Origin of the sequence: Marinobacter sp. LV10R510-11A (assembly GCF_900215155.1) — a bacterium.
Taxonomy (GTDB): domain Bacteria; phylum Pseudomonadota; class Gammaproteobacteria; order Pseudomonadales; family Oleiphilaceae; genus Marinobacter.
This window is the reverse complement of the sequence record NZ_LT907980.1, coordinates 918,723-976,393: the sequence shown is the minus strand read 5'-3', so window position 1 is coordinate 976,393 and position 57,671 is coordinate 918,723. Positions and strand designations below refer to the sequence as shown.

Annotated in this window: 44 protein-coding genes and 7 pseudogenes (2 of these 51 cut by a window edge); 23 read left to right on the top strand and 28 right to left on the bottom strand. The window is 48.1% G+C overall.

The window, feature by feature from the left end; translation table 11 throughout:
- On the top strand, nt 1-683 hold the 3' portion of the coding sequence (locus CPH80_RS04640) for a site-specific integrase (protein WP_134035122.1). It extends 553 nt beyond the left edge of the window; only the last 683 of its 1,236 coding nucleotides appear in the window; the start codon falls outside the window, past its left edge; the stop codon is at nt 681-683.
- Nucleotides 684-1,033: 350 nt separating this feature from the next.
- Here CPH80_RS04640 and CPH80_RS04635 read toward each other — a convergent pair whose 3' ends face one another.
- Nucleotides 1,034-3,721, bottom strand: a complete 2,688-nt coding sequence (locus tag CPH80_RS04635) for a hypothetical protein (protein ID WP_134035125.1) — start codon at nt 3,719-3,721, stop codon at nt 1,034-1,036.
- Nucleotides 3,722-4,216: 495 nt separating this feature from the next.
- On the opposite strand from CPH80_RS04635, the gene CPH80_RS04630 reads away from it, so the two are divergent.
- The 6 genes and pseudogenes from CPH80_RS04630 to CPH80_RS04610 all read left to right on the top strand — a co-directional run.
- On the top strand, nt 4,217-4,633 hold the full coding sequence (locus CPH80_RS04630; RefSeq protein ID WP_134035129.1) for a hypothetical protein: 417 nt from the start codon (nt 4,217-4,219) through the stop codon (nt 4,631-4,633).
- Between the two features lie 657 nt (nt 4,634-5,290).
- Nucleotides 5,291-5,569, top strand: a complete 279-nt coding sequence (locus CPH80_RS04625) for a hypothetical protein (RefSeq protein ID WP_096275826.1) — start codon at nt 5,291-5,293, stop codon at nt 5,567-5,569.
- A gap of 834 nt (nt 5,570-6,403) precedes the next feature.
- A complete protein-coding gene (locus CPH80_RS04615) occupies nt 6,404-7,174 on the top strand; it encodes a hypothetical protein (RefSeq protein ID WP_134035132.1) in 771 nt (256 codons plus the stop codon).
- A 73-nt stretch (nt 7,175-7,247) separates the two neighbouring features.
- Nucleotides 7,248-7,370, top strand: a complete 123-nt coding sequence (locus CPH80_RS22895; protein WP_264754817.1) for a hypothetical protein — start codon at nt 7,248-7,250, stop codon at nt 7,368-7,370.
- Nucleotides 7,371-7,592: 222 nt separating this feature from the next.
- Complete coding sequence (locus tag CPH80_RS21525; RefSeq protein WP_157746850.1) at nt 7,593-7,736, top strand: hypothetical protein; 144 nt, start codon at nt 7,593-7,595, stop codon at nt 7,734-7,736.
- 155 nt (nt 7,737-7,891) lie between these two features.
- A pseudogene (locus CPH80_RS04610) lies at nt 7,892-8,521 on the top strand (IS21 family transposase); the annotation flags it as partial.
- Between the two features lie 18 nt (nt 8,522-8,539).
- Here CPH80_RS04610 and istA read toward each other — a convergent pair.
- Nucleotides 8,540-9,178 (bottom strand): annotated as a pseudogene (gene istA / locus CPH80_RS04605) (IS21 family transposase); the annotation flags it as partial.
- 14 nt (nt 9,179-9,192) lie between these two features.
- Here istA and CPH80_RS21825 point away from each other — a divergent pair.
- Both CPH80_RS21825 and CPH80_RS04595 read left to right on the top strand, forming a co-directional pair.
- The gene (locus CPH80_RS21825; RefSeq protein ID WP_172898583.1) at nt 9,193-9,441 is read left to right on the top strand and encodes a hypothetical protein; all 249 of its coding nucleotides are present in this window, start codon (nt 9,193-9,195) and stop codon (nt 9,439-9,441) included.
- A 450-nt stretch (nt 9,442-9,891) separates the two neighbouring features.
- Nucleotides 9,892-10,152, top strand: a complete 261-nt coding sequence (locus CPH80_RS04595) for a hypothetical protein (protein WP_096275823.1) — start codon at nt 9,892-9,894, stop codon at nt 10,150-10,152.
- A gap of 163 nt (nt 10,153-10,315) precedes the next feature.
- Here the strand turns inward: CPH80_RS04595 and CPH80_RS21520 are convergent, their stop codons facing one another.
- Nucleotides 10,316-10,684: a hypothetical protein gene (locus CPH80_RS21520; RefSeq protein WP_134035135.1), complete on the bottom strand. Its 369-nt coding sequence runs from the start codon at nt 10,682-10,684 to the stop codon at nt 10,316-10,318.
- 645 nt (nt 10,685-11,329) lie between these two features.
- A complete protein-coding gene (locus tag CPH80_RS04590; RefSeq protein ID WP_134035138.1) occupies nt 11,330-11,947 on the bottom strand; it encodes a hypothetical protein in 618 nt (205 codons plus the stop codon).
- A 919-nt stretch (nt 11,948-12,866) separates the two neighbouring features.
- Here CPH80_RS04590 and umuD point away from each other — a divergent pair.
- From umuD to CPH80_RS04550, 8 genes are all read left to right on the top strand, one after another.
- On the top strand, nt 12,867-13,310 hold the full coding sequence (gene umuD, locus CPH80_RS04585) for a translesion error-prone DNA polymerase V autoproteolytic subunit (RefSeq protein ID WP_096275821.1): 444 nt from the start codon (nt 12,867-12,869) through the stop codon (nt 13,308-13,310).
- Between the two features lie 22 nt (nt 13,311-13,332).
- Nucleotides 13,333-14,610, top strand: coding sequence for a translesion error-prone DNA polymerase V subunit UmuC (gene umuC, locus CPH80_RS04580; RefSeq protein WP_096275820.1), 1,278 nt, complete (start codon nt 13,333-13,335; stop codon nt 14,608-14,610).
- A 547-nt stretch (nt 14,611-15,157) separates the two neighbouring features.
- Nucleotides 15,158-16,456, top strand: coding sequence for a nucleotide-binding domain-containing protein (locus tag CPH80_RS04575; protein ID WP_096275819.1), 1,299 nt, complete (start codon nt 15,158-15,160; stop codon nt 16,454-16,456).
- 7 nt (nt 16,457-16,463) lie between these two features.
- Nucleotides 16,464-17,060, top strand: coding sequence for an SLATT domain-containing protein (locus CPH80_RS04570; RefSeq protein WP_096281401.1), 597 nt, complete (start codon nt 16,464-16,466; stop codon nt 17,058-17,060).
- A gap of 436 nt (nt 17,061-17,496) precedes the next feature.
- On the top strand, nt 17,497-19,221 hold the full coding sequence (locus tag CPH80_RS04565) for a type I restriction-modification system subunit M (RefSeq protein WP_096275818.1): 1,725 nt from the start codon (nt 17,497-17,499) through the stop codon (nt 19,219-19,221).
- Complete coding sequence (locus CPH80_RS04560; protein WP_096275817.1) at nt 19,214-20,512, top strand: restriction endonuclease subunit S; 1,299 nt, start codon at nt 19,214-19,216, stop codon at nt 20,510-20,512. The genes CPH80_RS04565 and CPH80_RS04560 overlap by 8 nt, the downstream gene beginning before the upstream one ends.
- A gap of 19 nt (nt 20,513-20,531) precedes the next feature.
- Nucleotides 20,532-23,684, top strand: coding sequence for a type I restriction endonuclease subunit R (locus CPH80_RS04555; RefSeq protein ID WP_096275816.1), 3,153 nt, complete (start codon nt 20,532-20,534; stop codon nt 23,682-23,684).
- Nucleotides 23,681-24,409 carry a M48 family metallopeptidase gene (locus CPH80_RS04550; RefSeq protein WP_227520351.1) on the top strand — a complete coding sequence of 243 codons (729 nt, stop codon included), beginning with the start codon at nt 23,681-23,683 and terminating at the stop codon, nt 24,407-24,409. The genes CPH80_RS04555 and CPH80_RS04550 overlap by 4 nt, the downstream gene beginning before the upstream one ends.
- A gap of 226 nt (nt 24,410-24,635) precedes the next feature.
- Here CPH80_RS04550 and CPH80_RS04545 read toward each other — a convergent pair whose 3' ends face one another.
- Nucleotides 24,636-25,817 carry a reverse transcriptase domain-containing protein gene (locus tag CPH80_RS04545; protein WP_096275815.1) on the bottom strand — a complete coding sequence of 394 codons (1,182 nt, stop codon included), beginning with the start codon at nt 25,815-25,817 and terminating at the stop codon, nt 24,636-24,638.
- A 225-nt stretch (nt 25,818-26,042) separates the two neighbouring features.
- Between CPH80_RS04545 and CPH80_RS04540 the strand changes: the two genes are divergently transcribed.
- Nucleotides 26,043-26,228, top strand: coding sequence for a hypothetical protein (locus CPH80_RS04540; protein ID WP_096275814.1), 186 nt, complete (start codon nt 26,043-26,045; stop codon nt 26,226-26,228).
- Nucleotides 26,229-27,864: 1,636 nt separating this feature from the next.
- Here CPH80_RS04540 and CPH80_RS04535 read toward each other — a convergent pair.
- From CPH80_RS04535 to CPH80_RS04490, 10 genes are all read right to left on the bottom strand, one after another.
- Nucleotides 27,865-28,503 carry a metallophosphatase domain-containing protein gene (locus CPH80_RS04535; protein ID WP_096275813.1) on the bottom strand — a complete coding sequence of 213 codons (639 nt, stop codon included), beginning with the start codon at nt 28,501-28,503 and terminating at the stop codon, nt 27,865-27,867.
- The gene (locus tag CPH80_RS04530) at nt 28,503-28,955 is read right to left on the bottom strand and encodes an NIF family HAD-type phosphatase (protein ID WP_096275812.1); all 453 of its coding nucleotides are present in this window, start codon (nt 28,953-28,955) and stop codon (nt 28,503-28,505) included. The genes CPH80_RS04535 and CPH80_RS04530 overlap by 1 nt, the downstream gene beginning before the upstream one ends.
- On the bottom strand, nt 28,952-29,365 hold the full coding sequence (locus CPH80_RS04525) for a hypothetical protein (protein ID WP_096275811.1): 414 nt from the start codon (nt 29,363-29,365) through the stop codon (nt 28,952-28,954). Before CPH80_RS04525 ends, CPH80_RS04530 begins: the two co-directional genes overlap by 4 nt.
- Nucleotides 29,366-29,565: 200 nt before the next feature.
- Nucleotides 29,566-29,808: a hypothetical protein gene (locus CPH80_RS04520; RefSeq protein ID WP_096281397.1), complete on the bottom strand. Its 243-nt coding sequence runs from the start codon at nt 29,806-29,808 to the stop codon at nt 29,566-29,568.
- A gap of 633 nt (nt 29,809-30,441) precedes the next feature.
- The gene (locus CPH80_RS04515; protein ID WP_096275810.1) at nt 30,442-31,425 is read right to left on the bottom strand and encodes an AcrVA2 family anti-CRISPR protein; all 984 of its coding nucleotides are present in this window, start codon (nt 31,423-31,425) and stop codon (nt 30,442-30,444) included.
- 419 nt (nt 31,426-31,844) lie between these two features.
- Entirely contained in the window at nt 31,845-33,233 is a 1,389-nt protein-coding gene (locus tag CPH80_RS04510) for a hypothetical protein (protein ID WP_134035141.1), read from the bottom strand.
- Nucleotides 33,234-33,764: 531 nt separating this feature from the next.
- The gene (locus CPH80_RS04505) at nt 33,765-34,928 is read right to left on the bottom strand and encodes a hypothetical protein (protein WP_096275808.1); all 1,164 of its coding nucleotides are present in this window, start codon (nt 34,926-34,928) and stop codon (nt 33,765-33,767) included.
- Entirely contained in the window at nt 34,921-38,568 is a 3,648-nt protein-coding gene (locus CPH80_RS04500) for an ATP-binding protein (protein ID WP_096275807.1), read from the bottom strand. The genes CPH80_RS04505 and CPH80_RS04500 overlap by 8 nt, the downstream gene beginning before the upstream one ends.
- Nucleotides 38,565-39,260, bottom strand: a complete 696-nt coding sequence (locus CPH80_RS04495) for a DUF4194 domain-containing protein (protein WP_157746849.1) — start codon at nt 39,258-39,260, stop codon at nt 38,565-38,567. Before CPH80_RS04495 ends, CPH80_RS04500 begins: the two co-directional genes overlap by 4 nt.
- A complete protein-coding gene (locus CPH80_RS04490) occupies nt 39,253-40,770 on the bottom strand; it encodes a Wadjet anti-phage system protein JetA family protein (RefSeq protein ID WP_096275805.1) in 1,518 nt (505 codons plus the stop codon). The genes CPH80_RS04495 and CPH80_RS04490 overlap by 8 nt, the downstream gene beginning before the upstream one ends.
- Nucleotides 40,771-41,125: 355 nt before the next feature.
- Between CPH80_RS04490 and CPH80_RS04485 the strand changes: the two are divergent.
- Nucleotides 41,126-41,343, top strand: a pseudogene (locus tag CPH80_RS04485) (transposase domain-containing protein); the annotation flags it as partial.
- 129 nt (nt 41,344-41,472) lie between these two features.
- Here CPH80_RS04485 and CPH80_RS04480 read toward each other — a convergent pair.
- From CPH80_RS04480 to vapB, 5 genes and pseudogenes are all read right to left on the bottom strand, one after another.
- Nucleotides 41,473-42,618: a hypothetical protein gene (locus CPH80_RS04480; RefSeq protein ID WP_197703606.1), complete on the bottom strand. Its 1,146-nt coding sequence runs from the start codon at nt 42,616-42,618 to the stop codon at nt 41,473-41,475.
- Nucleotides 42,619-42,684: 66 nt separating this feature from the next.
- Nucleotides 42,685-43,275: a hypothetical protein gene (locus CPH80_RS04475; RefSeq protein ID WP_096275804.1), complete on the bottom strand. Its 591-nt coding sequence runs from the start codon at nt 43,273-43,275 to the stop codon at nt 42,685-42,687.
- A 424-nt stretch (nt 43,276-43,699) separates the two neighbouring features.
- Nucleotides 43,700-43,996 (bottom strand): annotated as a pseudogene (locus CPH80_RS04465) (GFA family protein); the annotation flags it as partial.
- 384 nt (nt 43,997-44,380) lie between these two features.
- Nucleotides 44,381-44,794 (bottom strand): annotated as a pseudogene (locus CPH80_RS23265) (type II toxin-antitoxin system VapC family toxin).
- The gene (gene vapB, locus CPH80_RS04455; RefSeq protein WP_096275801.1) at nt 44,791-45,021 is read right to left on the bottom strand and encodes a type II toxin-antitoxin system VapB family antitoxin; all 231 of its coding nucleotides are present in this window, start codon (nt 45,019-45,021) and stop codon (nt 44,791-44,793) included. Before vapB ends, CPH80_RS23265 begins: the two are co-directional and overlap by 4 nt.
- Nucleotides 45,022-45,765: 744 nt before the next feature.
- On the opposite strand from vapB, the gene CPH80_RS04450 reads away from it, so the two are divergent.
- A complete protein-coding gene (locus tag CPH80_RS04450; protein WP_096275800.1) occupies nt 45,766-46,110 on the top strand; it encodes a hypothetical protein in 345 nt (114 codons plus the stop codon).
- Nucleotides 46,111-46,229: 119 nt separating this feature from the next.
- Nucleotides 46,230-46,346: a DUF2384 domain-containing protein gene (locus CPH80_RS21515; protein WP_134035144.1), complete on the top strand. Its 117-nt coding sequence runs from the start codon at nt 46,230-46,232 to the stop codon at nt 46,344-46,346.
- A 322-nt stretch (nt 46,347-46,668) separates the two neighbouring features.
- Here CPH80_RS21515 and CPH80_RS04445 read toward each other — a convergent pair whose 3' ends face one another.
- The 6 genes from CPH80_RS04445 to CPH80_RS04405 form a co-directional block, all read right to left on the bottom strand.
- On the bottom strand, nt 46,669-47,325 hold the full coding sequence (locus CPH80_RS04445) for a hypothetical protein (protein ID WP_096275799.1): 657 nt from the start codon (nt 47,323-47,325) through the stop codon (nt 46,669-46,671).
- A gap of 1,056 nt (nt 47,326-48,381) precedes the next feature.
- On the bottom strand, nt 48,382-48,615 hold the full coding sequence (locus CPH80_RS04430; protein ID WP_096275796.1) for a DUF2188 domain-containing protein: 234 nt from the start codon (nt 48,613-48,615) through the stop codon (nt 48,382-48,384).
- 1,602 nt (nt 48,616-50,217) lie between these two features.
- A complete protein-coding gene (locus CPH80_RS04425) occupies nt 50,218-51,282 on the bottom strand; it encodes a lysozyme inhibitor LprI family protein (protein ID WP_157746848.1) in 1,065 nt (354 codons plus the stop codon).
- Between the two features lie 24 nt (nt 51,283-51,306).
- Complete coding sequence (locus tag CPH80_RS04420) at nt 51,307-52,311, bottom strand: lysozyme inhibitor LprI family protein (protein ID WP_096275794.1); 1,005 nt, start codon at nt 52,309-52,311, stop codon at nt 51,307-51,309.
- A gap of 275 nt (nt 52,312-52,586) precedes the next feature.
- The gene (locus tag CPH80_RS21510; RefSeq protein ID WP_134035147.1) at nt 52,587-53,084 is read right to left on the bottom strand and encodes a hypothetical protein; all 498 of its coding nucleotides are present in this window, start codon (nt 53,082-53,084) and stop codon (nt 52,587-52,589) included.
- A 586-nt stretch (nt 53,085-53,670) separates the two neighbouring features.
- Nucleotides 53,671-54,063, bottom strand: a complete 393-nt coding sequence (locus CPH80_RS04405) for a hypothetical protein (RefSeq protein ID WP_096275792.1) — start codon at nt 54,061-54,063, stop codon at nt 53,671-53,673.
- A gap of 670 nt (nt 54,064-54,733) precedes the next feature.
- Here CPH80_RS04405 and CPH80_RS04400 point away from each other — a divergent pair.
- Nucleotides 54,734-55,069 carry a hypothetical protein gene (locus CPH80_RS04400; RefSeq protein ID WP_096275791.1) on the top strand — a complete coding sequence of 112 codons (336 nt, stop codon included), beginning with the start codon at nt 54,734-54,736 and terminating at the stop codon, nt 55,067-55,069.
- A gap of 722 nt (nt 55,070-55,791) precedes the next feature.
- Nucleotides 55,792-56,753: pseudogene (locus tag CPH80_RS04390) on the top strand (IS1595 family transposase).
- Between the two features lie 280 nt (nt 56,754-57,033).
- Here CPH80_RS04390 and CPH80_RS23140 read toward each other — a convergent pair.
- Together CPH80_RS23140 and CPH80_RS04380 are read right to left on the bottom strand one after the other, a co-directional pair.
- Nucleotides 57,034-57,301 (bottom strand): annotated as a pseudogene (locus tag CPH80_RS23140) (transposase); the annotation flags it as partial.
- Nucleotides 57,302-57,428: 127 nt separating this feature from the next.
- A protein-coding gene (locus tag CPH80_RS04380) for a hypothetical protein (RefSeq protein ID WP_096275790.1) crosses the window boundary here: on the bottom strand, nt 57,429-57,671 show its 3' portion. The gene runs 357 nt beyond the window's last position; the window shows 243 of its 600 coding nt (coding positions 358-600); the start codon falls outside the window, past its right edge; its stop codon occupies nt 57,429-57,431.

Genomic DNA, 57,671 nt, shown 5'->3' with positions numbered 1-57,671 from the left:
TTTGCCTGCTCTCAGGAATGCGGGATGGAACCGTCAAAACCCTTGAATGGCACCAGATCAACATCGAAGACGGAACAATCTCGTGGGTCAGCGAGAGTGATGTAGCAAAAAAGAAAATCGACCAACAGGTTTTCGACCTACCCGTTTGCAACCATCTCTGGGAAATGCTGAGGGAAATGCGAGAGATTGAGATTAAGCAGACCGGGGAAGAGCCGCAAGGCTACTTGTTCAAATCGTTAGGCAATGGCGGCTTCCCTCATGTTGCAACGGGCATGCCCCACCAGTGGAACCTAATCAGGAATCATGTGGGACCAGCCATTGCAAAAATGCGGGTTTATGATTTCCGAGCCACCTTCATCACGATAGCTGATGAGTTAGGCATCGGGACGCAGCTAACGAAGTCTCTTATTGACCACAAAGACAACAAAAGTATCGTACTGGAAGGCTACAAGGACCGGGGCACACCGCTGAAGCGCAGAACCGTCAACCAGATAGCAGGCCATATCCTCGGAGGCTGTGGAGAACAGGAAAAGAAAGAGCAGTCGGAGTCGGTGCCGGTGTCTTTCGCAATGTTCGAGCGAGTTCAGCAGGAAGCTGAAAAATCAGGCAAAACCGTTGACGAGGTTCTGGAACGATGGGCCCAGGTTGCGTCCATGTTTGATAAAGTGAATGCGATGAAGTGATCATGCCGCCGATGTTGTTCATACTCGGTTGATGATTTAATGAATTACTTTGCAGCGGTAAATTGTTAATATAATCATATAATAATTGACGTCATGGCATTTTTTGGCTACAATGTATTCATAAGATCAAGCAACACAATCTTATCGGTCGGACTAGTCACCTGGTCAGGAAATTCTCTCTGTGAATGCCTTAGTTTGGAGCCTCACCTTCGGGTGGGGCTTTTTTGTGGTCAAACTTTTGTGGTCAAATATTTGGGATCAAACAATTGCGGGCGGTTTGGGCTGATGCAGGAAAACCCGGACGGTGCCGGGGTTCGTTCATTGCTTGCCCATCCGTTGGATGGTTTGATTTAGGCGCAGCATCTCGATTTTCTGTATTTCATCACTGAAGGCTTGGTCTCTTCGCATGTAAGCACTCGGCACTCAATCTCTCCGATCATGAAAATCTCGTCGCGATCTGCTTTTTTATTTAATGCCTCCATCAGATCCGAGAATGCCATGCCAGGAGCCCAGGAGCTGTCAGTCGCGCTTGATCTGGATGCCCTTGTCTGCTCGAACCACTTCATGATGTCATGTCCTGTTGTTGGATCATAATATCCGGAAGCCTTATCGCGGGCAGCCTCATCTTCCTTGGTGAACTTTTCCATCAGTCTTGATACTCCGTTCATGTGCATGTCGAAATAGGCGCGGCGTGTATTGCTTACAGACACTATCCAGGAGTCCTTTTTGTGCTCTTTAACGCTCATGCCTAGCTCTTCACGCAACACTGAAATGACCGACCGGGTGGCCTGCCTGACACTTATGCGGCGACCATCGAACGCTTGGTTATATGCTTGGCTGGCCGTTGTTGACTTACCACCAACAGTCACCTTGTTGCGCTTTATTACGGTCCATTCCGCGAAGCTCTTGGCGTGCTCCTTGGTGATTATTGCCGATCCGCCGCGCATGATTGCAGGCAGATCAGCGTCGAGCACGGCCATAAGCTTTCGTATCACTTTTCTTTTATTTGCATCGAATGCGGACAGATTTCTTACTGCCGACTCAACGCCCATACGGAGGCCTGCGATTTGCTTGCGCTGCCTTCCGCTCTTGTCTGCTTTTATCAGATCAACGTCCAGCGTGTTTGTTTTGTAAAATTCGCGGAGTTCGTAATTCTCGATCTGATACTCCTGGCCACGACTCATCTGATCGGATTTGCGGCGCTCATCGGCTTGCTCCCTGCTTATGTCCTCAGCGGTCAGTATGCGATCGATCCGGGCGTTCTCTGCTTCCTCGTTGCCTTCCTTCATTGCTGCCTTGGCCCTGATCTCGTCAGCCTCGTTGGCGCTCATTCTTTTAATTGTGAAGCCTAGAGCCTCGGCCATCATCAGCGTCCGATTGTTGTAATTTGTGCGCATGCCGTTCTCGTAAGCAACACGCTCGACAACGTCTTGGACGCCAGAGGTGGCCCATAGCTTGTCCAGGTTTTCCTGATTGTAATCGTCGTTATCGCTAAGATCCTTGGATGCCATAAGCGCAAACACAAGGCCGACGCTGTTGGTTCGCTTGCGTTTATGAGTAGTAAAAACCAGGTGGGTCTCTTTAAGCTTTCGGACTCGGCGCGTGGATTGAATAACCTCAGTTGGCAGCACTGTCCCGGCAGCAATGACGAAAACAGCATCAAAATGGTCGCTCTCAATACTTACTCCAGATGACAGCACTGTCGAAGCAACAACAAGCTGATAACTTTTCAGATTTAGATCTAAATTGCTCACAAAATAAGATTTTTCAGCATTCCCGAAAAAATCACCGTCGAGGGTAATTGACTCGCCCGTTGCGCTTTTGTTCAGAGTGTTGAATGTGCCTTCCAGATCATCTTTTCTCGGGTTGTGCGACTCGTCAGAGATGACCAGGATATTTTTTCCGATCTCCAGCATGGCCTGAGCGGTTGCGATCAGTGCCGCCTTGGTTGGGTGCAAATTGATATTGTGAGCAAAATTGCAGTGGGTTTTGGTTGCGACCGTGACCGTCATCCCGAGTGCTTTGGATAGCTTGGTGACCGTGTAATCGCTGAGCAGTGCGTCGGCTAGGACTGCGGTTCCATCTTGTGCCGCCTTTTTAATAGCTTCAATGGTTCCGGCAGTAATAGCGGCGCGCTCGGTCAGCTTGCCTCGCCCGATTGCGTTGGATGCGTTGTGAGTTAGCATCTGCTCGAATTCGTCGACGATAACCATTTTTGTGTTTTCTCTGTGCCACTCAAAAGCGGGCAGACCGATCACTGAGTTTGAAACTCCAACGACGCCGGGAGCGCTGAACCCTTCAGGGCCTGCGTTAGTGTAATGTCGCGGATCGCCTTTCATGGGTGCGATTTGAGAGCGACGTGGCGAAACAAACAAAGGAGATACCTTTCTTGTGCAAGCCTCCTCGAATGCGGGCAGTAAATTCTCTTTGGTCTTGCCTGCGCCGAGGCCGGAATTGATTAGCACCAAACCGCCCAGCTTGATGATCTCGTTGATTTCTTCGTTCGAACCTGTGAAAAAATTGGCGTGAGGGTTTTGCTGGTTCACCATCGCCATGTCCTCTGCTCTCTGTCGCTCTATTTGGAGCATATCTCTGAAAACAGCAACAACACCAGCCAGAGGGCTTGATCCATTGTCCAGCACTCTATCTCGGACTCTGTTGGCCATGTCAGCCTCAGCATCTTTATCCGTCATTTCTGAGGGAACCTTGAGCATATAGCAGCGCGCCACGATCTTCGAGGCTGCGTCGAATTCAATCACGTTGCGGGCGCTGTTTAGCTTAAAGAGGGCAAATTCCTGAGCTTTATGACCCGGATGCAGGCAGTCAGTTCCAACAGAAATACTCGTGCAAAATTCGAGCGCAATTTCGATGTCGTCAAATGCGTTGGCCGGATCGGATTGGATGGTGATGATAGATTTTTGATCTTCGCTTTCCAATGCGACCTGAGTGCGAATATCTAGGGTTTCGATGATTTTGGTGTCGCTTTCTTTTTTATCTGTGTGCGCGAAAGCTGGGCGCTTTATAGTTATGTTCATCATTATACCTTAGTTTAAGTTTCGACCGGGTCAGCGGCCATGTCTTTATTAAATCAAATATTAACGACAAGATCAATATATTTAACGCATATATAAGAAATTAAATAGATGATTAATATTGACTTTTTTGAATTTGCTGGAATAAAAAGGGTCTGATCAGGGTGCAAGTTTTGCAACATTTTTTGCACCTAATTTTTTACTGCTCGATCCTCTGAGAGTATTGCGGCGCAAGGCTTAGGGCTAGGCAGGACATTAAAAAGATAGCCCCATGGTTCCGTTATAGAAAAACAAGACCCTATCATTGCAAGATAATTGGTCTATTTTGCGCGACAGCGCAGCGCTTTAAAAAATCAGTGATAACAACGTTTGATGTGCATCGCTACGCTCAAAGCTTCCAATCTTGTCGCATGCTCTCTCTTGTTGCTATTTAATAGGTGTAAATGTAATACATCCATGCACGCAGGAATCGACCCAAGGCCCAACGGAGGCATAGCTATCTTGTCAAAAACCAGCAAACTGATAGCAGTGCACGACATGCCAAAAATGAAGCACGACGGCAAAACAATCTCGGACCCCGTCGGAATTCTCGAAATTCTCAAAGGCGTCAAATCGATCACGCTTGAAGAGGTCGGAAGCCGCCCCCCCCCGCCAGTCCGGCGTGTTCACGTTTGGAATGTCCCAGGGCATCGTCGTCGCCTGCGCCCGCATTCTGGACATCCCCATTCAAATGGTGCGCCCCAGGACTGGCAAGGATTCTTCAGGATCAAGGCCGGCGAGAAAGACATTAAAAAGAAGAAAGCGCAGATCGCCGCCAAGGCCCTGACACTTGCCCGACCGCGAATCTATACGGCCCCAAGGGCGGCCTGCGTGATGGTCGCTCTGACGCCCTCCTCATCGCCCGTTGGGGATATCTAAAGCAACCGTCTGGCGAGCTATAAAAGCAAACCCGCAACAATCTCCCTCGAAGTATGAACAACATAAAGCCCCACTCCCCTTCCTTTCCCAGGGGCTGAATTTTTTATAAACATAGCTGATCTATAAAATTATTTAAATGTTTTTGTAACTAAGTTATAGCTGAAAAGTCTACTGAGATGTTTATCAAAAAAAGAACGTCTACTCGACAAAAATATAAACGATGATCCAAGCAGCTGTGAGCGGATGACAGACCGCAACATGCCGCTAATTAAAGCCTGGGCAAACATCCACTGGCTCGCCTCAATCCATAGTATTTATACCACTTTAAATGGTTATTAGCGCGTAGACACGCAGTTCCAGCGCTCCGCCTACCTCTCGGGAAGTGCCCTTATTATTCATTACAACAGCACCTGATCAGAAGCTGTGTGAAAGAAAATCGAAGCCACCGCACACCGCAAGTTAAGCAGAATTTTGGGGTCAAGAAATATACAACCTGAACGAGTTGTTTTTTTCATTTTGGTCGGAAAAGGATAAATAATATATTAAATGAAAATTTATTTACAATGATATACCCAGAGCGTAATATTAAGACATAGAGTTGAGAAACAGCACCAAGGCAATCAAGCCAAACCATAAAAATAAGAAAGGGCCAACACAATGAAAACCGAATCAGTTGAAACCATGCACAACCGCTATATCCGCAACGCAAGGAAGGCAGCTCATGGCGAGACCGGCTACGAGCGAGCAAAAGCAATTTATCACTATTTTGAACAATTCACAGAACACCCGCATGCCAGATACACGTTTGAGCAGAACGCGGCGAACCGCTTTTCTAACGGGATGAATGACAAACAATTTGCGGTTTGGCTAATGCATGACATGGCTAGCTTGTGTGCCATTAATGACATGTTAAGAAATGATTTTTTAAACAGCTAATGACGCGGTTCCGCTTCACCCAGACAAGAACAAGAAGGCTTTCGCGCCAGCACCTGCTCCACATCTTCCCTGAGAACTACTGGGAGGGTCTTTGGATGCAGATTAAAGATCCCCCGCACACTACCCCTGGCAAGTAGTTAGACATGCTCTTCGAGGTCACCGCAACGGCTACTGGTTTATAGAGCATATCAAAAACGCGCCCATACTCGGGTAAGAGCAAGTTCTCAATTAGAGGGCTGGAGCACAAAACCGCTCAAATCATAAAGCACGTGAGACACCCCCCAGGTGTCTCTGATTGTTTTTTGATTACAACCAAACACCCCCACCAGTGTGCTTTTTCACTTCAACATTTGTACCTGCAAAGCACAGTCGATTTACTGGGCTGGCTGTATGCTGGTGTAAATTGATAGCAAAAATAATTGATCTCAAACCCCATCAAGACAACAACAAGTGGACAAAGCTGCACGAACGGATCGGCGACTGCATTATTGCGATGATGTCGCAGCCTTGTGTTTGTAATCAAATCCTCAATAGCATCACAGAAAGCGGGTGCGTGAGCGAGGATAGCGTTGCAGAGTTTGAGCAAGTAGTTCGAATGAACATGGTGGAACATTACAGCTTTTAATGTTTTAACCCCTGCCTCACCGACCTTTCGCTTCTTGGAGGGCACCTCCTTAAGCATATCTTCTTTTATTTACATTACATTACCATTTAATTATAGAAGCCTTCACTTAATTGAGCTAATATGTGGTGTATGGGCTTGAGAAACAACCCCGGCAATCCAGCCAATAATAGGAAATGGTGAGCACAATTAGCAACGAAATAACCAACAGCATGATCAACGGACTGAGCAACGACCAACTCGAGAGCCTCCACAATCGAGCCGCTGCCCTTTGTCATGCGCGTAAGACATTCAAGGCTGAGGCTGAGTTGATTGCAAATCGCGAGGAATATGAGGCGATGCAGCGCCGTGATTTCTGCATTTTTGCCGGCGAGGTGAAATCAACAAAGCGAATCACAATCCGGGGCGCAAAGCCTAAATCAGACAATCCGCTCAGGATCAGCGTTCATGGTTTCCAGGTTCCGATGTTGACCGCTGGACTGCATGAGCAGGAAAGAATTGCAAAAGAAAAGGCGCAGGAGGAGGAGCGTTTCCGCCTGGAGCTTGAAGCAGAAAGAGCCAAAATAGCAGAGCGTCAAAAGAAAAAGGCCCAGGCTGCTGAACTTGAGCGCATGAAACGAATTAACAAGTGGGAGGAGCTTGAGGAGAGTCGTGCTGACTCGGATCAATTCAAGATTACGCTGTTAGCTTCAAGCTTTAAGGGAACCGAGGCCTGCCATCTTGCCAGGCTTGAAAAGAATGACGACGGCCAAGTTATCGATAAAATCCAAATCGCCCCGGATTTTAGCAACAAACAAAAGCACACCGCGCGGACCTGGACCGAAACAAACACCTACTCCATTGGGCTGGCTGATGGCGACTGGATTGAAATTCTGGAAGCTGGAAGCGCAAGAAACGACAGTCACGACGTTGTCCAGTATGTCGGCGGGAAGTTTGTCAGCAAGGACGGCAGAGAAGTCGAGACAGACTTTAAAAACCTTTAAATTTACCCCCTCTTTGCAGGACTATTATATACCCATATAATAAATTTATGAGAGTCGAAACATGAGAAAATCAATGGCATTAAGTACCGCACTAAACCGAGAATATCATCGATTCATCTATTATCTGGATATCGACGACGACCCGGCGCAGATGCTCAGGAACGTCAGCCTGGTTTATAGCGGGCGGCAGGGATGACCCTGCCCTAGCTGACTCGGACACGGTGAGCTAAGTCAGCTTGATTTTAGCAGCAAGGGCTGAGGTTGCTTCGTGAGCAAATTGCAGGCATGGCTAGGGAGATGTCGCTAACGCTGGACAAGCTGACAGAGACTATGGAGCGGTTTCCGTCGCTAGATGATGATGGCCAATGAATAACATTCCCCTGCCTGAGCAATTAACTAAGGCGATATGGAAAAGACAATGGCAACTAATACCATCAGCAGGGTTGCGGATGAATATCATGGAACCCTTTACCGCAACGCGGTGGGCCCTTTGATGCATATTCCGGCCCATCGTGAACACCCATTCCGGACGAACGTGAACACCTATTCTGGTTCAACGTGAACAGTCATTCCGGCTGAAGATGAACACTTTTGGTGATTTACCGGAATCGGTGTTCACCATGCCGGAATGACTGTTCACGTTAAACCAGAATCTTTCTTAACGCATTGTTTATTCAACCGTTTGCTACTCTGATTCCTTTTTTGGGGATCAGGGCTATGCCAGCTAAGAGAATGCCAATGCGTAAAATCAGAGAAGTACTTCGTCTGCGGCTGGAAGCCGGGCTCTCGATCCGGCAGATCAGCGCCAGCACCAAGACCAGTGTCGGAGCCATCCAGAAGCTCTTGTCTCGGGCCAATGCCTTAGAGATTACCTGGTCATTGCCAGAGGATGTGGACGATGGCCGCCTGGCGGCCATGTTCTATCCCACCTCATCTTCACGCTATCAGGTGCCTGACTGGACGACGGTTTACCAGGAACTCAAGCGCAAAGACGTCACCAAGCAGTTGCTGTGGGAGGAGTACACCGCTCGTTACCCCAACCGGTGTTACAGCTACTCTCAATACTGTGACCGCTTCCGGCACTGGCAAAAGCAGCAAAAGCGCTCCATGCGCCAGATCCACAAGGCCGGTGAAAAGTGCTTCGTGGATTATTGCGGCACCACCGTACCCATCATCAACCCGCAAACCGGCGAAATCCGCACGGCTCAGGTCTTTGTCGCCGTGCTGGGGGTCTCTAATTATACCTACGCGGAAGCCACCTGGAGCCAGGGATTGCAGGACTGGCTGCTGAGTCACGTGCGCACCTTTGAATTCTTCTGTGGCATTCCGGAGATGGTAATCCCCGATTATGTGCCCGGGCACATAATCGGGGATTACTAATCCTGGAACGCCATTCAGATACTGAAAGGCTCGGATGTGAGAGCCGATCCAGTCCGGCAGCTTCTGGCTCCAGGTGGCTTCGGCGTAGGTATAATTGGAAGCACCCATAACGGCCACAAAGACCTGCGCCTCGTGGATCTCTCCGGTGGTGCGGTCAATGACGGGGACGGTCTGGCCGGCATAGTCCACGAACAGCTTTTCTCCGGCCCGGTGGTCCTGGCGCATCACCATGTCCAGCTTGCCCTGCCAGGCCCGGTAGTGTTCACAGTACCAGCTGTACTGATACCCCTCCGGGTTGGCTTCCCGGTACTCCTGCCAGAGCAGGAACAGGGTGACGTGCTTGCCCCTGAGTTCCTCGTGGATCTTTTGCCAGTCCGGTATGCCCCGGATCTGAGCCGGCAGGTCCGGTGGCGGCGGGAACAGCAACTGCTCCAAATGGGCCTCGTCCAGATCCGCTGGCAACGGCCAGCTCAGACCGGCCTCAACGGTACGGCGCAGGTATTCGCTCACGGTGGGGCGGCTAACGCCGCAGGCCGCCGCAATCTGGCGATTGCTCAGCTTTCGCTCCCACTTGAGGCGAAGAACTTCTTTGATCTTACGCATGGATAACCTCTTCGCTGGCATCTGGCCCTCTCCGGATGAAAAGAGTCAGAGTACCGTTAAGTTATCCCGCGCCGGACGATTTTGATGGGGTGAGTCAGGCAACCTGCCGGGGTGGCAGCTTTGCCATGGAATCAGTGGCAGCTATCGCGTGGAATGGGTGGCAGGCTTCGTCTGGAATCAGTGGCAACCTTGGTCTGGAATACGCAGCGAACTATCAAAAGGCTAACAAGTCGCCAACGAGGTATGAACAACACAAGCCAACCGAAGCAAATCCCCTTCTCTGATTTTTGCAAGAACTGTCAGCGCACGTGCGTATTTATATGTTGATGTATTTGGCGAATAGAAGATCATATCGATTGCCAACGCAATGACGAACCGATACAACTCCCCTTCGACTTTAACAACAAGACGCATGACGCTATTAGAATCAGGCACGGACCTTCGCTAGCACCGCAGCCGCCATATATACTGCAACGATAGGGGCAACAAGCGTTTCGACGCATATTTGCACCCAGGAAAACTGAAGCTACCGTATACCGCAGTATGATCCGCAGTTTGCGGCTAATAAATTGACAACCTCGTTGGGCAGTTTTTTCAACTTCAAAAAATCGATACAAATTTATTATATAAAAATGTATTGTAAGCAGAGAACACAAGCGCTAATATAGAAACATAGGGTTTGATAAACAGCCCCCGCAATCAAGCCACAAACAAGAGCCTAAAGGTCAAGCGATATGAAAACCGAAACGTACGAAACTGTTTATAACCGCTATATCCGCAACGCGCGAAAGGCGACTAGGGGACTGGCGGGCTTCGAACGAGCAAAAGCAATCCAGCACTATTTTTGCTATCAAACCAACCGGGACCGGATGGGTTGGAGTTTCCCTTTCGACCAGATGGCCATGAATCGCTCTTCAGACTACCAGTTCGCTATTGATGTGATGACCCATATGGCGCACCAGTGGACAAGTAACGACGTCAATACATACCCATAAGCCAACTAAAGCAGCTTCGCGGGAATTACGCCCATGGGCGTTTCGTGATTTCTCTGTACTTTTAGCGCAACTTCTTGAAGTTTAGAGTTGAGGGTTTTTTGTTGCCGCCCTATTCCCCGCGTTATCATTTAAAACGATTAGTGCTCGGCAATATACATCGAAACTATCTCTTCATCTGTGAACGCCTTGTCCAGTGGCTTGCCGCGCTCTCTCGCTGTTTTTCTGACGAGCATAACAAACTCACCGACGGTTGCGAGCGAACTAGGTGGATACCGATAGCGCCGATGGAGGGTGTAACGCTGCCGGTGATTGAGCAGAAGTCAGCAGGCGGAATGGTAGCCAAACACCCGCCGTAATTGTTGTGACTTGCCAAAGAGTGAATGACGCGGAAGTTTCTGGTGACATTTAAGCGCGCCAGCGATGCCCTTCCATCAAACATTGGTGAGCCATGATGCCCCTGTTTTGTGTCGATTTTGATGGCACGATCATTAGCAATGCGGTCAGTCAAATCCCAAGGCCCAGCTTTTTTCATTTCTTGCGTTTCTGAAACAACATGGGGACTTGGTCCTTTTTACGAGTGCCAGTCCCAAGAGCACTCGTGATATTCAAAATATTTTGATCAGCGAAGAGGTAGCCCCGAAATTGTTTGCCAATCTGGACTCGTTGCATCCAGAGGGAACCTAAAAGTACCAAGCGATGGCTGAGCGCTACTAACCTGACGCTTCAGAGTATTATCTGATCGACGATCGAATTGCTTGCGTTGGTGAAACAGAGCTGGATTGGTGGGTGGTTGTCTCGGAGTTCCTGCTATCCTATCGGAGCGACGAATTTTAAGCTGACTAGGGTCGAAGGCATCTTCTGTGGCGCATGGGTATCGTTATCACTTGTCGCTGATAAGGCCTTTGTAGGCTATTTCGGTGACGTCAAACAGCTCTTCGGGGACTCGTTTGCGCGGTATATGGTATGGATCTCGTCTGGCATTCTTCCTTCACCGTCAATACATCGGATAACCATCGACGATAGAATTATGTCGGGAATGTCGTATAGGTCATTGACCTGCCTTTTGATTACTTGGTATTTCTGCTTGTTACCCTCGTTGGTCTCCGAATGTTTTGAGCAAGAATAACAAAGCTTCTGGAGTTAGGTCAGCTTGTTTGGTTCTGGCAATTCGTGAAGTTCAGGGCAACAACTCTTTTCCCTTGCGCTTTCTTGGTTGTTTCTTTTTATATTTCCCCAATTCCTCCTTTATTTTGCTGAGTTCATCCTTGATCGGCTGCTCTAGGAAAGATTGCGAATACCCGAGCTGCTGAGTTATCAAATAAAAGAGTTTCCTTTCGGTGATGTAGACTGCCCTCGCCTCCTCGTCGGAAAACGCTTGGTCCAATGGCTTTCCGCGCTCATCTGCTGTTCTAACGAGTAACTCAACCACCTCATCGTTCAAGTCCTCGAGTCGACCCTCACGCCATGCTTTCGCAAGCGATTTGTCCTCAACCACCTCGACTTTCGGAAGCCTTACCTTTATTCGCATTTTGGGCTCGTATTTATGCGATCCTCGGATCGCACCAATAAATTCTCCAATCTTGGCATCTGGCATAAAGCCCGGATAAGACCTGTATGTTTCGTCATCCTTTCGGCTTCGCTTGATTACCGCAGTGCCGCCCATGAGCCCCATAGCCTGATTTTTACGGAAAGCCGCATCAATAGCCTGCATCTGCCGTTCAATCCATTTCTCAGCATTCTGGATGCCATGTATGCTGAATATGGCCTCGTCATCCTCGTTTAGCAGATCCGACATGTGAGCATCGGCTGACTCATATATCGGAAATTCTACGACTTTTCTCATTTCAGTTTGAAATAATTTACGGGAGCGTCCATTGGACATGGTAATCGTGTCAAAATAAATTGCGCGAGTTTTATAAACTCGAACAACTGTGCCTTCCTTACCTAATCTTAATAACATCATTGATCCTTTTTTATTGTTTTAATAATAAAATTAATTATATTTAGTTTAACGCTACATAAAAATATTTATAACTGATTAGTTTTTATTTTACTTAATGTAAAAGTATATATTTTGCTTAATCAAAAGTATTATGGAAATTATTTTCCAATGTTTATATAAATACTTAGATTAATATTTGGAATTTAGAATATTCACGCCATTATTATATCCGTGAAAACATTATGGTGAGTTCGTTTTTCAGAGCATAGTGGCGTCCGATCTCTAAGTATCTACAACAAGCTTTCTGCTTGATGGGCTATGATCTAACAGTGTGACGATGGAGATAAACAGGCTTTGGATAAGAAAAATGATGGAACGCTAGTCGACTGAGCTGCTGCGGAAGCAAAAAACGCCTTTGATGCGTTACAGCACGTTGCTGACTGGGCCGAGAATCGCTGGTTAAAGCTGGATAGCAACCTAAACTATATCGTGAGGAAATACACAATGTTCAGAACACTACTCTACTCCCTCATTATGACCTTTGCTTTGGGGTACATGGAAAAATGCCTTGCCAGCAACGATTTTTAGCAAGCTTTGCAGCGGTAGCTATCTCAACTTAAATCGCCACGCCAAAAGCTGAATGGCGTGTGTTTTCATCAGTGCCGGCTCTCGCTTCGCGGCTGGATACAGCTTTACTTCCTCTTCATCAGGTTGACCCTTCGAGCGTTTAGCGGCAGAATACTGTATAAATAAACAGTTTTCGGTGTAAGCCATGTCCTGCATCTTGCTAGGTGACTCCCATTCATGCCTGCGCCTGAACATCCCGCTCTTCCTGGAGCGAGTTTCCGCTGGTTTTCCCTCGCCCGCAGAGGACTACATAGAGAAAACTCTTGATCTGAATGAACTGTGCATCCAGCATCCGGCAGCTACTTTTTTTGTGCGAGTGGAAGGTGAGTCTATGATTGATGCCGGCATCTTCCCCGGTGATGTATTGGTGGTCGACCGGTCTCTGCGCGCGCAGCACGGTGACATCATTATCGCCAGTCTGGAGTCAGAGATGACAGTGAAGGAGTTACACCTCATACCTCCTCCGGTTTACCTGCTTCCACGAAATCTTGCTTATCAGCCCATTCTCATCGAGGAAGGGATGGTGCTAGAAGTGTTTGGTGTTGTCACCAATGTCGTCCGGTCGCTCAAGCGGGGTGGAAAGTCATAATGACCTCCACCGTGACAGCTAGATGAAAACGGTATTCGCACTCGTCGATTGCAACAACTTCTACGCCAGTTGTGAAAAGCTGTTTCGACCGGATCTGCGTGATACCCCTGTGATTGTGTTGTCAAACAATGACGGTTGTGTGGTGGCCCGCTCCCGAGAGGCCAAAGCCCTTGGCATCAAAATGGGCGTTCCGGTCCATCACATCAGAACAGAAATCCGTCAATACGGCATCCACCTGTTTTCCTCCAACTACACCCTTTATGGTGACCTAAGCCGGCGCGTAATGGTGACCCTAGAAGCTCTGGCACCCCGGGTGGATGTTTACTCCATCGATGAGGCTTTTTTGGATCTGACTGGCATAGAGCGAGTGGTCTCCCTGGAAAGCTTTGGACACCAGGTGAAAGACACCGTTGTTCAGGATACTGGCTTGCCAGTTTGCGTGGGTATCGCGCCGACTCGGACGTTGGCCAAACTTGCTAACTACGCGGCAAAAAAATATCAGGCAACCAAGGGGGTTGTTGACCTGACAGATACAGGCCGACAGCGCCGGTTGATGGCTTTGGTGGCCGTGGCTGAAGTTTGGGGCGTCGGTCGAAAACTATCAGCCAAGCTGCAAGCTATGGATATTACAACCGCACTCGAACTTGCTGACTCTGACCCTTCGACTTTGCGCAATCAGTTTTCTGTGGTGTTGAAGCGCACCATTCGTGAATTGAACGGGGTTGCCTGCCTGCCGTGGGAGGATGTTCCACAGCCGAAAAAGCAGATCATGTGCTCCCGCTCTTTCGGGGCTCCTGTAAGGGCTTTATTCGATCTTGCAGAAGCCGTTGCTCAGTTTGCGGTGCAAGCGACAGAAAAACTTCGGAAAGGGGAGCAATACGCCGGCGCACTGATGGTATTTGTCCGAACCAACTCGTTTCGTACTGAGCTGCAACAGTACTCCAACAGTGCGTCCGTGAAGCTGATTACACCAACACAGGATTCAAGAGTCATCGTCCAGCAGGTTTTAAGTTTGCTTAGACAGATGTACCGAACCGGTTACGACTATGCAAAAGCCGGTGTGATGCTTAGCGACCTGGTTAATGAGACAGCCATCCAGGAGGATCTGTTTGCCAGCCCCGAGCCTCGCCGAATTGACCGGTCTGCCAGGCTGATGTCCGTGATGGACGAGATCAACCGAAAATCACGAACAAAAATTTGTAGTGCCAGGCAAGCTGGCCCTGCGGCTTATTCGATGCGGAGAGAACATTTGTCGCCTAGCTACACGACTAACTGGAGTCAGTTACCTAAGGTAACTTGATATACAGGGGGAACTTTGCCCATGGGTAGGGAGCGTGTTAACTAGAACAATGGTAGTCGTATATACCAGAAATATTAGTACGCTAACTTTTTCGCATAATGTTTATTATGCGCAGCAGGAAAAGAGTAAGACCTGCTGCAACCGCCAAGAGGTGGACGACCACAAAAAGTGCTAAAAGGATAGCCACAGGAAGTACTAAATTTTCACAGAAAGAACTAAATCCGTCGTTCACTCGCTTATCACGATGATTTTTAGCGCTTTTCCGGTATCCAGTAAATATTGCCTTTATGACGATCACGATCTGGCGCGGCCAAAATTTAATTTTCGTGAAATCCCAGTCGCGCAGTCCCTACACGTGAAAAAGGAATCTAGTGTTGTATTCCCGGTAGGCTCCTTTGTTGGCCCTTTCGAAAGAAAGTGCTACCGTCGGAGACATGGTGTCTTTTGAACTAACACTCTGAAATAACGATTTAAGTTTTGGTGGTCGTGGCGATGCATCTCGCGCTGCGCTGCGCTCATCACGCAATTTCAAGGAACGGAAGCCTTCATGTCGATTTCTCAGCTATTTACTGGTTTGCTCGATAATCTAAGGGTCGATAATTCGGAAAATATCAGCCTGAAGTACAACCAGATCACAAAAAGTCTGAACAAAAAATTTCGAGACACGGAGTCCGAAACCCAAAACTCCCTCCAAGTTGGCTCTTACGGGCGCTATACAGGTATCAAAGATATCTCTGATCTGGATATGCTCTACGTAATGCCTCAAGGAAAGTGGGAGGACTATAAAGATAACCAATATAGAATATTGTCTGACACCAAGGACGCGATTAAAGCTAGGTATCCCGAAACGGACGTCCGGGTCGATCGGCTTGTCGTCACAGTGAGCTACACAAATTTTCTTCTTGAGGTTCAGCCAGTTTTCGAGCGCAAAGACAACGATGACATTCCTTACTATTTATTTCCTGATACTAAAGGTGATGGGCGATGGAGGGAAACCAAGCCCAGGCATGAGATGATTGCCATGAAGGAGTTTGACCAACAAAAGAATCGTAACTTGCGGCGTCTTTGCAAGATGACGCGCGCCTGGAAAGATAAACATGGAGTTGGAATGGGAGGTCTTCTTGTAGACACCCTCGCCCACAATTTCCTTAAGCAAAATACAGCCTACGACAATCAAAGTTATGGGTCTTACCACTTGCTCAACCGAGATTTCTTTGAGTTTCTCGCTGGCCAGCCGGACAAAAATCATTATAAGGCGTTGGGTAGCGGACAAAACGTAGAGGTTAAAACCAAATTTCAGAAGAAAGCGAGCGAAGCTTACGACCTGTGTATAGCGGCAATAGCGGCGGCCGAAACGAAATCTGAGAACGAAAAATGGAGGAAGGTGTTCGGTCGACGGTTCCCTGCTTACGAGGGAATCCGGGACGATCGCATGTCTAAAGCGGTCAAAACATGGCGAGATTCTGAACAATTCATTGAAAACTTTCATCCGGTAAATGTTCAATACAATATTGAGCTTGATTGTGATGTTTCTCAAAACGGATATCGAGAGAGTAATCTTTGGGTAATGCTGAAACGTGGTCTACGCCTCCAACCACAAAAAACGCTTTGGTTTACCGTTAAATCATGCAATGTGCCTCAGCCATATTCCGTGAAGTGGAAGGTGTTGAATCGAGGTGCGGAGGCAGAACAAAGAGATGAAGTCCGGGGCCAAATTTTCGATGATGAAGGTCGAAATCGCCGCAAAGAAACAACTAAGTTTGCCGGAGAGCACCTAGTTGAGGTCTACGCTATTAAAGACAACATAGTCGTAGCGAAGGCACGAATCTATGTCCCAATTCGGTAGTAAGACTATGAAAAAAGATGACCTGCTCAGGCATATCGCTGAAACAGCCTACAATGTTGGTTTTGGGGCAAAAAAGCATTTTGCAACTTACGACATCATTTTAAAGGCTCCCGGCCTGATTAGCTTTGCGTCCTTAGCTTTTGGGATTTATTCATTGACCACCCAAAGTTTGAAAGTCGAAACGTTGTCGGCAACTTTTATTATTCTTGGTATCATCGGGCTTTATATTTCATTTCATGACACAAAGAAGGAGTTATACGCGAATAAAGGCAAAGATCTTACTGTACTTTTTAATGCCCTAAAGCGACTTTACTGGAACGTAAATGCTAGCGAAACGCCCTCTAGAGAGGACTTGGTTGAACTGGAAAGGATTGAGGCAGAGTACATACAAATAAGTGAAAGTCATCAGATTCTTTTTAGTAACTGGTACGCGCATTACAAGTTCTTTTGGGAACAGCAGATTGGATGGATCGATAAAGAATTAGATTTCGGGCTCTTTCGAGATAAAATACCCTTATCTCTTTCTTTACCGCTCTTTGTCATGGCGATTTTAGGTGTCGTATTCTTTACTGATGCAGTGAATTATGTGTGCGCATTTCTGTAGCGCACACTAGCACAAACCTTTTGAGGATTGCGGGAGACACGAACTAGCAAAAAACCAGACCTTGTCGAGAATGCGTAACATAGAATTTGAGAACGTTGCCTTGTACCTGTGTCAGCACTACACTCTTACCACCCTCCTCAACCTGACTAATTAAACGGTCGATGTTGGCACTCACCGCCTGACTCATGATCGAAAGAACACACTCCCTCCACCTAAAATTCCTCCAGGTGACTGGACTTGAGCAGCGGAAAGCTAAGAGATTTCTATCTATCCCGAAATAGTTACTGATGAACTGTGCGCTCATTTATGTAGTTTACAGCGAAGTTTTGGTGGTAACTCCCTAGTCCGGCTACACTGGCGGTCAGTTTTAAACGGAGTTAGGCACCCTCCTCGATCAACTCAGTTAAAAAAATTCCTAGGAACGGACCCCCATCGAATGAGCCACAACATCACGCTACAGCAACTCGAATCCTTCCTCTGGGAAACCGCTGACATCCTACGCGGCAACATGGACGCTTCCGAATTTAAGGACTACATCTTCGGCATGATGTTCCTCAAGCGCCTGTCAGACGCCTTCGAGGAAGCTCAGGAAGCGGTTATTCAGTATTACCGGGACAAAGGCAAAACCGAAGCCGAGGCTCGTGAGCTTGCGAATGATGAAGACGAATACGACAAAACCTTCTACATCCCGCCCATTGCCCGCTGGGATGCCATCAAGGACCTGAAGCACGACATCGGCGCGGAGCTGAACAAAGCCACCGAAGCCATCGAAGAGTTCAACGCTTCACTGGAAGGCGTGTTGGTGTCTATCGATTTCAATATCAAGAACAAGCTGTCTGACAAAAAGCTGCGGGATCTACTCAGCCATTTCAGCCGCTACCGCCTGCGCAATGCCGATTTTGAACGCCCGGACTTGCTGGGCACCGCCTATGAATATCTGATCAAGATGTTTGCCGACAGCGCCGGTAAGAAAGGCGGCGAGTTCTACACCCCGTCCGAGGTGGTGCAACTGCTAGTTGCCTTGCTGAAACCCCATGCGGGCATGCGTATCTATGACCCTACTGCCGGCTCTGGCGGCATGCTGGTGCAAACCCGTAACTACCTTGCAGAACAGGGTGAAAACCCTTTTAACCTGTCCCTGGCCGGTCAGGAGATGAACCTGAATACGTGGGCCATCTGCAAGATGAACATGTTCTTGCACGGGGTCTACAGCGCGGACATTCGCAAGGGCGATACGCTGGGCAACCCGCAGCACACCCAAGGTGGCGAGCTGATGACCTTTGATCGGGTAATCGCCAACCCACCCTTCAGCCTGAAGAAGTGGGGCAAGGAAGAAGCGGACAACGATGCCTACGGGCGATTCCCCTATGGCACCCCGCCCAAAGACTCCGGTGATCTGGCGTTCGTCCAACACATGATTGCCAGCTTGAATGCAGAAGGAATGATGGGCGTCGTAATGCCCCACGGCGTTCTATTCCGGGGTTCCAGCGAAAAGGCAATACGCCAGGGCATTCTGAATGATGACCTGCTGGAAGCCGTGGTGGGCTTGCCTGCCGCGCTGTTCTACGGCACGGGCATCCCTGCCTGCCTTTTGATCATCAATAAGAACAAGCCCGCTGAACGCAGGGGCAAGGTACTGTTCATCAACGGCGAGCTGGAATACGAAGAAGGCAAAAACCAGAACAAATTACGCCCCCAGGACATCGACAAGATCGTCACCGCCTTTGACGACTATGCGGACATCAAACGCTATGCCAAAGTCGTCACCCTGGCAGAGATTGCGGACAACGATTACAACCTCAACATCCGCCGCTACGCTGACACCTCACTACCTCCGGAAATCTTCGACGTGCGTGCCATCCTGCACGGTGGCATTCCGGTGCGGGAAGTAGAAAGCGAATACATCCGCGAAGAAATACTGGACGGCTTTGACATGTCCACAGTGTTCGTAAGGCGGGTTGATGACTATTACGACTTCAAGCCCGAAATCGACAGCAAGGAAGCCATTCGGGAAGTGGCCGGTGATGTCGCCGCGCCTGTGATCAGTCAGCTGGAACGCTGGTGGGACAAATACCGGGTGTCACTGAACGAGCTGGATGCGAAGGTGGCGGAAGCAGAAAGTGTGATGAAGGGTTATTTGCAGGAGCTTGGTTATGAGTGATAGGGCTCCGGAAGGGTGGACAGAATGCTCGCTAAATGATGTGTCCACCGTAGTTACAAAAGGAACGACTCCCACCACTAGTGGAGCGAGCTACGCTCGGAGTGGCATAAAATTTATCCGCGTCGAAAATATTTCTAAAGCTGGCGCTATCGATGAACGAGATTTGAAATTCATTGATACGCAAACTCATGATTCGTTGAAGCGTTCCCAGCTCCATGCTGGAGACCTCTTGGTATCAATAGCGGGAGCGATTGGACGATCGGCAATAGTAAGGAAATACAACCTACCGGCTAACACCAATCAAGCTGTTGGGATAGTCAGGTTTCGTAATAATGAAGTCATTCCCGATTTTATAAGGTATTCAATTGAAAGCCCATATACAGCTAAACAAATAAGTGATTCGCAGGCTGGTAATGCTCAGATAAATTTAAACTTGGCACAGCTCGGTGGATTGCGAATATATCGCCCACCACTCCCCGAACAACAAAAAATCGCCACCATCCTGTCATCCGTCGATAACGTCATCGAAACAACACGCGCACAGACCGACAAGCTGAAAGACCTGAAAACCGGCATGATGCAGGAGTTGTTGACGAAAGGGATTGGGGTGGACGGCGTTCCGCATACGGAATTCAAGGATTCGCCGGTGGGGCGGATTCCGGCTCGGTGGAAGATTCTTCCACTTGAAGAATTGTGCAGTAAGATCAGCGTTGGAATTGCAAGTTCAACGACGCACGCCTATTCCAGCGAAGGTATTCCTCTATTAAGGAATCAGAATATTTTGCCTGACGCTATCAGGCGCACGGATATGCTACTAATTTCTGAAAAATTTTCAGAAAAGAATGCTTCTAAAAAGATCAGGTCAGGTGATGTCGTTACGGTACGGACCGGCTACCCTGGTATATCTGCGGTAGTTCCAGATGAATATGATGGCTGCCATAGTTTTACAACACTCATCTCCCGACCGAAGAAAACAAAACTTAATCCGTATTTCCTTTCAATGTTAATCAATTCAGATTACGGGAAAAGCTTCGTAATTGGAGGTCAAGCAGGGGGCGCACAGCAGAACCTAAATGTGGCTGTATTGAAAAACTTTCCAGTTATATTGCCACCGCTGGATGAGCAAACGGAAATGTTCAAACTTATGAATGGAATCGCACTGAAAATTAATTTGATCAACAAAAAACTTGCCGTGTTAGTAGACGCTAAAAAGGCCCTGATGCAAGACCTCCTGACCGGCAAGGTCCGCGTCAACACCAAACAAAATGAAAAGGAGTCAGTGGTGGCCTGATTAAGGCATCCATCCCCTTATGTTATTTCAGGACGAAATTGAAAAGGTCGAACAACCTGCCATTGAACAGCTGCAAAAGCTGGGCTGGACCTACATATCCGGCGCTGCACTGGCTCCCGTCTTACCCGTGGACGGCTCACCCTTGGGCGAACGCGGCTATTACCGGGATGTCGTTTTAACTAATCGTCTTGAAGCCGCCATTCAGCGCCTGAACCCCTGGATCAGTGACGAAAACTTGCGCAAGGTACTTCGGGAGTTTACCCACCCCTTCCATGCCGGATTGATGGAATACAACCACGCCATCTATCAGTTGCTGGTTAATTACCTGTCGGTGGAGCAGGACCTGGGCAAGGGACGTAAAGGCCAGACCGTCAAGATCATTGATTTCGATACCCCGGACAACAACGAATTCCTCTGTACAAACCAGTTTAAGGTGGAGGGCGCTAACCAGAACATCATTCCCGATGTCGTCTGCTTTGTGAACGGCTTGCCGCTGGCGGTGATTGAATGCAAGTCCCCTTACCTTTCCAGCCCTATGGCAGAGGGCATCGATCAGTTGCGCCGTTACGCCAACCTGCGCCGCCCGGAAGACGATGAAGGCGCTCAGCGGCTGTTCTGGTACAACCAGCTGATGGTATCGACCTGTCGGGATCAAGCCAAGGTGGGCACCATCAGTTCCACCGCGCAGCATTATGGGGACTGGAAAGACGCGTACCCGTTCACCGATGCGGACATTCGGGAACAGTTGGCAAAGTCGCTGCCGGTGACTGGTGCAGATGACCACAAGATCAGTGATGTGCCCTCCCCGGAATATCTGGTGAAAGCCAAACAGGTTGCCTTTGGAGAGCCCGAAGTCAACGCACCCCTGACAGCACAAGAACGCCTGTTGGCAGGCATATTCAACCCCGCTAGCTTCCTGGATCTGATCCAGAACTTCACCCTTTACGAGCCGGTGGACGGTCGCCTGATCAAGAAGGTGGCGAGGTATCAGCAGTATCGAGCCGTAAACAAGGTGATAGAGCGCCTAAAAACCGGCACCACGCGCAAAGAGAAGTCCGGGATAGTCTGGCATACCCAAGGGTCGGGAAAGTCCCTGACCATGGTCATGTTGGCGGTGAAGATGCGCCGTGATCCGGAGCTTCAGCAATACAAGCTGGTGTTCGTCACCGACCGCACCCAGTTGGACAGCCAGTTATCGACGACCTTCCGTGATGCCCAGAATGAAACCGTCTACAACGCCGACTCGGTCGCTGCACTGAAAGACCTGCTGAAGAAGGATTCGTCCGACATCGTAACGGCCATGGTGCAGAAGTTTCAGGATGCCGAAAAGGAAGGCGACTTCACCGACCTGAACCCCAGCGACAAGATCATTGTGTTGGCGGATGAAGCCCACCGCACCCAGTTTGGCGGCTTGGCCATGACCATCAACGCCGCCCTGCCCAATGCGCCCAAGATCGGCTTTACCGGCACCCCGTTACTGAAAACCCAAAAGATGGACCAAGCCTTCGGTGGCTACATCGACCAATACAAGATCAACGAAGCCGTGGAAGACGGTGCCACCGTGCGCATTATCTACGAAGGTCGTCAGGTACAGAGCGATGTTGTGGGTGACTCACTGGATGCGTTGTTTGAAGAGTACTTCAAAGACAAAAGCGACGACGAAAAGCGGGAGATCAAAAAGAAGTACGGAGTGGAACGCGCCATACGGGAAGCCCCGGCGCGGATTCGCTGGGTATGTATCGACCTGCTGAAACATTACCGGGAAAAGATTCAGCCCAATGGGTTCAAAGCCATGATTGTCGTGGGGAGTCGTCATGCGGCCACCGTTTTCAAAAAGTCGCTGGACGAACTGGGCGCGCCCCCTTCTGAAGTCATCATCTCCGGCACTCACAATGACCCGGCGTACCTGACTCAATACACGGACAAAGCCCGACAGAAGAAGGTGATCAAGAGCTACACCAAGCCACTGGGTACGGATAAAGAGAAGGAAGACCCCACCGCCTTCCTGATCGTCAAAGATATGCTGCTGACTGGCTTTGACGCCCCTATTGCCCAAGTGATGTACATTGATCGCAGCCTGAAGGACCACACCCTGATGCAGGCAATTGCGCGGGTGAACCGTACCTATAAAGGTAAAGCTTGCGGCTATGTGGTGGATTACTACGGCTTGTCCGACTACCTGACCGAAGCCCTGAACCAATTCAGCAGTGACGATGTGGAAGGCACCTACCACACGCTGAAGGATGAAATCCCCAAGCTAAAAGCCTCTCACACCCGCGTGGCTTCGATATTTTCCGGCGTTAAAAACAGCCTTGAGCCAGGCGAGGTAAAAATAGATGTGGATGACTATGTTCTGTGCTTGAAGGATGAAGATGTTCGGCAACAATTTGAACTCTCATTTAAACGCTTCGCCAAGCAAATGGATGTCATCCTGCCGGATACCGCCGCCAAGCCATTCATCCCAGACCTTAAGTTATGGGGCAAGGTCCAGAATGCTGCCCGCACTCGTTACCGCGACCCAGGACTGAACATTTCAGACGCCGGGGAAAAGGTGCGCAAGCTGGTGGATGAACACATTATCAGCACGGGTGTAGACCCCAAGATTCCACCGGTCGACCTCATGGCGGAAAATTTCAAGGAGATGGTGGACCAGATCAAATCCCCCGAATCCCGTGCCTCGGAAATCGAAAGCGCCATCAAACACCACCTCATCGTGAACCTGGATGAAGACCCGGAGTATTACAAATCACTGAGTCTGCGCCTGCGCGACATCATTGAAAAGACAGCGGGCAAGTGGGATCAGCAACTAGAACTGCTGTTGCAGATGGTCAGCAGCATCGAAACCGAACACAAGAAGGAAGCGGACGACCTGGGCCTGAGTGAAACGGAGTTCGCCTTTTACAACATCCTGATGGCAGAGGTGGCGGCGCACATCGGGGAAGACACCTTCAGCGAAGCCGTCCACGATGAAATCAAAACAACCAGCCAAGACCTGGTGGGCATGTTTGATGAAGCCACCCAAATTGTGGACTTCTTCAGCAAACCGGATGAAGTGAAGCGGATGAAGAAGGAAATCAAGCGGGCGATTCTGGACTGTTCCTTTGGTGAAAAAGCCGTTGTCACCGAGGTGCAGGATCGCTTCCTCGAACTGGCAAAGACGAAATTTTCATGATGAGAACTACTCATAAACCGACCAAACCAGAATATCGTGATGGTGATGGGTTTATTGCCGAGATCATCCGCACCAGTCGGCGTAAAACAGCTGACGTGCGCGTTGAGGAAGGCTCTGTAACAGTGGTTGTTCCTCAACACACTAAGCCTGAGAAAATCGATCAGATATTGGCTGAAAAGCGCCAGTGGGTTCGGGAAAAAATTGCATTGCATCTTGAGGCTGCGCCAATCAGCGCTAAAGAATATGTTTCCGGCGAGGCCTTCAGCTACCTGGGGCGCAATTATCGACTCAAGGTCGAAGAGGGTCCCTTTGCGCCAGTAAAGCTAATAAATGGTCGTTTAGTTGTGACGACTCCGCATGGCTCCAAACAGCCACATATGATCCGAAACGCCCTCACCCGATGGTTCAAGCATCAAGCCAACAACAAGTTGCGAGTTAAAGTGGACCGTTACGCGGCTGTCGTTGGGGCGCATCCCAACGGTGTCGGCATCAGATCCTTTAAGTCGCGCTGGGGAAGCTGCACTATCAACGGTCGCGTGGAGTTCAACTGGAAAATCATCATGGCCCCAATTAGGATTGTTGATTACATTGTTGTCCACGAACTTTGCCATCTAAAACAGCATGACCACTCCCCTGCCTATTGGCGGGAAGTTGAACGGATCATGCCGGATTATCAGGAATGCAGGGAGTGGTTGAAGGAAAATGCCCCTTCTTTAGAAATTTGAGTGTAGGGAATTGCAACTTTTCAACATAAAGCTTGGCTCGACTTGCTACTCTTGAGTTCTTATGGAACGGGTCTTCCGAAGCTTGAAGAAAATGGATCCCTTCACTCGGATCGATCGATTCCTGACGCAAGGAAGGATACTGGCAACTAGCTGATGGATTACTACAACAAGCCACCCGTGATCGCAGAAGAAAAACTTATAATATTGCCCGGTATTAGTTGACTACTCAAGCTACGCCGAGAAATTTTTTCTGGTTCTCATCAAGACTATTCATCTTTACTCCAATTCCGTTTTCTACAACAAATCGTATTGTTTTATTCTTTTCAGCGTACAATTTATCCTTGATACTTTGATAATTTTGACAAACGTCATAAGCTTGTAGATACCCCAAAATCATAGAATCCAATCTTTTCTCTAATCCAAAAAGACGGACGTTGTTTTTAAGGCAATAATTAATGTTCTGAAAACTGGATAGATTTGATATCAATCTTCGAATTTTATTATTTGATAGCTCTAAGCAATAATTATTGGATTCAGTTAATGAACAATCGATTCCCAAAAATTCAACTTTATCTTCCGGGCAAAATATAGCAGTTTTCTTATCACTGACTAATAATCCTAATCCACTTAGGCAAGAAATCACCTCCAACTTCGCTTTTTCTGCTTCAGAATGACTTGAGCACAAAACAACAAAATCGTCGGCGTATCGCACTAAAGAATATCCTTTTTTCTCTACGAAGAGATCAAGCTGGTCTAAATACAAATTAGCGAGGAAAGGACTAAGTGGCATTCCTTGGCGTATTCCCGTGCCTTTTTTCAATCCTTTTGCTTCTGCTTTCTTCAGGTCAGCTTGAGAGCGGAACTCGGAATCACACTCTATTATATCGAAAATAAGCTGGCGTATTGATGGATAACGAATTTTACTTTTAACACGCTTTATCAATTCAATTCTTGGAATAGTGTCGAAGAATGCCTCAACATCCACTTTAACAACGTAAGGGAAATTTGTTCTCAATGCCAAAAATTTCTCAAGGGCTTTTTTAACAGTCTTGCCTTTCAGGAACCCATAGTTTGATTGAGATTTGAAGATTGATTTATCTGAAAGGAAATCTAATAAGGCCGACTGAACGATGCGGTCTTGGATAATTGGAATATTAATAATCCGGTAATCGCCATTTTCTTTTGGGATCGTAAACGCTGAGAGATTAGAAAAACGGTAACGACGCTTCCGAAGTTCCTGTTGAATTAGCTCAAGCTGCTTATTGCTAATAGAGTTGAAATCTTCAACAGAAACTCTATCAACTCCACTTACTAAGCGTTTTGAGCCAGTTGCGCGCGAATTTATTTTTTTCCAAGATTTTAAAAGCCGAGAGTTATTCGAAACGTTATAAAGTGCAGTTTGCCCCATCGTTAAGGCCTTTATATAGGTAGGACACGCTAGGAGGAGATAACTCTTGCCGGTTTGACCCTTAAAATCCCCACAAACCGATCGAGAAGTCCACTGCCCTGAGTCACAGCCTCACATAAATCGTGATTGAGCGACCAAGCGCCTGCGCATCGGTGATCATCATCACTTGCGCCAGTGTGCCAAAGCGTTCTTTCCAACTCAAGCAGCAATTGCCCGGGGGTGCGAATGCTTATCATTGCGATCCCGGAGTCTCTGGTGTTTGGCCTGGTTATCGATTCCGGCCCAACAACCATCGCGATGAGCAATAACAGTGCTGATACAGCTGATAACACCGTTGCCCAACCCTCTAACGCTCTAGACTTGGATTCACGAACTTTCACCGAACTGCCTCCACGCTCCAGCCCTCGCTGAAAAAGAACCTCATCGGCTTCCCGGGTCGTTCTGGGGATTAGAAGCCAATGTATTGACGCACTGCCCTGAGTCACTGCCTCACATAAATCGTGATTGAGCGACCAAGCGCCTGCGCATCGGTGATCATCATCACTTGCGCCAGTCCGCCAAAGCGTTCTTTCCAACTCAAGCAGCAAAGAATAAACAGCTGCGATGAGCACTATTACAATATATAGTATTCGCGGACGCCATTCAACACACGATGAAGTGGTTTCGACTGTATTCTCGAATACAAAATTACTTAATACTGCATTGTGCTCCCTTGCCGTTGAGCCAGTTTTCGGCCTCCGCAATGTAGGATTGGTAGAACTCAAGCCCTAAACGCGCAAGGGAGACTGGATGAGTATCCTCAATTCTAATTCTCAGATGCCCCCATGGAGGGTTAAACCACTTACCTCGGTTTTTAAATCGTACAACTTTCGGGTCAGTTTGTACGATCCTTGTGTCGAGATCGAGTATAAAATCTGGGGAGTCTATATCTATTGTTAGTGTTCCATCCTCAATGTAGGAGGAGATTCTGTTCAACAAGAACCCTCAACCGCTTCGGTCAGACATTTGCAGTTTTAAAGGTTTCGTGACTGTACCTGAAATGCTGTGCATCTCTGAGTTTCAGGCTTGTTTTAGAAAGATCAGCAAAGGATCTTTTTTCCGTAGCGGATTGCGATGGTATGCATGCCACACGAGTTTAGCCGTTTGGGGGCAACCTGAAGTGGTTTCGCGCACTCCGAAATCTGCCAACCAACGCAGTGTAATGGACCAGTGCGACAGACAGCGTCGTTGCTTTGAACAACCTAGAGTATCAATCTGAGACAAGAAAGAAGGGCAGAAATGCGGTCCGAATTAACCAGCAGTGGTTTTGCGCCGAAGAGCGCTCCTACAACCAGGAAGCCTTTGCGAACATTTAATGCGCAGCACCACAAACAGAAATGGAGCCTAAACGGCCCCAAAACTTCACCTTTGCAGGTGCTTTCATTCTAATGCACACCGGACTCAGCGGGTTATGCGAGAAGTGCTCATCCTTGAGCGAAGCCGCCTATAAGGCGGTCAACAACACCAGTCGAAATTGAAGTAACACTACCCTCAAAATCAATGACGTTTTTTTAAGCCGCCCTAGGGCGGTGAATGAAAGCTGAACTATCTCACTTCTCTCAACCTTCAATACCAGCATAGCGAATATAGAACAAAAGTCAACAACTCATTGATTTTATTGTTTTTTGTCAACCATTTTTGGTTGTCAACGACGACCAGTAACAGAAATACCCACTATTCGAGGGGCGACGGGGCGTCTCATTCCCTGCTTCAATCCGATGCAAGCAGATGCGGTGTCGCCTACCTGATATGAAATTCGGGCGAGACGGCCTTGAAATAAGTTGGGACTTAACTGGCACCTACACTGAAGACTTTAAATCGGATCTAGAGAAGGAATTCGAGAGGATCTGCCGCAGAGCTACAAAAACTTTTTAGCGACATTTCCTGAGCAAACTTTTCAAGCACACCCGAGATAGGGGTCACCAGCCATGACCAAAGAGATCCTCGAAACCCCCGCTATCAGCGGCTTTGTTGGATTTACCGCGAAAAAGCATTAAATCTCCGTTCCTCAAAGATCTATGATGATCGGAGGGTTGATAGGCTTGTATCTCTCAGTGCAGATGCTTGCATTAGCGAATTTGATTCCGTCACTTTCGCGAACGGCGAAGCCGTACGATTCGTGGATGTGACCGCAGATGTGGGCTTTGAGCTGAGGTAGCTGGTCAATCTTCTTTCCAAGAGGAAAGCACCCTACGTGCTGACCAAGATCCGGGATGTAATCAAATATCCCCAGGGCAGGTCCGTGCGTCACAAGAACATCTGTGTTGTCCGGGACAAGCTTGAGACGGCCCCAGCGCTCTCCCTCTTTTGCGTTGAAAGCCATCCATCGGAAGACTGGCTGCCATGGGAACCCGTAAAAGTTCAGCCCCTCAATAGACGTTGCTTCTCCCCGAAGATAGGTAATCCCCTGCTTTTCACACATCTCCCCGGACCACTCGGGATACTTTTCAAAGCACCAGTCGTGATTACCTGCGATCAGGATTTTGTGACTGTGAGGCTGAGACCCGAGCCAGCGCGTGAAGTCGTCGAGCTGCGGCAGGGAGCCTGAACCAGTGCAGTCTCCTGCGTGCACTAAGACATCCCCATCAGGGATCGGGAGAATCTTTTCGTGCAGGCTATGTGTGTCAGAGATGCAGACAAGTCGCATCACAAGTCTCTCAGGTCTACCCGGAAGCTGGGCTCCAATAAGCGAGTTCGGATTTTGATATCCTCGAGCGCGTCTTTGAGCGCTCGATCATCATCAGCGTACGGTGGACGGTATTCCGGAATTTGGATCCACCATTCTTCTTCCCCAGGGACAATAACCCCCTCCTGGTCATCGAGGAGAAAAGCATCCTCACGGCCGCAGGCTGATTTTGGTTTCAGCGTCCCGGCTGGTCGAATAACTTCGAGATCTGAAAACCACATAGGTGCTGTATGCTCAGCGACGAGCAGCTTTTGGACCGCCGACGCCCGCTCTTCGCTCACACTGGTGTAAATCATCAAATCGCAGAGTTCCGCTGAATGTTCAAGAAATAGGTAAAGACCAGGGCGAGGAATTTGAGAGACTGCGTTGCTGAGCAAAGTCCCTTCAAGATCAAGACACAGAAGCGGCTTCACAGCTCACCGCGCTCAATTTGGCGCTTGATGTCATCCATATCGGCATCTGGCGCTAGCAGTCGTCTACTCAGCTCATCTTCGCGGATCGTGATTTCATTACCTGCGCCTTTGCATTCAAACCGCAGTCGCGGGGTCACGTAGATGCGCCGACCAGGGTGTGGAGGGGTGCTCAGCAAAGAGGGGCTGCACACGATATCGCCGACCTGATAGTCATCGGTCAAGCACTTAGTTACAACTCCGTATACAACCGTCTTCACTATCTGGTCATCACGAGTCAACTGGGCAAGCGTCCACATCGAGAGAACAACCTCAGGCTCATTTTTGGAGTTACGCCGGCGCAGCTCCTCCCGCTGCCTGCGATCGATATCAGCAATGTCGTTGTCTCCTAAGCCAAACAGATCTTTGCTCATGTTATTGCTCAATCCGACTTGCCAGCTCAAACCTACTCTAATGCGCAATATGCCCTCTGACTACTTAGCTTGTTATGGGTTACCTTCCCCCAATCACTAAATCACTCACGGCTCAGTAATGTCAGTTAATGACCCTGACCGATGACTGGGCGCTTACCAGAGAAGGGGCGGATTTACACTCTAAAGCTCTAATGGGCCATTTACCGCTTCTCTCCACGGTCTTTCATGAAATCCTCTGAAACGCCTTCTCCGTCGAACCATGCTTCCCAGTGTTCTGGGTCAGCAGCGGGGTCTATGGGTCGCTCTAATTTCTTGACTGACCCTCTCAGTTTTTCCAGGGGCTCAGACTCGTGGGGAAGCGGCTCTGTCAGCTCGTCCGCGTGGGCTCCGCAGGCATCCAGGTCTTTGAGTAGCTCCTGTTCTGTTGGTCGTTTCTTTTTCATGGAGACCCCTCGCTTACCTTCGTCATGGCCTTCTTGCCTGAGGTCTACTTGGATATTTGCATCACCAGGAGCGCACAGGGCCCTTGCCGGGCGCAAAGAAATGGGGCCTAAACGGCCCCAAAACTTCACCTTTGCAGGTGCTTTCATTCTAATGAACACCGGACTCAGCCGGTTATGCGAGAAGTGCTCATCCTTGAGCGAAGCCGCCTATAAGGCGGTCAATAACACCAGTCGAAGTTGATGTAACACTACCCTCAAAATCAATGACGTTTTTTTAAGCCGCCCTAGGGCGGTGAATGAAAGCTGAACTATCTCACTTCTCTCAACCTTCAATACCAGTATAGCGAATATAGAACAAAAGTCAATAACTCGTTGATTTTAATATTCTTTGTCAACCATTTTTGGTTGTCAACGACAACCAGTAACAGAAATGCCCACTATTCGAGGGGCGGCGGGGGCGTCTCATCCCCTGCTTCTATCCGATGCAATCACATGCTATTGATGTTCGGCTCTCGGTTTAGTCTGAACGCCCAGAGCACGCCTGTCCTCTTCGATATCGAAAGCTCACAATGCGCCTATACAACAGAACGTTAATTTGGCAATGGGGTGGATTTCCCAACCGGATCCAGAGTCTCAGTCGAGCTTAGATAAGTCATCATTTTCCACTGCGGCCACCAAAGTGGGCGGCAGCCACTTACACCGAAACTTCCGCTCACCTTCGCGTGGGCCTGACCAGAAACCGTGCCAATGCGCTCGGCGCAGGTGTGGGCGCACGGTACGCCCGGTAGGCTCACTGTCGTATTCACGGCGTAGCCTTTCGCCAATACTTTCGGCGACGTACCAAATGCGCGGTTTTGATGGCGGGAAAAGCCGCCATCCTTTTTTTGTGCGTTTGGGCTTAGGCGTACGTGCAAGCTCGCCGGGGTGCTCACGGTCTTCTATCTCCGGCTCCTCGCTGCACAAATAAAGTACCAGGGCCAGCAAAGGCTGGATTGCCACACTAGACGCCTGAATAAAATCAGAGTCCATTTCAGGCAATGCAAGGCCGTTTTTAGCCGACTGATTTTGGGCCTCGCCGTACCACCGAGAAATTGCTTCCGTGACCGTCCAGGAGCCAATGTGTAATATTTGAGGACATAACCCTTGGTCTGTATCAAGCAACAACCTTAGCTCTGGGCGACTGTCATTAATGTCATGCTCAACATGAGCCCAAAACCCGTGTAGAGTTTCGCCATGCCACTTCCGTCCCGGAGTTTCTATATAGACACACCATTCCGGCAGACGTAACAGAACGTCTGTTGGCATATCACCAACTATACCTGTATCCGCCAACGCTCCCGCCACGTCTTCATCGAAGCGATATATTCCTTGGGTGTAACGCCATGTGCCGACAGCGGCCAGCCTTGACGCATCACCAGCGGCTCGAAGCATTGCAGGGCTGCCCATTGGGGCACCCTCGGAAGCTATCGCAACCCAGGCGGCCAGGGGCATAAAACACCAATCCGGCCAGTTGGGGAGATCTACCCCTTTGGCTTGGCGGAAAGAGTCTACATTGTGCCAGACATGAGGTTGTTGCTTGGAGATGCGGTTGAGGTGAAGGAGGGCGCGCGGGATCATTGGTTGTCACCCTGAACCGGTACGTCGGCAATAGATTTACTTAGGTTGACAAGAACTAGAACTCTGTCGGACCCATTCAAGATTCTTGCGGGAGACCTGTACCGACTAACAACCAGTACTTCGTTAGTTTCTTCCTGATTTTGTATTTTGATTTTCAATTTTAGTTACCAGCTTTAGAGTAAGCTTAATAACTTCTTTTAAAACAATCAATTATAAACCTAGTATATTCATGGCAAAAACTGTCAACAAATGTAAAACCTTCATGCAGCAGGTCGGCAAACGATAAAAATGAGACAACGTAGGTCCTGTGGCGGCGGGAACAACTGCCGTAGTCTCACTACAGAAGCCTTTTCCTTTAAAGGGTGGTATCCACCTTTATCTACCCTGAGCAATGGAAAAGATGTGGCCCGCCGATTCTGTTACAACCTAAATGCTTGGCCTGATAAGACCTTTGACCAAAACCCAGCGATATCATGTTCGAACCGGCGGGCTGTAGCTCGTAAACTGCTTTCTTTAACTTCCAAATACATAGCAAGCTGTCGCCAAGACTTCGCGTTAAAGTTACTTTGAACACGCTCTATTTTTCTCAAAAGGTCCTCAGCAATATCGTCAGACTTCTGAAAGAAATGTGCCGTGGCGGGAGTCTTTATTGGAATGGCTGGGATAGACCCGGACAATACCTGAGTTAGATCGGCATTTTCGACGCCGAGCAGGCCTCGACTTCTCAATAAACTTCTTATTTGATCTGGTTTGCGCCCTGTAATTTTTGCCACTTCGCGAATGCAGACCCGTTTTCCATTCAGGAGATAATGAATAGCATCTTCGCGGTAGAGTTGCCCTCCACTGCTCCCGATTCGAGCGAATCTTTCCGCCACCGCATCTAAAGCGTGCTGATCACACAATGGTTGTTCTCTGAAATGATAAAGAAATCTGGATAAGAATTTCGCAGTGTCTTTGTCATCAACCTTTAGATCCCTCGCTACCGCCCGCACACCATCGTATAGGTAATATTTTGTTTTTTTATACATCACCCTTCTCGTTCCACTGCGCCCGCCGATGGAACCTGGCGTGGCAACATTTAGTAGGTTTTCCTCGCCAATCTCCGCCGCCACGATTTCACAATGATCACTTTCTGCTGCTTTCGCTTCAGCAAGTTTAACATCGGTATTTAGCATCCTAATACTAAGCCACCTCTCGCTCTCACTCGAGAAGTTAAAGGAGTCTCTTAAAGCCTTGTAAAGCCGATTGCTGGGGTTCTTCTCTGGACTTCCCGGGCGCGTAGCGTTCATGAAGTGCCAACGTATTCGTTCGGAAACTGTGCATTGAGTCATCCCCACATACTTTTTCCCAGCGTGTGGACCTTGAATGAAGTTAATCTGATAAATAGTACAGGGCGCTGTCTTTGCGAAATTTGTCGTGGCATGAATCAGCGCTTCATGACTAATTATTGTTCCATCTCGCTCGATGACGTCGGAGGCTGACTTTTTCAACCTTGCGAGGTATCGACCGAAATTCTGTTCGGTAGGAAGCTGCATTTCGCTATGGCGTATAGCCAGATCCTGCCCAATTAGGCGGTAAAGTTCACGTGTGGTGTATCCCGCCCCGTCCAAAACCCAGCTTTTTCGACGGTGCATGCCGCTCTCAATGCTGTGTATCAGTTTACTCCTTACCTTCAGGAGTGTTTCCTCTCTTTGTTCCACAGACATGTTATACCAGCTCGGGAGTCGGTATTTTCGTTGAACCCTATCAAAGCAACTTTTAAGCGCACTTTCAGTTACTTCGTACCCGTGGCCTTTAAGCTCGATCATTAGATCCTTTAGCGCAACTGTCCTTGTAATTTTAAACATTCTGGACCTCAGCGTTCATATTGAGCGCAGTTTCATTTGACATTCTACTGATTTTCTCACTTTCAACTTGAGTCAATAACAACTTAGGTCATGATTGAAAAATTGTAAAGCATTGTTTTAAAACAGTTAATTTCACTTTAAATAAATGCATCGCCAATAATTTACGAATAATTAAATTACGTTATTTCAAATTATTGAAAACTATGACGTATTTAAAGTGTTATATGTGAATGATGGGAAAATGAATATTTTGATGATCTATACATATAGGATAAAAATGCGTTTTATTTCACTAGCTGCCGATTGGGAGAAGATCTTATCGGCACCTTCAAAAGCCTTTCCTCATTTGATTTTCCTATATCCAGAGGATCTTCCGATGAAAAAAAGGGCCAATGGAAAATCCACTGGCCCTTATTAACTACCCGACTGGCGCAAGCCAGATCCACTTTAGGTGAACGGCTTGTGTTCATTCAGCGCCTTTTTTGTACCTGGTTAGGCGACGCTAATGGCCGCTTCCTGATCCACACACAATCCAGTTTTTTCCATAACGGGGATAACATGCTGATCAATCCAGGGGCATCCCGTCAGCATTACCCTGCCCTGAGCTTCTTTTCCAGATGCTTTAAGTTGGTGTCCCTCACCTGCCAGCAAGCGCTCGGTGAGAAGATGGTAACCTGGCTGCCAGGGCTTTAGGGATGGAAACGCCTGCCGCATTTGCGCATAAATTCTAAGACCAGCAGGATCAAGGTCGCCAAAATAGTAGATTGGTACAGGTAAATCGGAATGCCCGCACCAGCCCCGCATAAAGCGATCAAGCCACTCAGGATCCGGGAGCGGGGATGATGACCAATAAAACCTGGCCATACCGGGCTCACGGATGCGTGAGGCCGTCCCTTTGAAGCCTTGAGCATAGAGCACCGTGAATGCTTCAACGCCGGGAATACGACCGTCTGCGGCAGCAACAAAGGTATCCATATTTTCGACTACCAAAAGCCCCTGACATTCTGGTCGATAGGATCCTTCGATCAGGATGGGCCGAGCCTCAAGAGCCATCAAGTCCTGACCAAACAGCTGATTCAGGATTCTTTCTTTACCCCTAAGGGCCTTTGAGTCACCCCAAAACAACGCGGCACTGGCCTGATAAAGCGACAACCGGGATCTTGAAAGCAGATCGGGCAGCTTGGCCAGACGGGCAATAACTTCGCGAGCGGGGTAATGCGACAGTGAAGAGAAACTGGAAGGTTTCAAGATCGTCAGATCTTGGAATTGCTCGCGGTAATAGTCAGCCTCCCGTTGCCATGCTTCTAAGGCCGGATCACCTGCCGGACGATCAAGCCATTGACGAACAGACTCCTCCCCCTCAGGAAGAAAGACAATCCGGACGTGCTCCCAGGGCGCAATCGTTGATAGGCCACGTTTGCGTGTCCTTTCAATGTCAATAATGCCCTGCTCAGAGAGGCGCGTCAGGTTATGCCAGGCCACCTCATCGTCTTCTGGTTCCTTTGGAGAGAAAAGCTCCGGGTACAGTCCCTCCGTGATCAACTCGGAGATTCTTTTCTTTCGGTCATCGAAACTCGTTTTATCCACGAGGTCCAATAAGCGGTTCAGGCAGCGCCTTGTGCAGGGATTATGGATAAAGCCAGGTACATCAATCATGGACTTCATCCGATTCCAGCTCTTCAAGGAAGTCGAGTTCGCCTGAGAAAGAGGAAAAGTCCATTTGATCAGCCTTATTACGGATCTGGGTTTTCTCACGGTCATAAAGTTCACTGACGGCCTCCTCTTTCATCCACGCTGTGTGAACAAAAACACGCGTGTTCAGTTCGCCAATAGGCTCCGGTGATGGTGACTTGGACACGTCGTACTTCAACTGGACCTGATCGTAATAGATCGATGCCTTAGTGTTGGGAACAACAAAGATAACCTGAAGCTGAAGATCACGGGACAGGTAGTTGATCACGGCCTTTGAGCGCTGCTCATCCAGCTTGGCAAAGGATTCATCAATCATCACCATGCGAAGGCTTTGCGGTTGCTGATCGAACTTGAGCGCTGAACTCAGGGCGGCAGATTTGATGACGTAGCTTGGGGTTTCAAGCTGTGCACCTGAACCGGTACCGTAGTTTTTCAATGAAATTTCATGCCCATCAACGATCTTGATGATGTCATACGACCGATAGTTTCGGTAATCTGTAATCCGGTTCAGCTCCTCAACAGCCTTGTTGATGTCATCACTGATAAGAAGGTTTTGAATGCGCTCAAAGACAGTCATGCCTCGTTCTGACAGCACCCCCTCATCAAGCAGGTCTTCATTGAAGCCCTTTTCCGTGACCTCGTTAAAGAACTGATAAAGATCGTTGTACCGAGGGACCATTACCGACGTGAATTTATAGCGCTCATCGCCGAATCTGATGTGCTCAAGGCGGCGATTGAGCAAGTCCAGTCGATCCTTGCCACCACGAATCGAGTTTGTCATCTTGACACAAATTTCATTCACGAAAATGTCTTGAAAGCTCCGCGACATTGTCTTTAATTTGTCTTTATGTTTCGCCAGAATGTCGTTCCTGAACTGCTTCAGTAACACATCAATTTGGCGATAAAGGTCGGTCAGTACCACGAACTCTTTTGAGATACTGCTGATGTCATTTTCATTTGTTGTAAGGTTGTTATAAACCGAAACATCGAGTGCGCACTGCCTGACCCCCTTGATATTGAAGTTTTGAGAAGCCTCGTTCAGTGTGCGGGCAGCGGCTGCAATCCGTCTGTGGTGTTGCGGGTCGTTGTGATGAAGAGCATCTTGCTTGCCGCTTGCGGCTTCATCAATGGCCTCCAACTCACTACCAATCACGATGGATGGCCAGTAGGAGCACATGCCTCGCAGACCTTCCTCTTCCGTCTCTACCGCTTCACTGTCTATCTCTTTCTGTTTTTGAAGGTGGTTAATGTCTCGGTCAAGGCGGGCAATATCATTGCCAAGAACGGCGGCATTTTTGAATTCCGCCAGGCTCTTGTCGGAGGCCTTGGTTTGTTGTTCTTTGGTCAGTTCAATTTCTTTCCGCAACTCCTCAATGTCTGTGAGATCGAGAGAGGCCAAATTTTTTCGCAGACGATCAATCTTGGAGTGGGTTGACTCAAGTGTTTCGATGCGACTTAGAAGTCCGGGTGAACGACTCTGGTCACACGATTTATGCCAGAAAGAAGTCGCTCGAAATTTCTTATCAAGCTCGGATTGAACACCAATAAGATCGACCAGGCGTTCTTTCTTGGCCTTAAGGGCCCGTTCGCGGGCATTCTGTCCAAATACCAGATCCTCCTCGCTCATGTTGACCACAAACATCTTGTAACCGCCAGAGCATTGGCGGGTTTTCATCAGGCCGCGAGCTGTCCGGGTCAGTGTTTGGGTGTCATCAACCATAATGACGTTGCTAAAAGCGCCTTTTACGTAAGCTTCGGCAACTGGATGGGAAAAGGTCAGAAGATTAACAATGGAGTCAGAGGGCGGCGTCTTGCCCTCTATATCCTTGATCGATTTACGAGCCTGAACCACTGAGGTACTGTTTTTGATCCGCTTTAAAAGATCAATGGCCTCTCGTTCATACTCCTGGTCAACCAGAATGTTAAACCGGTTGTTCCCGAGAAAGCCTTCAATGGCGACCTGCCAGTCATCGTCCTTAACATCAATGTGATCGCACAGGATGGAGGCTTCCGCTTCCGGAAGCTCAGACTCAATCAGTTTTAGTGCCTGTTTTACGTAACCCGGAAGGGTAATCTGACCGGCATTTTCGAGATTACTGATCTCCGTTTTCAGTTCCAGGATGTTGGTATCCGTGTCGCGTTTATCAGACTGGATTTTATAGTGCCTTTCCTCAATGCCCGGACGAACGTCACGAAGATGAGCGGTAACATTCTGGTACGCCGCATCAATCTTTTCCAGAATAGGCTTTTCGTCTGTCATTGACGACGCGCCCGCCTGATTGAGCCATTCAATCAGTGCCCTGTTTGCCCAAGAATCCGATGTAATAGCCGTTTCAAAGAGCGTGCGCCAAGACTCAACGTCACCATCCGGGGCGCAGTGATGCGGCTGGGATAGGACCTGGAGACCGTTTTCAGCCATCTGACGCTGCTGATGGCGAAGGTCATTGGCTTGAACCAGTTGAACGGTATTTTCACCCAGTGCCACTTCAGCCTCGGTCAACTGATTTTCGAGAGCTGTTTTCTGCTGGTAAACATCGATGCCTTGAGCCTTGGCTTTCAGGTCAATGAGCGTTTCATTAAGCTGGTTTGCCTGATTCTTATGATCTTCAGCCTGGGTTTCAGCCACCATTTTTTTCTTTTTGTTGTCATCGCGGTTGCGGCTATTGACAAGGTATTCATCCTGGGTCGCCAGTTCCTTTCGCTTCAACTCTTCATACCGCGACAGCCCTTCACGAATACGAAGTTTCACAAGGGAGCCGGCTGCATTTTGCATGGTCTCCAGGTCATCCGTGGCTGCTGAAATATGTTGCGCTTCGCGCTCCATTTCATGGATGGTCTTCATGATGCGGGAGACGTCCTGAATGTTCTCTTTCATATCATCCGCTTCAAGCACCTCTTCACGGACAAAGTCATCGAGGCCCGAGTCCATTTTTCTGTACGCCATGAACTTAGACAGCTGACGGGCTGAATTTTTAGCTTCGTTCGCGTTACACAATTCCTTGCCTTGCAGTGCCCCATAGAAGTGAGCGAGATAATCCCCCTTGCCTGAGCACAGTTGATATTGAACACTGGGATAGTGTTTTTTGAAGTGTTCACGAATGCGATCCGGGGCAACCACCACGTCCCTCCCGTTGGTTGACTCCAAAAACTGATCGCAGCTCAGTTCATGCCCCTTGATCACGGCATAATAGTCACCCTCCTCTTTCGCAGTGACTTTCGTGCCAGATCGATCCAGCCGTGCGGACACGCTGATGACGGCAGTGACGGATTCAGACCGCTCATTGGACTTATCAGGACGGAAAACCGCAATCAGATGACAGTGGGCCCCATTAGGGCGGGCATAACGACCATCATCACAACCCAAAACATATGAAGCCAGGGATCGGCTCTCTTTAGTCTTGCTTTGCTGCTTGGCTTCATCCTGGCCCGGATTGTATTGGTAAAGTCCACTGTATGCTGCGGTCATCACCGTTTGAATGGCGTCAAGAATGGTGGTCTTACCCGCAGCGGAGTGACCGGTTATCAGGTTCAACCTTCCGTCAAACTCGTACTCGCCAATGGGGATGTTGGCCCAGTTAATCAGCCCAATCTTTAACAGTTTCATCGAGCACCCTCGTCATCTGTCATTGCCAGGGATAAATTACCACTGGTGCCTGGCTGAAACTCTTCTTCCTCTTCGCCATCAATTCCGAGTTCCTCTCGAACCTGCTGAACGACAGATTCCATGCTAAAACACAGGATATTGCTGCGAAAACCAATCAGAGCATCAGGGTCCGAAGCATCTTTATACTCGATTACCCGAAGGCCTCTCAGGAATCGAAGCAGCTCGTCCCGTTCACTTTCCTTGTCCAGCGTTTGCTTGGCGACCATCGCAAAGGTGTGATTGAACTTTTCAATATCAACGAAAGCGGTGCCGTCATCAGATAGTTGACCTTCTCTCAATGTTTCTTCAAAAAGGTACCGGGCCACAATCAGTACGATCTTCTCATTACGACGAAGTTTTCTCTGATAGTGGTTCTGCTCGATGTCGTCATTGTAGACCCCAGGAATATCGGAACCTGGCGGATAGCACACTACGTACTGATGTTGTTCGTGATGAACAACGCGAAAACCAAGCACGCCAAGATACTCTTGAATTAAGACCTGAAGCCGAATGAACTGATCGTAGCGCTCCGCTTCCTTGTTCGATTGTTTGCGGTAAATAGCTTGGTCAGCCAGCAGTCGCTTCACAACCTCCCGAAATTCTCCAAGGCTTGAATTTGCTTTCTTCAATTCACTGTCGATAACTTCAAACATGAGGATCCTCAAAGCCAGTATTTCCCGTACCGACGTATTCGATTTCGTAATCATCAGCCGTCATATAGCGATTTTCATAGGTTCGACCGAGCGGGTGCACCACGAAGTCTTCATCCGGGTTGGAAACACTCCCCACAATCGGTCCATTAAGTACGAACAACAAGGAGTCCACATCGTTGATAAGGACTTCGCTGGCCTGGATTCGACGCCCTTCGGCAAGGTGTTTGATGGCCTGCTTTCTTATCTGGCTGCTGGTCACTGCAAACATGGTTTCGATCTTATTCATAATATAGCGTTGGCGCATCTGATCCGGTGTTTCCATTAGAGACTCAACGATGGAATCGTCAATTTTGACTCTCTCGCGACGATCAGGAAGTGTGACAGCAGCAGGATTAATAAGGCGGATATCGAGACGACCATGATCATTCAAACTGTTGTCCAGGACAGCATTGAACATGGATTCGTTCATCGATTTGAGGTCACCCACCAATTTGAACACCGATTTATGTTCATTCTCACCAAAGGCAATCGTGGTCAGATGATCAATGAGCATTTGAGCACGACGCATGAACTTATCGGCCTGGGAGCGAAGCTCCGGAATCTTGAAATCGCAGGCATTCATGAGTCGGCGCTCGATGGTTTGAAGTGCCCAGAGAAAAATGGAATCCCTGTCTCCGGGTTTATGGAGATTTGGGTACAGACGCCTGAGCCGCTTCTCGATCTTGGCTTTAGTAGGATTCGGCAGCCCCTGTAATTGACGAAGAATATCCAGAATCTCAGCCTTGTGACGTTCAATGGAGTCGGTTTTCATCCGGGTTTCGAATTCTGGAATCAAGCGCTTTTGGGCATAGTCGATAAAATCCTCACCCGCCTGTTTGGCGTGTTCAATGTTGTCATCAACGGCCTTCAACAATTGGCGACGCTTACTGTCCAACTCTTCAATCAGGTTGTTTAGATCGGAAATAATTTCGCCAGAGTTTTTGGTGGCAATCATCAGGTGATCCACCTCCGGATTCTGGCTCAAGGTACTGCTGAAGAAATGTTGAAGGTTAGCCAGTGTAGAGCGTGTGTTCTGTGTGTCCGTGATGATTTCTTCAAACACTCGAACGAACGGCGCAGAAAATTGCCGACCCATGCCCGATAGCTGGTAGGACTTTCGCATCGCAACCGGATCTGCATACTCAGTAATCCAGCCGCTATCAAGCAGTTTTCGGAGAATCCTTGCAGCGCGGTCGTGCACAGACAATCGATCCTCTTTCTCTTCAGGATCATCTACGGACGGATCAAAATCCATCAACGCTGTCCGATTGATCGCACCGTGAAAAATGGTCAGAACGTCCTCTCTTGTCAGATGAACGCCGTAATCTGCCTCCGGGCCATTGAGTCGCAAATAAAGTTCGCGAATGCATGACACCACCACTTCTCGGTAACGTCCGACCAGCGGTTTAAAGAAATTAACCTGCTCATCGACGAAAAAGGGTTCTGTGCGTTCTTTATCGTGTTGCGACATAAAAATCCGGTTAGTGGATAATAGGACAAAATATAAGATCGATGGATTATAGGTCAGTCAAATGTAACGTCAAAAGTTCACTATAGTGGCAAGCCATTCAACTAAAGTGGATCTGGTTTGGCCTAGTCGGGCAACAAATGGGAGTCAGTTCATTTATCCACCGGCCCTTTTTATGAATTGGCCTTGGTGTATTTGTCCAAAGAAAAGATCTTTTCTAACTCTACAGGTCCTTTTGCCAGCCCCAGACGCATGTCCGGAGTTTTACCTTAGTCATTCACTTTGCAATAGTTGTAATAAACTCGGTAGATGTCTTCGAGATGGTTATCTATCCGGGTTATGGGGTGAGTAGCCATACCAGATCCGGCCTTGGGCACTGGGTCGCTCAAACTGGCTGTTCGCCGGTTCACCGAGAAGTGGACAGCGCGCTGCTGCGGTGATGATCCTGATCCAGTCTGCTACGATCCGTATGCCTATCTGAAAGATGTGCTGACAAGACTTCCGACGCAGAAGAACAGCGCTATTAACGAGTTGCTACCGCACAACTGGAGGCCAGCCATCATTAGCAAGTTGTGATGGCCGGACGGTTACCATCTTCTCTCCTTCTCGGATCCATAACGCCGAAATCAGGCGCGGCTGCGGAATGGAGGCTAAGCCGCAATGCAGTAGCCGTGACTGTGATTGTTCGCTGCTTGAAACATGGGGCTACTTCACGCGGGAATAGTACTTTTCGCTCAGCACATCACGAACCTGACGTAAATTAGCACCGACTAGGTTAGCGATTAGATCTGAATCAAACCCCCATTCATTACCATATTTTCGGATAGAAATAACCTGATCTCGGTTCAATGTGTTACTGCGTTTGAAAATAACTTGTTCATAAAATTCATCACTCGACCAATTCTTCTTAACCCAAGGAGCTACACGCACTCCAGATTCAGCATCAAGTAGGTACTTAGCCGAAGCGTGATCCCGCTCATCGACTGAGACCTTTGTTGTGCGGTTCAAATATCCAAGTTTATGGAGGAACTGAAAACCGGCAAATCCGCCTGGGATCATGTTGAGCCCTTTCGGGTAGAGGGTACGTTCGACTAATTTCTCCTCAACCTGCATCGCTTCCTCGTAGGTTAGGTTGACGTATTCCAACTCCGATAATAGCGCTGCACCTTTCCTTACTAGTTCAAAACTCCCAAGCCCCGCTTGAACCAAGCTATCGACGTTCAGAACCTTGCGCAGGGAAGTATGAAAAAGCAGTTCGCTTCCGGTTAGCGCGTCTCGCTGATGCTCTTTGTATCTTGTCTGCCAATTTCGTGAAGTGAGCCCGATGTAGCTAGCAGATTCAAACTGAGGATCAGCGAAATCCATTGCCGAAATATTGTGCTCATAGATCATGTGACCTCGCTCTACGTTGCCCCAATTTCTAAGAATGCACTGAATCGGAACCGAGAAAATTCTTCGAGATTGAACATATGCCCCCGCTGGAGTATCCAGACCATTGGCAGGCGGCTCCCCTGCTACCCGCTCGAAATGGAAAATTATGGTTGGTGCTTGTGGTGTGCCGTGCGAGCTGGCTTGCCAGCTATAAAAACACTGGTCCGGATCAGGCTGTTCGTCAAAGAGGATAAACCGGAATTCAATAAGGAGGTCGTGCTTGCGCCCGGATCTGAATCTTCCCCATGCTTTTTTCCCATGCCGTGATTGCTTATTAATTTTCACAAGATCGGAAATACACCCTTTCAAAACTCCGTGCATTCCTGCATCTATCTCAACCAGTGCAGTTTCAATCTGACTGAGGCTTTCTACCGGAATCGGTAAAAGCGAGAGTGCGTTTTTCTCATCAAGGTATCGCATGTTTTTTGATCAGCTAATGATTGCAGCAGGGGCGCGACGTTAGGAACGTCCATTGCCTGCACTATGTTAGGATTCACTACGCCGCTTTCGAAGTTCATCATAGTAGTATGATGCTTTTTCAGGGTCACCCAATGCAATATCAAGCATTACTTGAAGTGTCATGAGCGGCCCTGGAACGATTCCACTCTCATCAATCTCCATATCGCGAAATTCTGGGCTGATCGGGATCTCGAAGTTTACGATCCACCACACCTCGATTTTACGCAGCAGCGTCACCATCAACTCGAACTGCTGGGAGAAGTTAACTGCCACATCTCCAACGAGGAATTTAGGCATCTCGTGAGCAACATCGTTCCTGCACGTTCTGATGCTATTGAACGCATCAATATCTTGGTCTGAAATCGCATCCTGTTCTTTAAGCCATTCCAGTGAAGCCCTCACCCTGCTTTTGTGAATGGACAGAACTTCTTTTTCATACTCTGGAGAGACTACGTTGCCTTCGGGTCCGTAGCCATCGGTAAAAAAGGTCTCGATTCTCTCAATAATTGCATCTTTGAGAAGCTCGAAAGCCGCCAGATATATTGAGGCTGAGATAAGTTTAGGCCTGAGAACATCAGGGTTTAGGAACTCTTCCCAACGGGTTGACGAGTAATCCATCAAAATCCTAAAGGAGCACAGCAGCGACCACAGCTCGCGAACTGCTGTGAATTGTTAAGTCGTGCGCAGGCCTAATGATTGAGTGGCCCATCCAGTTTTGTGTTGAACATTTTCAGAAAGTCTTTCTTATCCGTGAACCGAAAAATAGGACCTCGATACCCATATAATTTTTCTAGAGCCTCAGAGGGTGACAGCGCTTCCAAGCTTAGACCAAATGTGACCACGTACCTTGAGCCGAGATATGTCTCATTGAGTAGGTCGTAGCCATATAGGTAACAGGCATCCTCCTTTGAGTAGACTTCCTTGACCAGAGCTACCATTTCTACTCCTTATTGATATCATTCAGCTCTAACGCCCGCAGCATGCGCGGTTTTGGAATGGATGCGAAGCCGCAATGGAAAAGCCGTCGCCGTGACTGCGATTGTTATGCATTCTTGGGACCTTGCTCATGATACTGAGTTACTGCATCGGGCAGGGTTTCCCAAGCTACTTTAGAACCCACATAGATGTGCATGCCAATCTCAACTTTCGGGTCACCATTCACACAACCTAAAGTCACACCATGAATAACACCATCCAAAATGCCACACAGCGTAGACCCGCATTTGCTACAAAACTGCAACCCAAAGCCATGGCTACCGACGTAGGACGTGAGTAATCCCTCGCCGGACAACCACCCAAACTCAGATGGTTCAACCAAGGCATATGCTGACGCCTGGGAGCTGAATGCTTTGCGTCAGCGAGAGCAATGGCAAGACTTCGCATCACGAAGCCTGCTATCAACCTGGCACCTCACCTCTTCGCAAAAACACTGCCGGTTATAGGCACTTCACTCTCCATGGTGCATACAGTGATTAGACCGCCTTCCGCGATATTGCGATAAAGCCGATTCCAGATAACTCCGCTCTCTGTCCAATCCGACTCGGCCTTAAATATTTAATTTAACAGCAGCTTAGTTCACTTTTCTTTCGATCACTACGTAATCAATTGACATCCACATTTTGCTCACTGAATACTATTGTATACGCAGAAAGTACTACGTTGAGTAGCCAACATGGACGGCCATCAAACTCAACCACCATGTCTGCGGTACCAGTTTCGTGCGTTAGTTGACCCAATGTTCGTAAACAAGGCCAGGAACACGAGCAAATTCAAGCACATTGTTCGTTACCAGAGTGCAAGCAGTGGCGATTGCATGCCCCGCTATGGCCATGTCGTTGGGGCCAATGGGGGTGCCTGCTTTTCTAAGCTCTCACATCGCATTGACTGTCGCATCTACCGCCCTCTGATCCCAAGACAAAACAGCGTCAACCCGCTCTACGAACTCATCAACTAAAACCTTGTGCTTGGCCGAGGCTTTTTTGCCGATTTGGCCGTAGCGCATTTCTGCATACGTAATGGCTGAGATAACAATCCGGTTGCCTTGCTCAACTTCGTTGGTCAATCGCTGCAACACCGATGCCGGACGTTTTCGCATAATATATGAGCAGATACAGGTATCGAGCATGTAGGTGGTCACAGCTTAAACCGGCCTTCATCACCCGCGACCACAGGCCGCTCCTGAAGAAACTCGGCGTCCGCTCTCGGCAGATCAGCAAAAGATGCCCAAGACGACCTGACAGGGCGAAGAGTGATCACATCCCCGTCTCGCGAAATTTCAAGTTCTCCAGTACCGGCATAGGCCATGTCAGCAGGCAATCGGACGGCCTGATTCTTGCCGTTTTTGAAAATAGAAACTGTGCGCATCTTTTCACCTCCAGTATATGGATCGCAGAGATACTATAGCGCTCAGGCCATGCCTATGCATGTGAACCTTCGTGGGAATATCGTGCCTCACCTAGCACCTGGTCAGCCACACTAAAGTAAATGGCATGGCCTGATTGATGGCCATTCCCGATGGTTCCGGCTACACAGGCCCCTCATTGATTTTCAGGTTCAGGCCTTCTTCACCGTGTCCCAACAATTACGATGGGCGTTTGGCTACTATGCCGTCTGCTGCTGACTTCTGCTAAATCACCGGCAAGGTTACCCGCATCAGCGCTATCAGTGTCCATCTCGTTCGCTCGTAACCGCCGATGGCAACGCATGCGCCCAAGCTTGATCGACCAGTGGCCTGACTGGTAATTGACAGATCGCTCGTTGAGCAGACCCCGATACGTCGAACCGCCCCAGGTAAGGACAACCCGGTCTCCAACGGCATTTTTTATCCTCAACAACAATTCCCTAGAGTAGCTTCCCCAATAATTTCACCATCGTTATCCAAGCTTACTAAAAACCAATTTTTGATTGTTGTATCCGTCATGATCATCCTTGGTTTCTATTTTAAATTTGCTGATTTACTATAACTTAATCCACAATAATGATATTGTAAAGTACTGTTTTCGTTGTATTTATTTTAATATAAAATAAATATAATTGATTAATTTTTTGATAAATAAATAAAGTTATATTTATCTGTCTGATAACAAAGTAAATATAAATAGGTGGTTCATGAAAATACCAAAAAAACAAGTGCAATCGTTGGACGCATACAAGAGAAAACGACTTTTGGTTGCTTATGCAAACGCGTGGCAGGAGGCACTTCCAAGGCCGTCGTTAATCTATCCCAACCTGATCTTTGTCTATCCTGAAGACTTAGCAACGCAAGATCGGGAGCTATTGTTTCGCAAGCTAGATCTGGCAGCCGCACAGAACAAGCAGAAACTGGTGATTTCCGACTGTCACTACAGTCGGGCAGGTTTTTATATTGTATTTGATGAAATTGGTGGTGACGAAAACAATCCAGTGGACATTGACGAGATCGTGGAGGAATGGAGTGAACGAGAGCGTCGGTGAAATTAGCAAACTCAATTTTTGCTACCTAAGCGTCCGCTACTCACAAATTCACGCGATAATGGGATGGATCTGTAAGCTACAGTTTGTTGAGGAATACGCCAAAGGGGAGGAAGTAACGAATGGCCATCGCAACAGTTGATAGTTGGATCAAAAAACCCAATAAATTTTTCGGTGGAGTCTCTGCACTTGATGTCATGCTAGAGGGGGATATTGAGCGAATTCGCGGAGTGAGCTAACTCTCCCGAAAACTGCTCTCACAAAGTAAATCTAACTCAATCAGGCGAGCACAGGTGGTCGAAGAGACGATAGGAGTGCCGTCCCTGACCGTGACCCCGTATTAGGTCCAGCCAGGGTTGGAAAAATCCGGTCATGATCCGGATACGGGAAAAGAGCCAACACCCCTGCCCTCAATCCTTTCTTCACGTAGAGTATTTGTCATCAACGATTCATTGCAGGATTTCCAAATGGTAGGTCCCAAAGTCATCTGAACTCTGCTAATAGCCGGTGTCCGGGCAGTTATTGAAACTGCTAAAACATAGAGAGGTGCGCTTGTATGCCTCACTTCTTCGGCGATTCGTAAGCCTGAACCTTTCCTTTCAAGATGTCGCGTTCAGATCGAGCCTCTGCCACAGCACGCTCTGATGCTTTTAGGTCTTCCCGAGCCGTAGAAAGCTGAACATCAAAGTCAGCTTTTTGCTGTTTCCAGCCGGAGACTTCGGACTTCAGACCAGCATTGTCTGATTTTTGATCTGAAACTTCACCGAGGGCTTTCGACAACTGGGTTTGCAACTGTTCTATTTGAGCCGCTTGGTCGTCATCGTTTGCCTCCAAGGTTCGGATTTGATCCAGTTGCTCTGACAATCGAGACTCATAGTCCGCCTGGCGATCCTCAAAAATCACTGTGGCGTCTTTGATCGATTCATTAATGCCTCTGCCGACTTTAAACCACTGACTTTCAGCAGCCTCTCGGGTCTGCTCCGAAAGCCGTGTCACAAAATCACGGAACCACACCGGCATAGGCGGTGTGGAATCACTCTGCTGCTCAACAAACCTATCCTGTGCCTGAGCCAGTACTTCCTGGCATCGCGAATATTTACCACCCACTGCTTTCTGCAACTCGGCTGCCTTGATGTCCTTAACGGAACGCCCGCTTACAACCTGCGATTCGACCCAGGAGAGATACTCATCTTCTGTGTATTTTTCTGGCCTAGCCATGTTTGCGCACCTTTACTTAGTGATTTAGTTATTGATTCACTAACTTACTAAGTTACTAACTTACTAACTAGCGGTCAACCCTACTTTCACTTTTGTAGCGAATAGGCCAAATTGCTAAAGAACGATTTCGCTGATTAGTTAAAAAGAGAAGATTGATTACATCTGTAATTATTCAGAGACGCGGCGAAGGACCTTGCGACAGACGCAGGAGACCGGCTCAGGGCATTAAGAAGGCACAGGCCGAAGGTAAGCATCTTCGCAGACCCGCTGACAGTGAGAGGCATCAATTTATCGCTGAAATGATCGACAAGGGTGTGAGTGCTGTAGGTCATGCTACCGCCAGTGCCCTCAGTCCACTGTACGCCGCCGAGAACACGCATGAACGCCTGACCCATCTGGTGAGCTTGAAGACCTGCTTTCAATTCTTGCAGCCATTCTAGCCACAGGTGATTCGCTGTGACGACTGAACCCAATGGCTTGAATTCTTTTTGGTGTCGTAACCGCATCCGGTGGTACCCCCTTTGTTACCCTGATGCACAACACCCGTGGGAGTGTGTTTTACAGCCATGGTGCTATCCCCTTGTTTTGTCTCTTTGGATCTTCTTTTTGCAGGAATTTCACCGGTTCATCATCAGCAGGCTTTGCCTGGAAGGAGATTATCCCAACATGAGTCCATATGGGCAGAAACCACCCGGGAACCATGACGCCCCAAGGAACGCACGTTTTGGAACGGACGCGAAGCCGCAACTAAAAACGGACGCCGTAATTATGGTTGTTACGTTTTGAGCGTGCTTAGGCAGACAGGTGTCCGACAACGCCACCGACTCCGATAGCCCACATAGTTTCAAGCATGGAGCTTAAAAAACGCGAGTTCGGACAGTTAATGCTTTCACCATAGGCATCCCCCTTTTCACTGTTGCTGGTGGCCGGCAGGACCACGTTTACGCTGATGTATCTCAGTAAAATTAATAAAAGGGCTACAGAGCCAACAAGCGCCAGGGGAATCGAACCCCAACCTTCTACCCCTGTCGGCCTAAGCACACTCAGTTCTAACTACTATTTCTTGTCCTTGGGTGGCATCGGATCGTTGCCATGGCTATCTGGATTTTGAATACTCCCATCTTTCTTATGAACCACGAATTCAGATTCCTGATTCCTGCTGACCTCACGACCATGATCGACGGCATCTTGTTTGGTGTCAAAATGTTTGATGGCTCGCTCACCGCCACCTTTTTTTAAATCCCAACCGCCATCAGGATTGGGAACCACATGATGTGTTTTTCTAGGCATTGTCATTCTCCTCTTTGAACGAGAAACGCTTGAGTGCGAGATACACTAAATCAGCGCCGTCGATCACTAATTGCTTAGTGGTCAGCAAAGCATTGATCACTTACTCAATCTCTTCCCGCGTCTGGTCGAAGCACGACTCCAGAACTCAGACCACCTCAACCAGCCAGCAAGGTGACAAAGCCGGGATTGCGAGAAGTAAGCTGCTCTTCAATGATTCTGTTGGCCAATGTGGACTAGGCAGGGGGAGGACATACGGGAACTGCAAATGGTTTGGGACTCTTAGATCATGGGGGTGACACTCATCGATCAGTATCACTCAGTCGGACTTGCTTGGGGCTGAGCAAGTAGGGGTCAGGGGGTTGGTGCGGCCCGCAGCCGAAGGCGAGGACTCGGCCACTTGATAGAGTTTAACTCATCAGCTATTTGAGTGGGGTTGCAGTAAAGCGACAAGAAACCTCTGGAGCGTGAATGAAACATTAAGCCTACAAAATGTTACAGGTCTTCCTTTTCATCTACGTCGCTCTAACGCATCATCTATAGTCGTTTCAGATGTACTGGTCGACAAATAATACTTAGTAGTGCCTTAGAGATGCTCACATGTGTTGGCAGATGGCTCAAAGAGCTTAGACTATCGCTTTCTAATCGCAGGTCTAAAATCAGCGACAGGGCAGGATTTTTCTAAATAGATGAGGTGATTAATGGGTTGGTTTGGTGGACCTTGAAAGAAAGTTTTGGATAATATTACGACCGGAATTGCTGAAAATATTATGAAAGAATACAGCGTCAACCGGTTTCAGAATAATTTTTTTACTTCCAGATCTTTGAGGCTATAGCCCAAACGGCGACAGAACTGAAGTTGGGATTTATCGTAAAAGCTAAGTACCTAGCTACTGTTCGGACGAAGCTGATTATGCTGGGAATGCCAGAAACAGACGCTGATTATATCCAAGGCCTGATGGAGATCGAAATGCGAAAATGTCTTTAACTCCATAGCCAGTCAAGCCAATGAGCGCGCTAAAGGTTCCTGCTGCCATACGAACAAATAAACCCTATCATATCCACAAATTAATTAACTAAACTCGCGCAAATCATGATGAGAAAAATTATTAACTTTACTAAAACTACTATCGCTTTAATGACGTTATCAAGTTTCTTAACCGGCTGCGGAATGTCAGACAGTGAAAGGGCAGCATATGACTCATGCATAAGATCCGGAGCTTATGTGGACGCCTATGATAAAAACCGGAACCACCTCCCGAGCACAAAACTTGGAAAACAAATAATCGAAGACGTTTGCTATACTAAAGTCCAATTATACTCCGAAGGTTATCGTATCGAAAAAATAGTAACTATCGAAGATTTTTCCATATACTTAGATCACAAAATAAATGAAAGATCACTTAAGTCTATATACCTAACGCGAATTCGAAATTGAAATTCTATGACATAAATATGTGCAGAATACTTAAATTTTTAGCCATCATTAATTTTAGTATAAATACTGCCGCGCAGGACTCTTTAAACTTTATAAAAAATCTAATTCTTTAGATACTTAAGGTAATTCCGACTTGAAAAGGTTTTTCATGGCACTTATTTTAATAATTAGTGGGGCGGGGGATAGAGTCTGCCACCCACTACCATTTCTCTCCAGGATTCTAATTGTAGCGTCCTTTCCTTTACTACTGGGGAGATAGCTCTGTCGGCTTCGTTGGCACGCACTCCAATAAATGTATTCATATCTGACACTTCGTACTTATCATCTAGCAAATGACTATTGAAGTCGATCATACTATCGCGACTTTTAATCCAATCCCTCTGGACCGTTCTAAGCAACGCTTTGCTCTTTTTGGTCAGTACTTCCATCAATAATTGATACTGTAGGTTTAACTCTCTATCCCAGGCTTCATATCGGACAAAGCAGTTAGGCGTGCTGATCTCGGCTTTAGACTTCTCAATACACCACATGCCATAGCCCTCTAAATACTGGTCATAGGACTTAACTGATTCGAAATCTGCTAACATGGGAAGATCATTCAAACTCTTGATAAAGTGATAACCTTGTCCAGAAACTTCCTTTTCTAGACCTTTCTCTGTTTTATCACCTTCTGCCTGAGTAACCGGTGAGGCCCCTCGGGTGGCATATGTAGGAATAGGGTCTGCCTTCGCAGCTTTAAGGCAGTCCTCTAAGAAATTAAAAGCCTCCGTCATCGTTCCAGAAAAACTCTCAACGTCTAGTTCGCCACTTCGGGCTTTACCCTGAACAAAAGCCTTACTACTCTGCTGAATCTCTCGGACAGAAGAACCATCGGCTATGGCGTTGGCTACAAAGTTTTTATACTTTTCATCATACAGACGGACAGCTAGTACTCCACAAACAGAACTGAGTGTAACCATTTCTTGAACTGAGCGTTCGGCGGCGTCAATGGAGATACCTTCCTGTTTTGAAATTTTTTCGGGCACGCCCATCTGCAATAAAGTAGATGTCATTTCTTGAGAAAATGCTTTTTGATATCGGTTTTCCGCATCCGATTTAGAGAAGATGGGGTCACCATTAACATGCAACGATATGAAAAAAATACACATAATTATTGAAATTTTTCGCAAAATAAACCTACTCATATAAATGCCTTTGCTTGGAAACAGGATCCAACGTGTAGAAATGGTCAATTTTCTTAACCACTCTTCAATCAATTAGGGAATTAAACTGCGGAGTCGCATAGCTTGTGCCTTGGTTAAACCACTATTTAAATTAGCGGCACGTATAGTCCATATAGTTCCTGGTCTTTGAGCTATTGTGCTAACAGCCTCTATCTGAGCGTCACGGAACTTAATCCATTGTCGTTGCGCAGCGCGGACTTTCGATTTCTCCTCGTCATCCAGCATTTTTAACAACATCAGGTAATTGCTATTCAACTCCATATCCCAAGCTTTTCTGCTCTGAGAGTAGCATTCAGCATATGATATTGTGTCCCCGGCAACATCAATGCAAGCGCTCTCAAGTCTATCAATGGGATGATCACCTGAATAGAAATACACGGGTACGGATGTTTGAGAGTCGAGATCTTTCAAGCGGATTTGTGTAGCGGGCTCATAGATCAAAGATACCAGCTTTCCTACCTGCCAATCATCGACTTCTTCCCAAGGAATAGGGTCAAAATCAACAGTGACTTCCTGTCCGTTCCCAAGCTCTACATACCCCGGATCATGGTTGCCGACGTATGTTGTAATTTCTTCAAAGCTGTAATGACTGCCGCCGAACGTCAGTTGTTCTTCGAGAACAAAAGGCTCACAGTTTGTAGGTCGCTCGATCCAAGCTTCCTCTGCGCGCCACTCATCCTCAGACTCTGAGTACGCGAGCTTATGAGTTGATTGAGAGCGATAAGATGCATCGGTAATTTGGTTCCCTAACGTGATCTTGTTGTTGGCATGAAACTCAACCCACCAATAGTCGGTTCCGTTGTAAAGATGGAGCTTGGTATTAGAAGCATAGTGAATTTTCGAAAAAAACTGCTTTGGGAATTGCTCACAATAATATTTCAGTGACTGCCCATAAGAGCTTAGCACCGTGCGCATGTTGAATTTATCTACGAACGCTTCAGGTGTAAGCTGGCGAGACTCGTCTGCGGCAGCGTTCAACGCGGCTAATGGCCATAGAATTACCACAAACACTGCTGCTTTCGCTATATTTCCAAACACTCATAGTCCCCTAAAGTAGGATAACCCCCCATTTTGGAGGGGGCGTATTCAACCGGTCACGACGACACCTCGGTCAGCCTATCGACCGAACAATGAAAGGCCAACGTTTTTCTGGGTCGGCTGTTTAACCTTTCTTCTCACATTTGGGCGGCCTACACCGCTCACTTCTTGGCCAGACCCTCTGTTCCGGGAATCATAATGTGGCCGTAGGTTGATACCAAAAACTGGCCGGACTCTGATTTAGGTGCTTGGCCACGTATTGCCGGTGGCTTTTATTATTCTTCTGAATTTGATTGGTCCTGAGCGGTTTGAAGTTTGTTTTTCAGGACCATTTGAATGACAGCAATTTCGTCATCCTGCTTCTCTGACTCAGAACATTTTCCCAAAATGCATTTGAGGTGATAGGTAGAAAACAATTCGTAATAGCGGGCGCGTTTCTCAAGGTATTTCGAGCGGGGCACTGGCGGCTCATTGCGGGCTTTGATTGCTTCCTCATGACGCCGTTTAGCGGCTTCCAACGAACCATATCTCCCGTGTTTCGAATAGCCGTGACACAAAAAACAAATTCCGTTTTCAACATGGCTAAATTGAGGAAGATAGCCTGATCCACCACAACGACCACATGGCTCTAGACCAAGCCTTATTCGTCTGATTCGTTGCTCGGCATTTCGCCTTCGTTCGCCCACAAGGAGGCTGCGCCGCATGTCTTTGACAAAGGCGTAGATCAAGAAAGCGATGAAAGCCAAGCCTGCTGTATTTAAGATGAAATCCATATCCTAGCTCTGCGTTCTCCCTGTGGCCAATGTTACCTAAATATAGAAGTAATACCGCCGGTGATCGTCCTGCGTGAAATAAAGCACCAGCACATTGGTATTGAGTCCGATCATCGTCCCGCCCTTTGCCAAATCGCTAAATCCATTTCCTCGATGTTGACGGACCGCTTGGGAGTAATCATGCCTCGCAATCGACTCACATCTTCCACAGCAGCAAACACTTCCCAGTGACCCTCTGCCACTTTCAAAAACTCCACTCGATCCCCAGGACCAACCTTAAGGTCGCTGCATACACTGGCCGGGATTGTTATCCGCCCCTACTGGTAACTGTTGCTGCCGTCATTCTTACCTTTCCTTATTGGTTACTCCTTACTTTAGTAAGGAGTAAAGTGGGCAGGAAAAAACCAACTGATATCCCCGATATCCAATCATTCCTTCCCCGCGTCTTCGCTACGCGGTAGTTCTTTTCGGCGATCCAGGTTTTAGCTTTCCTGAGTCAGATTTTCAACATTTTTGCTCAGTTGCTCCATCTTGGCAGTCAACAGCAAAATCTCATTGCCAAAGCCGAACAATCGTTCAATAAAGCTCATGCGGCGTCCTCGTTCTCGGTAACAAGCAAGTCAGCTACCTCGTCCATCCAGCCTGGAGATTCCGCAACCTCCTGGCGCACCTCCTGATCAATAGCCTTTCTCTTCGCCGGGTCATCCAACCCTGCCAGTGTTTCGCGTACTCGGGCGTTAGCTGCGTCTACGTCATTCATTGCTGATTTGAGAGCTTTCGCCATGAACTCAAGCATAGCTTCTGCCGCTTTTTCATGCTCTGCCGAATCGGACTGCGCCCGTTCGTGTTCCGGGTCGTAATTCTGAATGGCGCGGCGCACCAACTCTGCCTCAGACAGATCGTAACGGTCAGACCACTCATGCAGTCTTGATATGCTGTCTTGCGACAAAAGTAACTGTTTTCGGCTTAGCGCAGACATGATCACCTCTTTATCTCAAGTAATGCCTAAAAATACACATACACAAGATCATACATAATGTAGGAGCGAAAAAATTAGGTCTAATGCACCTCCCCGGAATCCCATCAGTTGACCCGGATCGCGTAAGGCGCTTTATTGCCAGGTCCAAAATGTTTGTGCACGACTATTTAAGTTTCATATCCCGGCCACGGTCGCACCAGAATCTTGCCTCAATCCCCCCGCTGCCGGGTAGCCAAGCTTGACGTGCATTTCGTCGACCAGCAAACGACGATGAGAAAACGAAGCCTCATCTTCTGAATAAAAACCAGGCTTACCGCAGTACCATTGATCCCAAGCGCATTAAAAGCCACCACGCCTCTCTTAGCTGGACCCGGGACCGTAAAGAAAAGAGCAGACACTAGAAAGTTTAGGTTTTTTGCGGCCTTGCAGCCTTAATTAAGCCAGCCTGATTATTGCCAATAAAGGCGTGTCGTCGCGAAGCTTTTAATCCGCCCATTTCAAACGATTGTCGACGTGAAGCCCGCTCTCCACAACGACTAGAATTCTCCACGCACCAAACAAGAAGATACAAAAACACACAAATAAAACGGCATTATCATACTTTTAGTATAGACACAACATCTATTCGAAGATATTATTATTGCTCATTCATTGACAAACGGAAGTATTTATGAAAACAAATATCGATATGACTCTCTACGGAACTCTGCCTTCTGGATATGACGATAGCGCATCTATGGAAGGAGCGGTTCAAGTGCATTTTGATGACGGAGATCGCTACTACCAAATGATTGTGCGACACGACGGAACGTCGCTCTCTACTGACGGTGAAGAAGGCTCGGCAATCCATAAATTAATGGATTATTTCGCTGCTAAAGGAAATTCAGTTGATGACAGTGAAGAGCGCGCATGGGAAGTCGTCAGGGAAGCAACTCGCCGAATGTATTTGGCCTGCAAAGAAGCCGATTTCACGCCAGATGGTCTGGAGAAGTTTGAAGCCGTCTAAAGGAAATGTTTTTTCTGCCCGAGGTGAGCGATCTACTGGTCGCTTGCGGAGGGCTGATACTCTCAAAGAATCAATCCCCAAATGACTCAAACATCCCCTCTCAAGCGCAGCCTCTTCAGCCCCTGAATTGAAATGTCAAAGCCTTGATCGCGAGTAACAGTCGGAGCTTTTTAGTTGAACCAGAACGTCAGCGTGTCCTGCGAACCATGTCGCAGCGAAACGTCTTTTCGAAATTTAAAACGCGCATCAGTTCAGTATCTTCCAGTTAGATTTTTCGCTGGAGGTGAACTAGTAATGAGTGACCGCCTTTACGCTATGCTCCAAGGCAGTCCCTTCTTGCTTACCCTGTTAAATCACGAACCTTGCCGATTGTAGGGTGACTGATTCGTTGGTTTTAGCGAGATTCCTTCTTGGCTCGCTTTTGACTGTATCGCTGATTCCGTTCGTCCAAGCTTTAAGCCAATTACCCTTGTTGGCGTATTACCCTTTGCCAGCTCCTTCAATTGCTTTACGTCTTGGTCAGACCATGACTTGCCAGTGTTCTTAGTTGATTTTGACATTTTACTGTCCTCGTGTTTCGCGAGATGTTGGTTTTCGTGCAATGCACACACTGTCCATGGGGACAGTACTGTATATTTCAGGCTATGTTGGCATCATCTGTTGGTTTGCTCCAGTGATACTGTATATACTACTGTATATCCGGTTCCTCTTGGGAGCAAATTATGAAACGAGCCGACATCAACGCCCTTGAAAAGACCCTGGCCCACCTCCCGGTGGATCTCAAACAACACCTTGCCAATCAGCTCCTTGGGCAAATTAATGCTCAGGCTCACACGTTGCTCGAAACTGCCAGCCCCATCGCCTATGCCCTCACTGCGGTGATCAGCATCTCATCAAGTGGGGGCGCTCTGGCGGCTTGCAGCGGTATCAGTGTCAGAACCTGAGCTGTCACAAAACCTTCAATGCCGTTACAGGAACATCGCTGGCCAGGCTGCATCACCGTCATAAATGGTTTGATTACTTGCGATGCATGCGAGACAGCCTGACCTTGCGGGTTTCGGCAGCCCGAGTAGGCATTGACTTGAAGACTGCTTTCCAATGGCGTCACCGTTTTCTGAGCGCCAGCGCAAAAGCCAACGCGAATGCCCTTTCGGGAATTATCGAAGTGGATGAAACGTTCTTTGCTGAGTCCTGCAAGGGCAAGCGCAACCTCACGCATCGCAGCCCCAGAAAACGTGGCGGAGAAAGTAACAGGAAGAAAAAAGCGGATAAAATTTCGGTGGTTATTGCGCGAGACCGTAACGGTCATGTCAGCGACTTGGTGGATCCGACGCTGAACAAATCAACGATCCATGCTTTTCTGACACCGATTATCAATCGTGATTCTATTTTATGTTCCGACGGCCACAGCTGGTATAAAACCTTCTCCAGCGACCATGGCATTGCCCACCATCGACTGATCACACTCGACGATCAACGAGTGATCGGCAAGGAATACCACATTCAAAACGTCAACAGTTATATCAGTCGATTGAAGGGCTGGATGGCCCGCTTTCATGGCGTGGGGACAGCGTATTTGCCGAGCTATCTGGCATGGCGACGGCTGTTCGAAAATGCGCAGGCTTCAGAGGAGGCGTGGCTTCGTGCGGCAATAAGTGCAAACCAACAGATGATGCCAACATAGCCATATTTCAACAGCTTTGTGCTTTAACAAGGCTGTAGAAAAACGCTTCTTGGAGCGGTTCTTCACCGCCTGGTTCCTGATTTTAGTTTCCCGGCCATCAACTGGTCGATTAGCCTGATTTGTGTATTCTGCCAGCCATGTCAGCATTTCGATGTTATCAGAGGCGGGATTAGTGCATTCCAGCGACCCTATTTCCGGCACCCCTCGCCCAGGCTCACGCCGCCATCTATCCGTAATTCGCCAGTTTCTCGATGTTGTGTACCAGGCAGTATAGTTGCCATTAGCCCTGCACCTTATCCCGGCCTCGCAGACTGAAGCGGCTGAGCCGTTTATTCGTGCCGATATTACCGAACACCGGTTCCACCACCGACATCCGGTGACTGTATATGGCTTTGCCCTGCTGGCTGTCGATAGGTGGGGCCTCGCTTCAGCTCAAGCGTGTAGGAGACCTGCCGCCCTTTGCATTTGCGGTGATTCGCAGACTCCGGGTTCTGCATGCATTGATGCTTCTTGGTGCAATGCCGGCACTGGAGTAATCGCCCTTGGAAGCGGGGTCATGTGTGCCTGTCCATTGTGGGTATCTTCTGAAGCCTTGGCTATTAACGCTTTCAGCATGCGCGCCATTGGAATGGAGCCGAAGGCGCAATGTAATGGGCGTTGCCGTGCCTGCACTGGTTAGGGTTTGCTGAATTGTGATGCATTTTCAATGAACTTTCGGATCCCGTATGACGTTGAAGCAGCTGGAAACTCGCTTCCAGATGACTTTTCGTTGGTACATACTGCATCTATGTAATCTCTCGCTAAATCAACACGCATAATCAGCTTATTGGCTTTCTCCATTCTTTCCAAGAGATCGATATCTACCAAATACCGCTTTGATGACACATTGTGAGGCGGAAGGTAAAAGCTCATACCTGC

Bases quoted from the DNA above. Each gene is read 5' to 3' on its own strand.
- CPH80_RS04635 (WP_134035125.1), bottom strand. From the start codon at position 3,721: ATGATGAACATAACTATAAAGCGCCCAGCTTTCGCGCACACAGATAAA.
- CPH80_RS04625 (WP_096275826.1), top strand. From the start codon at position 5,291: ATGAAAACCGAATCAGTTGAAACCATGCACAACCGCTATATCCGCAAC.
- CPH80_RS04615 (WP_134035132.1), top strand. From the start codon at position 6,404: ATGATCAACGGACTGAGCAACGACCAACTCGAGAGCCTCCACAATCGA.
- CPH80_RS22895 (WP_264754817.1), top strand. From the start codon at position 7,248: ATGGCATTAAGTACCGCACTAAACCGAGAATATCATCGATTCATCTAT.
- CPH80_RS21525 (WP_157746850.1), top strand. From the start codon at position 7,593: ATGGCAACTAATACCATCAGCAGGGTTGCGGATGAATATCATGGAACC.
- CPH80_RS21825 (WP_172898583.1), top strand. From the start codon at position 9,193: ATGAAAAGAGTCAGAGTACCGTTAAGTTATCCCGCGCCGGACGATTTT.
- CPH80_RS04595 (WP_096275823.1), top strand. From the start codon at position 9,892: ATGAAAACCGAAACGTACGAAACTGTTTATAACCGCTATATCCGCAAC.
- CPH80_RS21520 (WP_134035135.1), bottom strand. From the start codon at position 10,684: ATGAAAAAAGCTGGGCCTTGGGATTTGACTGACCGCATTGCTAATGAT.
- CPH80_RS04590 (WP_134035138.1), bottom strand. From the start codon at position 11,947: ATGTCGGATCTGCTAAACGAGGATGACGAGGCCATATTCAGCATACAT.
- umuD (WP_096275821.1), top strand. From the start codon at position 12,867: ATGTCCTGCATCTTGCTAGGTGACTCCCATTCATGCCTGCGCCTGAAC.
- umuC (WP_096275820.1), top strand. From the start codon at position 13,333: ATGAAAACGGTATTCGCACTCGTCGATTGCAACAACTTCTACGCCAGT.
- CPH80_RS04575 (WP_096275819.1), top strand. From the start codon at position 15,158: ATGTCGATTTCTCAGCTATTTACTGGTTTGCTCGATAATCTAAGGGTC.
- CPH80_RS04570 (WP_096281401.1), top strand. From the start codon at position 16,464: ATGAAAAAAGATGACCTGCTCAGGCATATCGCTGAAACAGCCTACAAT.
- CPH80_RS04565 (WP_096275818.1), top strand. From the start codon at position 17,497: ATGAGCCACAACATCACGCTACAGCAACTCGAATCCTTCCTCTGGGAA.
- CPH80_RS04560 (WP_096275817.1), top strand. From the start codon at position 19,214: ATGAGTGATAGGGCTCCGGAAGGGTGGACAGAATGCTCGCTAAATGAT.
- CPH80_RS04555 (WP_096275816.1), top strand. From the start codon at position 20,532: ATGTTATTTCAGGACGAAATTGAAAAGGTCGAACAACCTGCCATTGAA.
- CPH80_RS04550 (WP_227520351.1), top strand. From the start codon at position 23,681: ATGATGAGAACTACTCATAAACCGACCAAACCAGAATATCGTGATGGT.
- CPH80_RS04545 (WP_096275815.1), bottom strand. From the start codon at position 25,817: ATGGGGCAAACTGCACTTTATAACGTTTCGAATAACTCTCGGCTTTTA.
- CPH80_RS04540 (WP_096275814.1), top strand. From the start codon at position 26,043: ATGCTTATCATTGCGATCCCGGAGTCTCTGGTGTTTGGCCTGGTTATC.
- CPH80_RS04535 (WP_096275813.1), bottom strand. From the start codon at position 28,503: ATGCGACTTGTCTGCATCTCTGACACACATAGCCTGCACGAAAAGATT.
- CPH80_RS04525 (WP_096275811.1), bottom strand. From the start codon at position 29,365: ATGAGCAAAGATCTGTTTGGCTTAGGAGACAACGACATTGCTGATATC.
- CPH80_RS04520 (WP_096281397.1), bottom strand. From the start codon at position 29,808: ATGAAAAAGAAACGACCAACAGAACAGGAGCTACTCAAAGACCTGGAT.
- CPH80_RS04515 (WP_096275810.1), bottom strand. From the start codon at position 31,425: ATGATCCCGCGCGCCCTCCTTCACCTCAACCGCATCTCCAAGCAACAA.
- CPH80_RS04510 (WP_134035141.1), bottom strand. From the start codon at position 33,233: ATGATCGAGCTTAAAGGCCACGGGTACGAAGTAACTGAAAGTGCGCTT.
- CPH80_RS04505 (WP_096275808.1), bottom strand. From the start codon at position 34,928: ATGATTGATGTACCTGGCTTTATCCATAATCCCTGCACAAGGCGCTGC.
- CPH80_RS04500 (WP_096275807.1), bottom strand. From the start codon at position 38,568: ATGAAACTGTTAAAGATTGGGCTGATTAACTGGGCCAACATCCCCATT.
- CPH80_RS04495 (WP_157746849.1), bottom strand. From the start codon at position 39,260: ATGTTTGAAGTTATCGACAGTGAATTGAAGAAAGCAAATTCAAGCCTT.
- CPH80_RS04490 (WP_096275805.1), bottom strand. From the start codon at position 40,770: ATGTCGCAACACGATAAAGAACGCACAGAACCCTTTTTCGTCGATGAG.
- CPH80_RS04480 (WP_197703606.1), bottom strand. From the start codon at position 42,618: ATGCGATACCTTGATGAGAAAAACGCACTCTCGCTTTTACCGATTCCG.
- CPH80_RS04475 (WP_096275804.1), bottom strand. From the start codon at position 43,275: ATGGATTACTCGTCAACCCGTTGGGAAGAGTTCCTAAACCCTGATGTT.
- vapB (WP_096275801.1), bottom strand. From the start codon at position 45,021: ATGCGCACAGTTTCTATTTTCAAAAACGGCAAGAATCAGGCCGTCCGA.
- CPH80_RS04450 (WP_096275800.1), top strand. From the start codon at position 45,766: ATGAAAATACCAAAAAAACAAGTGCAATCGTTGGACGCATACAAGAGA.
- CPH80_RS21515 (WP_134035144.1), top strand. From the start codon at position 46,230: ATGGCCATCGCAACAGTTGATAGTTGGATCAAAAAACCCAATAAATTT.
- CPH80_RS04445 (WP_096275799.1), bottom strand. From the start codon at position 47,325: ATGGCTAGGCCAGAAAAATACACAGAAGATGAGTATCTCTCCTGGGTC.
- CPH80_RS04430 (WP_096275796.1), bottom strand. From the start codon at position 48,615: ATGCCTAGAAAAACACATCATGTGGTTCCCAATCCTGATGGCGGTTGG.
- CPH80_RS21510 (WP_134035147.1), bottom strand. From the start codon at position 53,084: ATGGATTTCATCTTAAATACAGCAGGCTTGGCTTTCATCGCTTTCTTG.
- CPH80_RS04405 (WP_096275792.1), bottom strand. From the start codon at position 54,063: ATGTCTGCGCTAAGCCGAAAACAGTTACTTTTGTCGCAAGACAGCATA.
- CPH80_RS04400 (WP_096275791.1), top strand. From the start codon at position 54,734: ATGAAAACAAATATCGATATGACTCTCTACGGAACTCTGCCTTCTGGA.